The 56,235-nt window shown below is 63.0% G+C and carries 56 protein-coding genes and 5 pseudogenes (2 of these 61 cut by a window edge); 35 read left to right on the plus strand and 26 right to left on the minus strand.

The annotated features are described in order from the left end of the window. The 3 genes from LT988_RS07530 to LT988_RS07540 form a co-directional block, all read right to left on the minus strand. Positions 1-187, minus strand: the start of a protein-coding gene (locus LT988_RS07530) for an IS1380-like element ISTro1 family transposase (RefSeq protein WP_232406659.1). The gene continues 1,208 nt to the left of window position 1, outside the view; only the first 187 of its 1,395 coding nucleotides appear in the window; the start codon lies at positions 185-187; its stop codon lies off the left edge, out of view. Positions 188-353: 166 nt separating this feature from the next. Next, complete coding sequence (locus LT988_RS07535) at positions 354-731, minus strand: SRPBCC family protein (protein WP_232409570.1); 378 nt, start codon at positions 729-731, stop codon at positions 354-356. 4 nt (positions 732-735) lie between these two features. Further along, positions 736-1,362: a hypothetical protein gene (locus LT988_RS07540; RefSeq protein ID WP_232409571.1), complete on the minus strand. Its 627-nt coding sequence runs from the start codon at positions 1,360-1,362 to the stop codon at positions 736-738. A 662-nt stretch (positions 1,363-2,024) separates the two neighbouring features. On the opposite strand from LT988_RS07540, the gene LT988_RS07545 reads away from it, so the two are divergent. From LT988_RS07545 to LT988_RS07560, 4 genes are all read left to right on the plus strand, one after another. After that, a complete protein-coding gene (locus LT988_RS07545; RefSeq protein WP_232409572.1) occupies positions 2,025-2,507 on the plus strand; it encodes a type II toxin-antitoxin system VapC family toxin in 483 nt (160 codons plus the stop codon). After that, a complete protein-coding gene (locus tag LT988_RS07550) occupies positions 2,500-2,694 on the plus strand; it encodes a hypothetical protein (RefSeq protein ID WP_232409573.1) in 195 nt (64 codons plus the stop codon). The genes LT988_RS07545 and LT988_RS07550 overlap by 8 nt, the downstream gene beginning before the upstream one ends. 544 nt (positions 2,695-3,238) lie before the next feature. Further along, positions 3,239-3,613: a hypothetical protein gene (locus LT988_RS07555; protein WP_232409574.1), complete on the plus strand. Its 375-nt coding sequence runs from the start codon at positions 3,239-3,241 to the stop codon at positions 3,611-3,613. Positions 3,614-3,861: 248 nt separating this feature from the next. After that, the gene (locus tag LT988_RS07560) at positions 3,862-4,083 is read left to right on the plus strand and encodes a hypothetical protein (protein WP_232409575.1); all 222 of its coding nucleotides are present in this window, start codon (positions 3,862-3,864) and stop codon (positions 4,081-4,083) included. 532 nt (positions 4,084-4,615) lie between these two features. On the opposite strand, the gene LT988_RS07565 is transcribed toward LT988_RS07560, so the two are convergent. The 7 genes from LT988_RS07565 to LT988_RS07600 all read right to left on the minus strand — a co-directional run bounded on the left by LT988_RS07565 (position 4,616) and on the right by LT988_RS07600 (position 12,380). Further along, a complete protein-coding gene (locus LT988_RS07565) occupies positions 4,616-5,116 on the minus strand; it encodes a prepilin-type N-terminal cleavage/methylation domain-containing protein (protein WP_232409576.1) in 501 nt (166 codons plus the stop codon). 305 nt (positions 5,117-5,421) lie between these two features. Further along, positions 5,422-5,898, minus strand: coding sequence for a type IV pilin protein (locus tag LT988_RS07570; RefSeq protein ID WP_408648054.1), 477 nt, complete (start codon positions 5,896-5,898; stop codon positions 5,422-5,424). A gap of 190 nt (positions 5,899-6,088) precedes the next feature. Further along, entirely contained in the window at positions 6,089-9,766 is a 3,678-nt protein-coding gene (locus tag LT988_RS07580) for a pilus assembly protein (protein WP_232409577.1), read from the minus strand. A 17-nt stretch (positions 9,767-9,783) separates the two neighbouring features. Next, positions 9,784-10,299, minus strand: a complete 516-nt coding sequence (locus LT988_RS07585) for a pilus assembly PilX family protein (protein WP_232409578.1) — start codon at positions 10,297-10,299, stop codon at positions 9,784-9,786. Next, entirely contained in the window at positions 10,296-11,189 is an 894-nt protein-coding gene (locus LT988_RS07590; RefSeq protein ID WP_232409579.1) for a PilW family protein, read from the minus strand. The genes LT988_RS07585 and LT988_RS07590 overlap by 4 nt, the downstream gene beginning before the upstream one ends. Positions 11,190-11,323: 134 nt before the next feature. After that, on the minus strand, positions 11,324-11,821 hold the full coding sequence (gene pilV / locus LT988_RS07595) for a type IV pilus modification protein PilV (protein WP_269752111.1): 498 nt from the start codon (positions 11,819-11,821) through the stop codon (positions 11,324-11,326). A gap of 4 nt (positions 11,822-11,825) precedes the next feature. Further along, positions 11,826-12,380: a GspH/FimT family pseudopilin gene (locus LT988_RS07600; protein WP_232409580.1), complete on the minus strand. Its 555-nt coding sequence runs from the start codon at positions 12,378-12,380 to the stop codon at positions 11,826-11,828. Positions 12,381-13,220: 840 nt separating this feature from the next. On the opposite strand from LT988_RS07600, the gene LT988_RS07605 reads away from it, so the two are divergent. The 9 genes and pseudogenes from LT988_RS07605 (at position 13,221) to LT988_RS07645 (ending at position 19,407) form a co-directional block, all read left to right on the plus strand. Beyond that, on the plus strand, positions 13,221-13,823 hold the full coding sequence (locus tag LT988_RS07605) for a pilin (protein ID WP_232409581.1): 603 nt from the start codon (positions 13,221-13,223) through the stop codon (positions 13,821-13,823). Between the two features lie 1,184 nt (positions 13,824-15,007). After that, positions 15,008-15,547: a GNAT family N-acetyltransferase gene (locus LT988_RS07610; RefSeq protein WP_232409582.1), complete on the plus strand. Its 540-nt coding sequence runs from the start codon at positions 15,008-15,010 to the stop codon at positions 15,545-15,547. An 11-nt stretch (positions 15,548-15,558) separates the two neighbouring features. Next, on the plus strand, positions 15,559-15,849 hold the full coding sequence (locus LT988_RS07615; protein ID WP_232409583.1) for a hypothetical protein: 291 nt from the start codon (positions 15,559-15,561) through the stop codon (positions 15,847-15,849). After that, positions 15,818-16,551, plus strand: a pseudogene (gene rsgA, locus LT988_RS25525) (ribosome small subunit-dependent GTPase A). The gene LT988_RS07615 and the pseudogene rsgA overlap by 32 nt, the downstream one beginning before the upstream one ends. A gap of 92 nt (positions 16,552-16,643) precedes the next feature. Next, the gene (locus LT988_RS07625) at positions 16,644-17,135 is read left to right on the plus strand and encodes a DUF4174 domain-containing protein (RefSeq protein WP_232409585.1); all 492 of its coding nucleotides are present in this window, start codon (positions 16,644-16,646) and stop codon (positions 17,133-17,135) included. Continuing rightward, positions 17,132-17,500 (plus strand): hypothetical protein, encoded by a 369-nt coding sequence (locus LT988_RS07630; RefSeq protein WP_232409586.1) that lies wholly within the window; start codon positions 17,132-17,134, stop codon positions 17,498-17,500. Before LT988_RS07625 ends, LT988_RS07630 begins: the two co-directional genes overlap by 4 nt. Before the next feature lie 61 nt (positions 17,501-17,561). After that, positions 17,562-18,575 carry an NAD(P)-dependent alcohol dehydrogenase gene (locus LT988_RS07635; protein ID WP_232409587.1) on the plus strand — a complete coding sequence of 338 codons (1,014 nt, stop codon included), beginning with the start codon at positions 17,562-17,564 and terminating at the stop codon, positions 18,573-18,575. A 42-nt stretch (positions 18,576-18,617) separates the two neighbouring features. Continuing rightward, complete coding sequence (locus tag LT988_RS07640) at positions 18,618-18,902, plus strand: HdeA/HdeB family chaperone (RefSeq protein WP_332460578.1); 285 nt, start codon at positions 18,618-18,620, stop codon at positions 18,900-18,902. A 151-nt stretch (positions 18,903-19,053) separates the two neighbouring features. Then, positions 19,054-19,407 (plus strand): tyrosine-type recombinase/integrase, encoded by a 354-nt coding sequence (locus tag LT988_RS07645; RefSeq protein ID WP_232409589.1) that lies wholly within the window; start codon positions 19,054-19,056, stop codon positions 19,405-19,407. A gap of 78 nt (positions 19,408-19,485) precedes the next feature. On the opposite strand, the gene LT988_RS07650 is transcribed toward LT988_RS07645, so the two are convergent. Continuing rightward, positions 19,486-20,481 carry an Rpn family recombination-promoting nuclease/putative transposase gene (locus LT988_RS07650; RefSeq protein ID WP_232409590.1) on the minus strand — a complete coding sequence of 332 codons (996 nt, stop codon included), beginning with the start codon at positions 20,479-20,481 and terminating at the stop codon, positions 19,486-19,488. Between the two features lie 480 nt (positions 20,482-20,961). On the opposite strand from LT988_RS07650, the gene LT988_RS07655 reads away from it, so the two are divergent. From LT988_RS07655 to LT988_RS07675, 5 genes are all read left to right on the plus strand, one after another. After that, the gene (locus tag LT988_RS07655; RefSeq protein ID WP_232409591.1) at positions 20,962-21,219 is read left to right on the plus strand and encodes a type II toxin-antitoxin system Phd/YefM family antitoxin; all 258 of its coding nucleotides are present in this window, start codon (positions 20,962-20,964) and stop codon (positions 21,217-21,219) included. Next, positions 21,216-21,656, plus strand: coding sequence for a PIN domain-containing protein (locus LT988_RS07660; RefSeq protein ID WP_232409592.1), 441 nt, complete (start codon positions 21,216-21,218; stop codon positions 21,654-21,656). Before LT988_RS07655 ends, LT988_RS07660 begins: the two co-directional genes overlap by 4 nt. A gap of 25 nt (positions 21,657-21,681) precedes the next feature. Continuing rightward, positions 21,682-21,936 (plus strand): hypothetical protein, encoded by a 255-nt coding sequence (locus LT988_RS07665; protein ID WP_232409593.1) that lies wholly within the window; start codon positions 21,682-21,684, stop codon positions 21,934-21,936. Positions 21,937-21,940: 4 nt separating this feature from the next. After that, entirely contained in the window at positions 21,941-22,276 is a 336-nt protein-coding gene (locus LT988_RS07670) for a hypothetical protein (protein WP_232409594.1), read from the plus strand. A gap of 244 nt (positions 22,277-22,520) precedes the next feature. Next, positions 22,521-23,687: a lipase family protein gene (locus tag LT988_RS07675; protein WP_232409595.1), complete on the plus strand. Its 1,167-nt coding sequence runs from the start codon at positions 22,521-22,523 to the stop codon at positions 23,685-23,687. 55 nt (positions 23,688-23,742) lie between these two features. Here LT988_RS07675 and LT988_RS25395 read toward each other — a convergent pair whose 3' ends face one another. The 7 genes from LT988_RS25395 to LT988_RS07710 form a co-directional block, all read right to left on the minus strand. Then, the gene (locus LT988_RS25395) at positions 23,743-24,078 is read right to left on the minus strand and encodes a response regulator (protein ID WP_332460579.1); all 336 of its coding nucleotides are present in this window, start codon (positions 24,076-24,078) and stop codon (positions 23,743-23,745) included. A gap of 54 nt (positions 24,079-24,132) precedes the next feature. After that, positions 24,133-24,615, minus strand: coding sequence for a Crp/Fnr family transcriptional regulator (locus LT988_RS07685; RefSeq protein ID WP_232409597.1), 483 nt, complete (start codon positions 24,613-24,615; stop codon positions 24,133-24,135). Between the two features lie 147 nt (positions 24,616-24,762). Beyond that, a complete protein-coding gene (locus tag LT988_RS07690) occupies positions 24,763-25,236 on the minus strand; it encodes a nitrate reductase cytochrome c-type subunit (protein WP_232409598.1) in 474 nt (157 codons plus the stop codon). Further along, the gene (napH, locus tag LT988_RS07695; RefSeq protein WP_232409599.1) at positions 25,233-26,120 is read right to left on the minus strand and encodes a quinol dehydrogenase ferredoxin subunit NapH; all 888 of its coding nucleotides are present in this window, start codon (positions 26,118-26,120) and stop codon (positions 25,233-25,235) included. The genes LT988_RS07690 and napH overlap by 4 nt, the downstream gene beginning before the upstream one ends. 314 nt (positions 26,121-26,434) lie before the next feature. After that, positions 26,435-27,262, minus strand: coding sequence for a ferredoxin-type protein NapG (gene napG, locus LT988_RS07700; protein WP_232409600.1), 828 nt, complete (start codon positions 27,260-27,262; stop codon positions 26,435-26,437). 33 nt (positions 27,263-27,295) lie between these two features. Next, positions 27,296-30,043, minus strand: coding sequence for a nitrate reductase catalytic subunit NapA (napA, locus tag LT988_RS07705; RefSeq protein ID WP_232409601.1), 2,748 nt, complete (start codon positions 30,041-30,043; stop codon positions 27,296-27,298). A 62-nt stretch (positions 30,044-30,105) separates the two neighbouring features. Further along, positions 30,106-30,384 carry a chaperone NapD gene (locus LT988_RS07710; RefSeq protein WP_232409602.1) on the minus strand — a complete coding sequence of 93 codons (279 nt, stop codon included), beginning with the start codon at positions 30,382-30,384 and terminating at the stop codon, positions 30,106-30,108. A gap of 189 nt (positions 30,385-30,573) precedes the next feature. Between LT988_RS07710 and LT988_RS07715 the strand changes: the two are divergent. The 8 genes and pseudogenes from LT988_RS07715 to LT988_RS07750 all read left to right on the plus strand — a co-directional run. Further along, positions 30,574-30,651, plus strand: a pseudogene (locus tag LT988_RS07715) (hypothetical protein); the annotation flags it as partial. A 67-nt stretch (positions 30,652-30,718) separates the two neighbouring features. Further along, the gene (locus LT988_RS07720) at positions 30,719-30,901 is read left to right on the plus strand and encodes a hypothetical protein (RefSeq protein ID WP_232410681.1); all 183 of its coding nucleotides are present in this window, start codon (positions 30,719-30,721) and stop codon (positions 30,899-30,901) included. Between the two features lie 52 nt (positions 30,902-30,953). Further along, positions 30,954-31,798, plus strand: a pseudogene (locus LT988_RS07725) (ABC transporter ATP-binding protein). 12 nt (positions 31,799-31,810) lie between these two features. Further along, complete coding sequence (locus LT988_RS07730; protein ID WP_232409603.1) at positions 31,811-33,160, plus strand: CmpA/NrtA family ABC transporter substrate-binding protein; 1,350 nt, start codon at positions 31,811-31,813, stop codon at positions 33,158-33,160. Between the two features lie 66 nt (positions 33,161-33,226). After that, positions 33,227-35,375, plus strand: a pseudogene (locus LT988_RS07735) (FAD-dependent oxidoreductase). Positions 35,376-35,563: 188 nt separating this feature from the next. Then, entirely contained in the window at positions 35,564-35,899 is a 336-nt protein-coding gene (gene nirD, locus LT988_RS07740; protein WP_232409604.1) for a nitrite reductase small subunit NirD, read from the plus strand. A 290-nt stretch (positions 35,900-36,189) separates the two neighbouring features. Next, positions 36,190-38,874 (plus strand): annotated as a pseudogene (locus LT988_RS07745) (molybdopterin-dependent oxidoreductase). A 99-nt stretch (positions 38,875-38,973) separates the two neighbouring features. Further along, on the plus strand, positions 38,974-39,411 hold the full coding sequence (locus tag LT988_RS07750) for a hypothetical protein (protein ID WP_232409605.1): 438 nt from the start codon (positions 38,974-38,976) through the stop codon (positions 39,409-39,411). Positions 39,412-39,713: 302 nt separating this feature from the next. On the opposite strand, the gene msrB is transcribed toward LT988_RS07750, so the two are convergent. The 3 genes from msrB to LT988_RS07765 form a co-directional block, all read right to left on the minus strand. After that, entirely contained in the window at positions 39,714-40,196 is a 483-nt protein-coding gene (msrB, locus tag LT988_RS07755; RefSeq protein ID WP_232409606.1) for a peptide-methionine (R)-S-oxide reductase MsrB, read from the minus strand. 83 nt (positions 40,197-40,279) lie between these two features. Beyond that, on the minus strand, positions 40,280-40,699 hold the full coding sequence (locus LT988_RS07760) for an EamA family transporter (protein WP_232409607.1): 420 nt from the start codon (positions 40,697-40,699) through the stop codon (positions 40,280-40,282). 11 nt (positions 40,700-40,710) lie between these two features. After that, on the minus strand, positions 40,711-40,899 hold the full coding sequence (locus LT988_RS07765) for an ATP-binding protein (RefSeq protein ID WP_269752112.1): 189 nt from the start codon (positions 40,897-40,899) through the stop codon (positions 40,711-40,713). Between the two features lie 434 nt (positions 40,900-41,333). Here LT988_RS07765 and LT988_RS07770 point away from each other — a divergent pair, with 434 nt between their 5' ends. The 3 genes from LT988_RS07770 (at position 41,334) to LT988_RS07780 (ending at position 44,318) form a co-directional block, all read left to right on the plus strand. Next, positions 41,334-42,122 (plus strand): LOG family protein, encoded by a 789-nt coding sequence (locus LT988_RS07770; RefSeq protein ID WP_232409608.1) that lies wholly within the window; start codon positions 41,334-41,336, stop codon positions 42,120-42,122. After that, the gene (locus tag LT988_RS07775) at positions 42,119-43,501 is read left to right on the plus strand and encodes an MBL fold metallo-hydrolase RNA specificity domain-containing protein (RefSeq protein WP_232409609.1); all 1,383 of its coding nucleotides are present in this window, start codon (positions 42,119-42,121) and stop codon (positions 43,499-43,501) included. Before LT988_RS07770 ends, LT988_RS07775 begins: the two co-directional genes overlap by 4 nt. A 358-nt stretch (positions 43,502-43,859) precedes the next feature. After that, positions 43,860-44,318 (plus strand): rhodanese-like domain-containing protein, encoded by a 459-nt coding sequence (locus LT988_RS07780; protein ID WP_232409610.1) that lies wholly within the window; start codon positions 43,860-43,862, stop codon positions 44,316-44,318. Between the two features lie 83 nt (positions 44,319-44,401). Here the strand turns inward: LT988_RS07780 and LT988_RS07785 are convergent, their stop codons facing one another. After that, a complete protein-coding gene (locus LT988_RS07785) occupies positions 44,402-45,082 on the minus strand; it encodes an SDR family NAD(P)-dependent oxidoreductase (protein ID WP_332460554.1) in 681 nt (226 codons plus the stop codon). 516 nt (positions 45,083-45,598) lie between these two features. Between LT988_RS07785 and LT988_RS07790 the strand changes: the two genes are divergently transcribed. From LT988_RS07790 to LT988_RS07805, 4 genes are all read left to right on the plus strand, one after another. Next, complete coding sequence (locus tag LT988_RS07790) at positions 45,599-47,494, plus strand: mechanosensitive ion channel domain-containing protein (protein ID WP_232409611.1); 1,896 nt, start codon at positions 45,599-45,601, stop codon at positions 47,492-47,494. 397 nt (positions 47,495-47,891) lie between these two features. Continuing rightward, complete coding sequence (locus tag LT988_RS07795) at positions 47,892-48,155, plus strand: hypothetical protein (RefSeq protein WP_232409612.1); 264 nt, start codon at positions 47,892-47,894, stop codon at positions 48,153-48,155. 1,517 nt (positions 48,156-49,672) lie between these two features. After that, complete coding sequence (locus LT988_RS07800) at positions 49,673-50,551, plus strand: hypothetical protein (protein ID WP_232409613.1); 879 nt, start codon at positions 49,673-49,675, stop codon at positions 50,549-50,551. 263 nt (positions 50,552-50,814) lie between these two features. Beyond that, entirely contained in the window at positions 50,815-51,114 is a 300-nt protein-coding gene (locus LT988_RS07805; RefSeq protein WP_232409614.1) for a hypothetical protein, read from the plus strand. Between the two features lie 9 nt (positions 51,115-51,123). Here LT988_RS07805 and LT988_RS07810 read toward each other — a convergent pair whose 3' ends face one another. The 3 genes from LT988_RS07810 to LT988_RS07820 form a co-directional block, all read right to left on the minus strand. Continuing rightward, positions 51,124-52,197: a class I SAM-dependent methyltransferase gene (locus LT988_RS07810; protein WP_232409615.1), complete on the minus strand. Its 1,074-nt coding sequence runs from the start codon at positions 52,195-52,197 to the stop codon at positions 51,124-51,126. Between the two features lie 111 nt (positions 52,198-52,308). Beyond that, entirely contained in the window at positions 52,309-52,473 is a 165-nt protein-coding gene (locus LT988_RS25400; protein ID WP_332460555.1) for a hypothetical protein, read from the minus strand. Between the two features lie 495 nt (positions 52,474-52,968). Next, a complete protein-coding gene (locus LT988_RS07820; protein WP_232409616.1) occupies positions 52,969-53,835 on the minus strand; it encodes an REP-associated tyrosine transposase in 867 nt (288 codons plus the stop codon). A 181-nt stretch (positions 53,836-54,016) separates the two neighbouring features. Here LT988_RS07820 and LT988_RS07825 point away from each other — a divergent pair, with 181 nt between their 5' ends. Together LT988_RS07825 and LT988_RS07830 are read left to right on the plus strand one after the other, a co-directional pair. Continuing rightward, entirely contained in the window at positions 54,017-54,184 is a 168-nt protein-coding gene (locus tag LT988_RS07825; protein ID WP_232409617.1) for a hypothetical protein, read from the plus strand. Then, on the plus strand, positions 54,184-54,576 hold the full coding sequence (locus LT988_RS07830; protein ID WP_232409618.1) for a VanZ family protein: 393 nt from the start codon (positions 54,184-54,186) through the stop codon (positions 54,574-54,576). Before LT988_RS07825 ends, LT988_RS07830 begins: the two co-directional genes overlap by 1 nt. A 100-nt stretch (positions 54,577-54,676) precedes the next feature. Here the strand turns inward: LT988_RS07830 and LT988_RS07835 are convergent, their stop codons facing one another. Continuing rightward, on the minus strand, positions 54,677-56,235 hold the 3' portion of the coding sequence (locus LT988_RS07835; RefSeq protein WP_232409619.1) for an alpha-amylase family glycosyl hydrolase. The gene runs 196 nt beyond the window's last position; the window shows 1,559 of its 1,755 coding nt (coding positions 197-1,755); its start codon lies off the right edge, out of view — the gene reads right to left on this strand; it ends in the stop codon at positions 54,677-54,679.

Raw genomic sequence — 56,235 nt, forward strand, 5'->3', positions numbered from 1 at the left:
TGTAGGACGGATGGCGCCAATCATCGATCGCTGCGCTCAACCGCTCGGTCAGGCCGATCTGCCGATCAACCCCGCGCAGAATCATGGGGCCAAAGTCAGACGACATGGCGCCGCCGTCGAAGTCGCCGCGGACCGTGAAACCGGCGACCGGGGGAAAACGCAGCTGTTCCGGGGTAGACTCGGGCATGGGCGACCTCGTTTAGCTTCTTCCGAAGCGTTCTTGGCGGAACAGCCATTTTATCAATGGGTTGAACGAGAGTCGCCCTTTTTTATGAAATATTCGGGCTAGATCGAGACCTTTCGGTGCAAATGCCTCACCCGCCCACCTGGCGTCGGCGCGCAGCAAGCTCGGTTCAGGCTGAAGTCCGCGCCCGCTCCTCGATCCGGCGCAAGGCCGCATCGCAAACCAAGCGATAGAGCGGCGCCCATCGAGGGATCTCGAAGGTGACCCGACAGCGTCCGGGTCCAAGAGGGTCTACGCGATGCCCGGTCGCCTCGACGCCCGCGACCCGCCAGGCCCAGGCGTGCTCGGGCTCCCAGCGGATGATCTCAAAGGGGAGCCAGAGGCCGACCGGGGTCTGGATCCGCCCGCGCATGCCGGGGCCGATCAGATCCGCTGGTACGTCCACCGCGCGTACGCTCGGCCCCCAGATCGGCCATTCACGCGTGTCGGTCAGGATCCGCCAGGCGACACCGGCGGGTGCTTCGATGATGCGGCTGACTTGGTTCATGGGATCAGCCCTCGGCGGGTCTCTCGAACACCATGACATGCTGCGTGGGCGGGATGTCGACGCCGTCGATATCGAGGACGACATTTCCGCTGAACTCAACCTCACCGATCGCGTGATTCTCGAAAAACAACGCCGTCAGCTTCTCACGGATCGCATTCGCAGCCTGTCGCGGTTCTCCCAGCGGAAGATCGCCGATCACCAGTCGGGCGTTGGTGAAGCGGTCGAACGGCAACTGACGGGGACGATCCGCCGGATCGAGGCGAACCTCCAAGCCGGAGACCTGAATGGTGCCGCGCAGGCTGAACGGATCGGTCAGTCGCACGTCGAGTGTCGCGATGTCGAGCTGCGAGCGCAGCTGAATCCGATCCCGTGGATTCAGATCGAGCCGAGCCTCCAGATCGCTCAGCACGATGCCGTTCAACCAAGGCGAGATCCGAAGCCTCGAGAAGGCTACATCGCTCAGCCCGATGCCGATCGGCTCCAGCCGTGCCTGTAATGTCGGAAGTGCTTCGCGCGCGAGTGACGGCACCAACGCCGAGGTCAGGCTCCAGGCCAAGGCCCAAAGGGTCCCGACGAGCAGCAGCAGGATGAGGGCTCGGTGACTGCGTAACTTCGACGACTGACGATGCATGGTGGGGAGGCGGGATCTTGGAGCGCCGCGGGCGGGCGCCTCAGCGGGTGGATAGCATACGTTAAAATGCTTGAAGTATCCGTCACGCATCGTGAGAGCGGGCTTGATCGTGGCGTTACGGCAGGGCATCGATGGCGGGGTGGTTGAGGCCGAACCCGTGAAGGATCAGCGTGGGCTTCGCCGATCGCCAGGCTGCGGACCATGTGCAGCAGGTCGATGATTCGCAGATCCGATTCCTACCTTCTTTTCGAAATGTGACTCCGGCTGAGGGGATAAGGTACGGAGTCGACTTAAACCAGCCGCTCGGCGCCTCCTCCTGGGCGTCAGGTCTGGACGCTTTGCGGTCAGCGATGGGCGATGTAAATGGCCAGGCCGTCCAGCAGAAAGCAGACAGTCATCCGCGGATGGAGGCGAGGCCTGCCGCGCCCCCGCGCGGGGTGAAGTTGTCTGCGCCTGGAGGGACCGGACCCGGCCAGGAGCGGACCAAACGCGACCTGTGCTAAGTTCGCATGGACCGCAACCCCCTCGACGGTCGCGGCGCTCCTCATCGGTCCACGGGTGTCTCGTGCTTCTAGGAAACATGCCGTTCACGGGAGTTCTCCGAAAACCAGACAACCACTTGTTCGGCTTCGAAGGGATCGATCGTAATCTACGAGATCGAAATGGCTAAGATCTACATCGAAACGTCCATCGTCTCCTACCTCACCGCGCGGCCATCCAACAATTTGATCGCTGCTGCGTGGCAAAGGGAAACGGTCGATTGGTGGGAAACGCAAAGGGGCCGATTTGACTTGTACATCTCAGAGGTGGTCGTAGAAGAGGCAGGCCGAGGCGATGAGTCAGCGGCGTCGCGACGACTTCGGGCACTTGAAGATATTGAGGTCCTGCAACTTGACAAGAAATCCGTGGCGCTCTCCAAGGCGCTGATTGAACGAGGCGCAGTACCAAAAAAAGCGCTGGACGATGCGTTGCACTTGGCCGTTGCCGCGGTGAACGGCATGGAGTTTCTGCTCGCCTGGAATTGTCGGCACATTGACAACGCCGAGCTGAAGCCAAAGATCAGAAACGTCATAGAAAGCGAGGGTTACCAATGTCCCGAGATAGCAACCCCAATCGAGTTAATGGGAGTCCATGACGATGACTGACGAGGTAATGAAGGAACTTTGGGCCATAAAAGACAAGATAGCCAACGAGCACCGCTACGACATCGACGAACTGGCCGAGTATTTCCTACAGAAACAATCTTCTCGCCGCGGCAGATTCCACTGCGACGAGCGAGACCTGAGAGCCGAACAAGGCGCTCCAGCTGAAGTCGGTATCTCGCGCGGCTGAGCGCAAGCCTTCAGGGCAAGGCTGATGTCTCCTAGAGACATTTGCGCTGTACGACTTTTCGAAATCGTAACGAAGAATCAGTGAGTTGGACGCAAAAAAACGGCACTTTGAAAATCGCGCTAAGATAACCAATTGATTATATTAATGAGGTGAAAAGGTTGGCACGAATTTCTGCGGGGTCTCAATGGAACAACAAATCGGGCCGAATCCTGGGATGAAACCATTTTCGTACCGCCCCCTACAATTTATCAGTCAGTGGGTTACAAGCAGCGCAAACTGCTCCTCCTATGGGTCGGGAGCGGTCCCTTCCACCGCCTCTCGTCCGGTGCCGCAGTGCGGAAAGATCGGCTGAAGGCAGGTAAGCGAATTTTGGAAATCTGAGACGAGATAGCGTTGGAAAGGACAGCAACAGCGCAATCAAAAGCGGCCTACAGGCCACCTGAGAGCGCACGCGCGGCCCGCTGAGGCGGTCGCTGGCAGCGGGCTTTGGTGGATCGGCTACCCGCGCACTTCGCGCGCGCGAGGGCGAGAGTTTTGCCGCCAAATGCGCGCGGGCGTGGCCTACGAGCGCGGGCGGTTTTATCGGGAGGAGAGGCAGGCGGTCCCGAATCCGCAAGGGAGCAATCAGCATGGCGAGGTTAAGGGCAACAAATCCCAGAAACCTTGCCCTCAACCAACCACAGCCGAAACCATCGGTGCGCGCTACAACGTCTCGCCGCGCACCGTGAAGAACGACGCCAAGTATGCCGAAGCCGTCGAGACCTTGCTGTCTGAACATGCGCCGAGGACGCCGATCTTCGAGGCGTCAAAGGCCGTTGTCGTGAAGGCCGCGACCGACACCCATGCCGCCGCCCTGCTCGGCTCGATCGAGGCCGTCGTGGGATTTCCACACGACCACTATCCCTCAGGCGGACAGTGAGCTGATTCAATGGGTTGCTACCCATGCATCCGAGCGCGCGGCGATCGGTCGATGGCCGCGGCGTTGGTTGGCGAGGCTGGAGCGGTCTCCGTGAGGATATCGACGCATTATACGCACGCGCGCGTTCTGGGCTTGGCGACGAGACAAGGTTCATCCAAAGGTCTGCGGCCCGCTCGGCATCGGGCGCCCGCGCGGCGGTATGTAGAGAACCGAGCATGGCGCATACAAGGTTCAGGTGAGGCAAAACTATGGCAACGGCAGAGCAGCAGGCGTCCTATAAGGCGAACGATTCAAAGCGGTTGATGCAGGTCCGGCTGAGTCCCGAGGCACTAGCAAAACTCGACCGCATGGTTGAATCGCGCGGTGCCGGCGGCAGGGCTGCGGTGGTCGAGGAGCTGCTGATGGGCGACGCAGCACCCCCGGCGCCATCATCGCCGCCGCGTGGCCCGCGCGGGCTCTTCTGGCCCTGATCCGCCTGCCGCTGTGGCGTCGAGGCAACACAAGATCATAGGAAAGCCCTATCAGGGCATACCGCATGCGTGAATCGGCCAACCTGATGATCCACCTTAGGATCCTAGCAAAAATAATTTAAACACTGAAACGGTGGTGACTAGCCTTTCGGCATGGACACGACCGCCGTGGTCAAGGAGAAATTCGGGGCGCTGTCCGGTCGCCTGGACGAAGCGACACTGCGCTTTTGGGCTGCCGTGGAAGAGCGTGCGCTGGGGCGCGTAACGACGTACACACGGTGGCGAATGCGCCGGGCTACCACGATTTTGCAGGCGATCGATGCATCGGATGAAGCACGAAGCGGTCAACTGCCGTTCTTAGGATCATGCGGGGTGGTGCGGGCTATGTGTGATCTTTCATCCGTCGGGCTGAGATGCGGCTCGTACGGCTGATGACGGATCTGCGTCGTAAAAAACCGTGGCGATGTCCCGGAATGCCTACGGAATGCCCACGGATTGGCCGGTGGAGGGTTCGGTGCCTGCCCGACTCGGATTACGACGGCGGATGACGACAAGTCGCCGGCAACCATTCCAGCTTGAGAGGCTGGATATCCCTCGGTCCGCAGAGCCATTCGACGACGACCCCGTTGGGCCCGCCATGTCCTTCCATGCGGAGCTGACTGTGCGCGTCGCCGTCGATACCGTTGTATACGGAGCGCTGAAGCATGACTTCCATCCGTGCGTTTGGACAGCCTGCATTCGCATTACAAGCGCCAACCCCCTTGACCTCCAGAACGCGAATCGACGGATGATGGTCGGCCGCCTTGATGGCAAAGGGTAGGCGCTCGGTGGCGTTGATCGGGAAGCGTCCATGATTGGCATAGAACAAACTCAATTCAGACTTCACCTTGCCCATCTCCAGCAGCGCCTCAGAGACCTTGGCCCTTATGGCAAAATCGCGATAGAGCGGGACTGCCAGCGCGGCAAGAATTCCGATGACGGCCAAGACGATCATGACCTCAATGAGGGTAAATCCCCGCTGTACTTGTGGCATTGGTTCTGTCCTACGCGACGGTTGGGCACACATGATGTCGGGTTCTAAGCCGGATCGACGGTCGCACTCAGGATGTTCAGGCTGACATTCTAGTCCCAGCGCCGGCACAGTAGGGCAGAACGGTCGCGGGAAAGGACGGGCCAAGTGTCAGAGCCGGGGCGAACTTGAGACTTTCGCCATCGGCGATCTTAGGGGCTCACGCGAGGTGCCGCCCCCGCCGGGGGGGGCTTGACACTGCCGAGCCGTGTCACCAGCGATCGGGTCGGTTTGATGGGCGGTTTGGAGAGAAGCTTCGTCAGCGGAGTTCATCGCCAACAGTCAAGCGCGTCTGCGGACCCACGCGCGCCGGTGTTGGTGAGCGTCAGCTCATGACAGCGCGAATAACTCGCCTGATCGTTCGTTGCGGTGGCGGTCAGCACATAGCACTGGTCGGCGTCACTGCAACCGGCAAGCGTGCCCCTCGAAATGGTGTAATACGTTTGATCTCCGTCTCTCGGTCTCGGCGAGGTCGCAAGACGGGAGTCGGTCGCAAATTTTTCGGCGGATGGATATTTGTTGTCCGCCGTGTACCCTCGTTCCATCCACTGCGCCGCCTCAAGCAACACCCCCATGGCATCGGCTGTGCGGGCTTTTCGGATATGGTCGGTGTAAGAAGGATACGCGATTGCCGCGAGGATGCCGATGACGGCGACGACGATCATCAGCTCGATCAGGGTAAAGCCGGAAGTTCTAGGCGAGCGACTGATCACGGTAGGGCTCCTGACTGGTCTGTTGGATGTCATGCGGCGTTCTCGCCACGCGACAGCGCACAGGGGACCGAATGGCCCGCGGCGTTTGAGTCCGTACCTGGGTGCAATCGAGGTTGTTCGGACTCGGGCCGTCGTCACGAAATCGCGCCGTGGATCGCTTGCCCGTTGAAGCGTTCGCGCTCGCATGATGATCTCCGCCGGCAGAGACTGCGTCCGCGACGCTTCAACGCAGTTGACGCCAAGACTGACGGCCGATTGCGCCCGCCTCATTCTTGCTGGCGATGATCTTGTCTCGGCCTCCGTAGAGGTAATCGATGCCGCCGTCGGCAGAGCGAACGACCGTCAACTCCTCGCCCTGACTACCGCCGATCCCGCTCACGATCCTGCCGTCGGCCAGTTCTTCGTCTTCGCCGTCGAATTTGCCGTCTCCATTGAGATCGAATACCTCCGAGTCGGTCTGGCCACCTGATGCGAGGACAAGATCCATGAGGAAGCCACCACGGGAGGTTCCGCAGGGATCCGGATCCGGGATCAGCGTGGTGAAGCGGACTCGATCCTGTTTCGCTCCGGAGGGGAAGGTCGGCGCGCTGACAACCCGCTCGCCGATTCCTGTTCCCGTTGGAGGCACGAGATCCATGTACCAACCAAGCTCATCCCCCTCCGGCAGATTACCGGAGACCTCGCGGGCCGCGACCGTGCCGGCCTCAAGGTCGATGGAACCTTGCCATGTGATGGTTTGCTGTAGCAACTGATCCCGTCCCGAGATACTCGCCGCGGCGTCGGCGTCGATCAAACCATAGAGGGTTTGGACTTGAGGGCTCCCGAGTTGTCCGTCTTCCGTTCTGAAATAGCTCCCGGTGCCGAAGGCGACGATCAGTGCGTTTCGGCCGTCGGGATGGGCCGCGATGTTTGGTCCGGCGGTGATCGGCTGAGGCGCGTCCGACGGATCACGTGCGTTGAAGAGGACACTCGCGTCGAGCTCCGCTAGATCAAACCGCCAGAGATTGCCTTGAAGATCCCCCGCATAGCTCAAGTTTGCTCGCAGGTCGTTGTTAGGCCAGTCTGTCGACTGCGTCGCGGCAAGTCCGTTGGGTGAATCGGCGTCACCGACCCCGGTATCGATTTTCGCCAGGAGGGCGCCGTCGGAGAGGCGAACGACGAAGAGAATGGCGCGCTGATGGGCGCTGTTGTAGCCGTTACCGAAGACGGCCGCCCAGTCACCGTTGGGCATGCTGACGATCTCGGGCTGGCCAACATTGTAGCCGAGATCCTCATCGGTAAACTCCCACAAGACATCGCTGCCCGAGAACCCGCCTGGATTGGTGACATCGAGCGCAAAGACGCTCCGACCGCCCGCCCCGAGCGAGCCGACGAGGATCGTCTTCCATGCCCCGCCAACATAGGCATCGCCGATCGCTGCCGCGCCGTCGACATAGTAGCGATGGGCATAGTTGCGATCCATCAGCAGGGTGATGGGTGCGTGGTCACCGTCCTCTGCCGGCAGAAGATGCTCGGACGGCATGTAGGCGAAACGCTCGGTACCGGTCACGGCATCGAAGGCGTGCATCATCCCGTCGTTGGCGCCGACGTAGAGCATGTCCGGGCGGTCGCGATAGGCTTCGGACGATCGATAGGAAAGATAGGCATTGCCTTCCGAACCCCCGAGCAAGCTGTAGCCATAGTCCGTCTTGCCGACAAACTGCGGGTTCGAATAAACGATGTCCCCAAGTAGGCGTAGGGTTCCCGATCCGGAACGACTGCGCAGACCGCTTTGCTCGGTCCCTCGAAGCCAGGCCACACGCGCACTGCCGAGATTGTCCAGGGTGCCGTTCGGAGCATGATTCAGCGCTGCCTGCTGCTCTGCGCTTAAGTTTGCCCATATCAGCGCGACGGAATTGCCGCCAGGGGACAGACTTGTATAGAGATTCCGCGTCGTCGTCGCCAAGAGACGCGACTCGGCACTCCAGACGGCCTGATCACTGAGATCACCATTCTCGTCAAGCTCATAGGCCTCGATCTCACCCGACCAATCGGTGCTGCGAAAACCTGCTACGAAGAGTTGCGTATCGGATTGCAGGACCGCCGAGCTGGCCGAAGCGGAGGTCGCAGAGGTCTCGAGCCGAGCCGCGATGTCGTCGAGGACATCCACGAAGCGGTCACCGAGTTCCGAGGGTACCGCGACATTGACCAACTTGCCGCGACTGTTGATCGTGGCATGCCAAAGGTCGTCGACATGCACCGGGTTGCGATCGCTGAAGCTCGTCGGCCAGGTCGGGGGATGGGCGAACGGGTCAGCGGTTGTATCCGCGTCGACATTGAAAACGGTCCCAGTTGTTCCGAGCGTAAGGGCAAAGAGGTTGACATGGAGGTTACGGTTGCAGTCCAGCCAGGGGTCGGGGTTGGCGTTGTTGCAGGCGACCGGGACCGGGACCAGGCCAGCGCTCAGGTTGGTGCGCGGGTTGGTTGCATAGAGCTCCATGGCGATGTCTGCCATGGTGTTGGAGACCGAATCCGCAAAGGGACTCCCGAATGATCCGTCGCGATTGCCGACCCCTGCGCTGGTCCAATTGTTGGCATAGCCATCGGTGAGCAGGACACCGAAATTCATCTGGCAAGCTTCTTGGATCGGCGCATTTCCATCCGTGCGCTTAAATTGAGCCCGCATGTGATTGACGGCTTCCCGGTTCGGCGTGCCGCCAGAATTCAGATCTTCATAGATCTGCTCGAAGAAGTCCGACCGTTGGGTCGTATTGGAAAGATCGCGAATCGTCAGGTCGGTCGCGGGGCTCGGCAGGCTGTTGATTCGGTAAGCCCCGATGCGGAAGCCCTCGATATCCTTAAAGGCGAAGCCGATCGCCCCGCGGGCCGAAGCGTGGCGCTTGCGGTAATATGTAAACCAATTGGCGAAGTTTTGGATTGCCGCCTCATAGGCTGCTGTCGACTCGAAATTTTCGGGGCGAATCTCGTAACGGGTCATGGTCGAACCGTCGGGGGCCCGACCATCTTCGGATGTGGCGCTCGGCTTGTAACCGAAGCCCTCCGGAAGAGACGTCCCCGGAGAGAGAAAAAAGGTCGCCGGGTAGAAGGAAATGGGCACACCCCTTACCGAGTCTATCGCGCGGTCGGTCGACAATGTTTTCCATTCCTTCGGGTTGCTCCAATCGTAGAATCGGGTCCCTGCGGGAATCACCATGCCAGGAAACATACGGAAAACATGGTTATCGTCAGTTCGCTCTCGCAGTGCCGTCAGATTATAGGTTTCGGTTCCGCGCGTCGGATCCGTCTTGGCAGCGGCCGGGTTGGAATTCTCGAAGCTATAGCCGCCCTGATCGGGCCAAGGCGTGTAGGTTCTGCTTGGGTCGAAGTAGGCGGCGTTGTACTCGGGCGAGCGCGTGAACGCGAACGCTCCGATCGGCGGCACCGCGTAATGGTCGTTGCTGCTGTCGGTATAGGCCCGCCTGCCGCTGGTCAGACCGCTGCCGTTGGGGAAGAGATAGACGAATTTCTTCCAGGTACCGTCCGCGGAGCCGACACGGTTGAAGTTGATGACGCCGGTTTCACGCTGCCCGTCTACATTCCAGCCGGTAAATGAATTGTCATTCGTATTCCACCAGAGCGCGCCATCATTGGCCGGCATCAGGACCTCGGAGTCCATGGAGCCCGAGTCGTCGACCGCCAGAACGAGCGCCGGGATCACCGGCGGCATCACGAACAGCGGGGTGTTGGCGATCGTGACCTCCGCGTGCAGCGCGGGCGCACCTCCAAACGCTAGGCCAATGCCGAGCATGAATGAACCGAGCCTGGACATCAGCGGTGTGATCGATCTAGTTCCCTGTTGCCCTCTCATCTCCGGTTCCTCCATCGAACGAGCATTTACGAAGCGCCCCTGTTCTCTTCCCATGCACGAACGTCACTGTCTCAAGGCGGCTCCACGACGGACTGCAAAATCACCACGGCCTTATCGGTGCCACCCACGCCACGCGCGGTAACCTGATAGCCGTACTGCCAGCGCGGCGGCAGGGTGACGCCGATTCGGTTCATCTTGCGCACTGGATCCACATAAAAGACGGGGGCCGACGGTAAACCGAGATTCTCCGCGGTGCCGGTCGATTCCGGGTTGGTCCCGCCCCATTGAGCCGGATCCGGGTCCAGTCCCAGCTCATCGAGCGCAGCCTCAAGATCCTTTGTTGCCGCGATGGATGTGTCGTTGAGCACTGCCAACTCACCAGCCCGCAGGGCCGCTTCGGCGGCCTGGAAGGCAAGCTCGCGATCACGGACGTTGCCCGCCATGCGCTCCTGCAAGATCGTGGAGCGCATCGCCGTGATGCCGACGACGGTCATCACGAGCATGAACATGAGTGCCACCACCAAGACCACCCCTTTCTGGCGCGGCCAGCGATTCCGATCGGAGTTAGGCCTGCGTGATCTGATCATGGGAGTCGATTCCGGATCGCGATGGTTGCCGTTTCGACGCGCCGCAGGCGGTGATCGTCAGGTTCCAGCAGGGCGCCGTTGAAGGGGATGGCTTGCGGGCTATCGACCAAATTGTCTTCCGCGCTCACTAGAAGCAAGGCGATCCGAACCGCGACGACATTGCCCCAATTGCCGTTCACCTCGGCCGCCGTTTGATACGCTTCTAATCCCGGCGCGCCGCTCGTGTCTACGCCGTAGAGGATCTGCATGTCGTGGATGCCCGGAAGGACTTCAGCGGGGTTGCCGTCCTCCACCGGCCGTCCACCTTTGAACCGCCAGATTGCACGGCACGGCGGGGCGCCCGGTTCGACATTCTCGCAGTCACTGATGAAAAAGGTCGTGTCGATGTAGGACATCACATCGGCATCCAGCAGATATGCCTTGGAGAGAGCGTCGTGTTGAACTCTGAAGAAGCCCTTCGTATCTTCTTTGTCGACGATTTTGGTTGCTTGAAATACGTCTACGCTCGAGCAATCGGAGATGATCAGGATGTCCATTTTGTCCCATCTGTCGGCGTTGCGATTGATCCTTAAGGCAACGTCTTCATTGCCCGCCGACATTGCTTTCGTCAGATGCGCGAACGACCCCCCCCCTCCGCGGACGGTCATCTGGTCCGTGCCGGAAGTGACGAGACGCCCGCCGACCAAGGTTCCCGACGCAACGTCGTCGAGCCCCGATATGATCGTGCCCGCGTCCAAGCTCAGACTCAGCCCGTCGACGTTCGCCACATGGACTTGAAGGTTGCGGTCACCGAGCCGCGCGCAGCCGATAAAACCGGCCATACGAACCGTTCGCCCCAACAGATCGAAGGCGTAGCGTCCGTTCTCCTGGGACCGCGAGACGGCCTCCATGGCTCGATAGGTCTGTTTGCTGCCGAGATAGACGCTCAGGATCCCGGTCGTAAGGAAGAGGCCCAAGACCAGCGAGACCAGGATCTCGACGATCGTCAATCCCGACTGTTTGGATCTTGATGTCATGTTCGACCTCAGATTTCAGTGGCCATGGTCAGCTTGAAGAATTTCGCATCCTTACCATCCGCGGCCGGTTTCTCCATGCACTGAACACTGATGCTGACAATCTCGTCGTGGCCGGTAACCTGACCGACACTCCCCAGGCACTGTGGTAACAGACAGGCGAAGGCATTGCACCATTCAGCGAGGTCGTTCTCGGCCACGGAGCCTACGTCGGCGATGACGAGTTCGGGATCACATTCAGCCTCCTCGCAGGCGCCGACGTACGCACCCGCGAGCGCAGCGGGACGATTGGTCCGCATCCGGTCGGCCATCTCATGCGCCATCTGAGTCGCCTGACCGCGGATGTCGGCCTGCCGCGAGAGCCGCAGCGCGCTGCCCTGCAAGGCCGCGAGGCCCAGCAGGCCGACGGCCAGGATGACCATGCTGATCAGCACCTCGATCAAGCCGACGCCCCGCTGCCTACGCGGCGAGCGGCATGGCTGAGAGGGATAAGCTGCGTTTTTGTTCATTGAGTCAGCATCCCGAGCGAATGACGCTGATTCGACCGGTCACGCCGACGTCGATTGTGCGCGCGTTCTTTCCTGTGCAACCGGTCGTCTTATGCGAAAAGGTTCCTTTTTTCACCACATCACCCGCCGCGCGATAGCGCACGTGTGCCGGACCGGAAAAGGTCGCGACCCCCGTCATAGCCTCCTCCACGCGTAAGACCTCGCCGACAACAGGGTTGGCGGTCGTATCGTCACTCGCATTGGTGTCGACGAAGATGATCCAGCCGCCATCCCAGACGGTGCCGCCCGTGCAGGTGGCCTGGTCGGTGGAGGGACAGATCGAGACATGTTGGCCGCGTTTGACGGCCTCGCTGCGGGCCAGGCTCAGCGCCGTGACCAGGGCATTTGCCTGGGTCGTGGCCCGGTTGTTCTGGATGAGATCGCGAAAGCTCGGGACACCCAATGTGAGCACGATCGCGGCGATCGCGACGGTGACCATGAGTTCGAGTAGCGTAAAGCCGCCACATGCGTTGCGCGCAGGGGAAGCAGGACAAGGAAACTCGGGAAAGGCTACAACCATGTGACCTCTCTTTTTTCAGTCAGTTGAAATAAGCACAAAGCATGCCCTGGGGCGCTATTCAGGGGCGCTATTCAGGGGCGCTATTCAGGGGCGCTATTCAGGGGCGCTATTCAGGGGCGCTATTCAGGGGCGCTATTCAGGGGCGCTGCTCGGTCTCGTCGCCTATGCTGCTTCTTCAACCGTACTGACGACGATTCGAACAATACTTTCGATCAAAATAGTAGCATAGCGACCTTCCAAAATCCGGGGCGATTCGCGACGCGGCGCACATCCCGGACATGGAGATGGAGATGGACCGACGGTCGGGCCATCCGCTAACATCGCGATTGAGGCGTGCAGGATACGTTCGATCTACTTGTCGCCTTGGCCTCGGGTCCGGGATCGTCGGCGTCGATCGGCCTCCGTCCGGCAGATTGAAACGACCAAGAACTCGTCGGCTCCGAACCATGCGCATCGTCCTCATCCTGATCGTCGCCTCTTGGGGAACCATCGCGCTTTTGACCTTCGCGACCACATCTGGGCGCCTTGCCTCGCCGCACATCCGGGTGTCTGCAGCCGAGAAAGTCTTTAGCGGAGACTCATCGACACCGAGCTGACCGACCGTATTTCGACATTCTCGGCCAATCAACGTCCTGTTTCGTCATATTCGGCCCGCCCGCCGAAGACGACCAGCGCCTCCTTTAGAGCCTCGCCTGCAACGCCTCGCCGATCCCGCGCCACGCGGGCATAATACCGTAGCCTTGGTCGATTTATTGCTTAGATATCCGGAGACCTAGCGGCATTCTGAAGCCCGAGATCCGGACTCCTTCGCCGATCAAAATTCAGACGGAGGCACGAGACATGCGCGGAATCATTCAAGGGCACTGGCGCGAAGAGGCACGGATCCGGGGCTTCACCCTGATCGAGATCATGATTGTCGTCGCCGTGATCGGCATCCTGGCCGCCATCGCGCTGCCGGCCTATCAGCACTATACCGTCCGCAGCAAAGTCAGCGAAGGGTTGGGGTTTGCCTCGGCCGCGAAGGTCGCGGTGGTATCTGCCTATTCCGGCGGCGAACTTCCCGCAAACAACGCCGAGGCCGGATTGCCCGAAGCAGGGGATGTCCAAAGCCAGTACGTGGACTCAATCCAGATCGAAGAAGGCGGCAATATCCGAGTCACGTTCAACGAAACCATCCCGCAACTTGACGGGCTAAGCGTCATGCTGGCGGCGAAAGACCGCGGCGGCGCCATCGATTGGTGCTGCTACAGTCCGGATATCGAAGCGCGGTATATGCCGGCGACCTGCCGAGATGATGCGCAGTGCGAGGAAACTCCTACACCTGTAGAGGAAACTCCTACACCTGTAGAGGAAGCTCCTATACCTATATGTCAAGCCAGGGGCTGCCGCTGCCCGGACGGTTGGATTTACAAACAGAAAAAGAACATCTGCCAAAAGGATTGATGTCGACTGAGTAGGGGCTCCCGAAACGTTTGAAACACGGATAGGAAGACCAAGTGCCGCTGCGAGTCCAGGGTCCTTGAGGGCGGCCTCGAATATGAGTCTGGCGAGCGATGGGACGAGATTTAGCGGCGCAGAGAACAGACACGAGAAAATCAAGGAGCGACGACACCCTCTCTCGCGGGAGAAAGCGGATACCGCACGGTGCGCCGCCCGAATTCAACTCGGCCTCAAGCTGGCCGATGACGTCCCAGTCCGGCATCGGCTCGGGAGCATCGTTCCAGGCGGGCCGCCCTCCGGCAAACCCGACGGCGCTACGTCCGCTATGAGTGCCCTTGCCGCCGTTGCTGTTCGCAGAGCCGATGTCTCCTTCGGGTCGGGAACAGCCTATCGCCGACCCGCAGAGGTCCCAGGGTTGGAGGGCGAAGGCACCAGAAGTGAAGCCAGTCGGGCAGCGTCCGCTTTCTGGACTCTCGGTCGGATTTCCTCCTCCACGGCCAGCGACCGCACTGCGCGTTGACCGGACGCTGAGGCGGAATGAGCCAGTGACCGGAATTGGCCGACAACTGCCAGACAAGCCATCGGCCATAGCGGCCACTCCTAACCAATGCAACTTCGGCCCGCTTTGCGCGACGGAGCGGTCGTAATCTGTCGACGAAGACTTCGGGTTCCGGGCTGGACAAGCGGTGTCCCGGGTCGATGCAGACGACCACGCAGGCGCTGGAGATGAAGGCCCCGCCATTTCAGCCGGAGAAGATCCCCCTCAGCCGGAGAAGATCCCCGAGCTCGGCTGTGGGAACGGTGGGACGACCATGGTGCTGGCCGCGCAAACCGGTGCGCGAATCACGGCGATCGACACGGAAAATGCCGCGTTCGCGCGTCCGCGGCAGGTTTCGCCGATCGCATCGATGCGCGCGGTCTGGACAGGGCGCGTCTGCCGGTCCCGGACCAGCCGGATAACGTGGTCTGGGCTGAGCGCAGCGGGTACATCATCAGCGTCGACACCGCGCTCGAGGCCTGGCGGTCGATGCTGCGGAAGGGCGGTATACCGGCGTGCTCCGACATCGTCTGGTGCTGACCGCCTGAGCGGCGAGCTGTTCGTGTTGGAGCGCCGCTGAAGCTGCTTGCTCTGCGTCGGTCAAGCGATCGGGCCAGCGTTCGCGATCCTTTTCAACAGAGAAGACACCATGGAGTTTTCGATAGGCGCCGACGGCCGAGAAGAGGACATCATCGACCTTTTCACCGCGACCTTCACCGCGTCCGAGGGTCGTAGAGAAGGCGCGCTGATCGGAAATCTCGTGCGGAACCTGCTGGGCGGCACGGCGGAGAAGGATCTCTTCGTCTTCACTGCCGAGCAGGACGGCGCGATCATCGGTGGCGTCCTCTGCTCTCGGCTGAGCTACGCGCAGGATGATCGGAGCTTGTTCGTTCTCGCCCCCGTCGCCGTGGCCACCGATCAGCAAGGAAACGGCATCGGGCAGAAGCTGCTGACCCATGCCCTGGCTGGGCTTCGCAGTGCTGGTGTCGACATCGCCATCACCTATGGCGATCCGAACGACTATGCCAAGGTCGGCTTCATGCCGATCAGCGAGGCGGACGCGCAAGCGCCCTTCAAGCTAAGCCAACCCGAAGGCTGGCTGGCACAGCCGTTGAACGGTCATGAGATAACGCCGCTGCAAGGCCCGTCCCGCTGCGTCGAGGCGCTGGATGATCCCGTGTTCTGGTAAGCGCCACAGTGATGGATTCTGATGACTCCAAACGCCTTCACTGCAGCGCAACTGCGGGGGCTGCCAGCGGCAATCCGGCGACGCTCGAAGCGCTTGGCTGGGACCCGTTCTTCGCACAACAGGCCAGCCTCGAGGCGCTCTCCGAAACGCCCCCGGTGCGCGTCGTCGCGGTGCACCGCAGCGGCCTACAGATCGTCGGCGTCGACATCGACGAGCACCTCCCGCCGCGCGCCGTGCACCAACCGGCAGCTGCAACTGATCGCGGCGAATATCGACACGGCCTTCGTTGTCACCTCCTGTAATCAGGATTTCAACCTGGCCCGGCTGGAGCGCTATGTCGCCCTGGCCTTCGAGGCGGAGATCGCACCGTCATCGTGCTGACCAAGGCTGACCTCGTGACGAATCTGCAAATCCGGGTCGACGCTGCCCGCATCATCTCGGAGCGGGTGCCGGTTGTTGCCCTCGACGCCCGTGGGGACGAACCAGCGCAGGTGCTGTCGCCCTGGTGTAAGCCAGGCCGGACGGTCGCATTCCTTGGGTCGTCGGGTGTCGGGAAATCCACCCTGACCAACGCCCTGGCTGGCACCGATGCCATCGCGACCCAGGCCATCCGCGAAGACGACGCGAGAGGGCGCCATACGACGACACGTCGCGAGCTCCATCTCATCGCCGGCGGCGGCCTCGTCCTCGACACACCGGGTATGCGGGAACTGCAGTTGACAGATGCCGTGTCCAGCATCGCCGATACCTTCGAGGACATTCAGACCCTGTCGGCTCAATGCCGGTTTGGCAATTGCCGGCACGAGCGCGAGCCCGGCTGCGCTGTCCGGGATGCGCTCGAGCATGGCCGACTCGACCCTGCGCGACGAGCCTGCCGGCGCAAGCTCCTGGCGGAGGACAGCTTCAACTCCGCGAGTCTCGCCGAGCGCCGGACAAGAGACCGCACATTCGGCAAGATGGTCCGACGGGTGATGAAGGAGAGCACATCACGCCGACGACCTTGATCAAGGTCCGCTCTGCAAAGTCGCGTGATGGCTATGGCTGGACATCGCGCCGACCCACGCGGAAACGACCGCATCCCGAGGGGGCTGCATTGATGAGTCATTGCTGGAACCAGCGGGGTTCGCACCCGCTCAGCGACCGTTCGAAGAATCGGTTGCTCAGTCTCGGTCTGCGCCTCGCCCTGAGCTTGGGGCTCTTCTGTTCGACTGCGGTCACGGCATCACAGGCGCCACTCACCGGGCTTGCACCGCTGCGCTGGCAGCAGCGCATCATCCTGGTCGATGGGCAGCAAATCCCGGATGCCGTCGAGCGCCTGCGCAGAGCACAGGAGGCGATCGATGAGCGCGACATCCTCTGGTTCGTCAACCAGCAGGGCCGACTCCAGAGCAACTATCCAGGGCCGCTCGACGGTGCGCTTGCGGCGGAGCTGAAACGGCAGTACTTCAGCCGGTCCGATGCCGCTGTCTTCCTGATCGGCAAAGACGGGGGTCTCAAGACCGGCGATCAGCGCTTAGACCTGCCACGGCTGTTCGAGCGCATCGATGCGATGCCGATGCGACGACGGGAGATGGAGGGCGGTGAATGACAGACACGCGCCTGACCTTGACACGATCGGCCGCAACCTGGAACCGTCCCATGTTTCGCGCAACGCTGATCGACGAGATCCAAACGCTCGGCCCCGAGCACCCGGCACTCCAGCCGCTGCTGCAAGCGGGCCTGCGACAGACCAGCGCGGTGGCCGATGACGCACTAGCAGTCCACCTGCTGAGCAGCCGCGAGCAAAAGGGCCGTATCCTGGTGCATCTCGGTATCTTCTACGCCGGCATCATCGCCGGCTGCAGCTGCGCCGATGATCCGTCACCGGTCGACACCATCACGGAGCACTGCGAGTTGCTGCTGGACATCGATCTCGCCACTGGCCAGGCACGGGCGGCCTTGTGCGGCGGGTAACCCAACCTCGGCCGTGCTGTGTCTGTTGGCCCTCGTCGATCGAATCACCGGGAGAGCGATCTTGATCAGCACGCATCAGGTGATGAAGGCGATTACCTACAGCGAATACGGCCCGCCGGAGGTGCTGCGGGTCGAGGATGTGCCCAAGCCTGCGTGTGGCAACGACGAGGTGCTGGTGCGGGTACGCGCGGCCGAGGCCACCAAGGCCGATTGCGAATTGCGCCGCTTTCGCTTCGCCGTGAACTGGTTCTGGTTGCCGCTGCGCTTGGCGCTGGGGGTGCGCCGTCCGCGCCAGCGCGTGTTGGGCGGATACTTCGCCGGTGAGGTCGCCGCGGTCGGCAAGGCCGTTACAGGGTTCTCGATTGGTGAGCGGGTCTACGGTGGGACCGGGCTACGCCTGGGCACTTATGCAGCCTATGTGGCCCTGCCGGCCCGTGGTCCGGTTGCTCCGATGCCGGCGACGATGGAGTTTGCGGAGGCCGCCGCGGTGCCGCTGGGCGGGTTGAACGCACTGCATTTTCTCGGCCGCGCGAACATTCAGCCGGGGGACGAGGTGCTGGTCAATGGTGCGGGCGGCAGTATTGGCGCCCATGCGGTGCAGCTCGCCAAGTCATCGGGCGCGCGCGTCACGGCGGTCGATCATGGCCGCAAGGAGGGGTTTCTGCGTCGCCTGGGCGCCGATACCTTCGTCGACTATCGACAAACGGACTTCACCGCCGGCGGTCAGACCTACGACATCATCCTGAGCATGGTCGCCGGCGCGCCCTATGGTCGCTGTATCCGCGCGTTGCGGCCCGGCGGACGTTACCTGATCGCCAATCCCCGCCTGTCCGATATGTTGCGAGCATGGATCACCAACCGTTTCACGCGCCGGCGCGTCGTCGTCGCCTTCGCCCCGGAGACCCGGGCCGGGTTGGACGCGCTGCGCGAACTGATCGAGCAGGGCAAGATCGGCCCGATCGTCGATCGCGTGGAGCCCATGGAGCAGGCGTCCGAGGCCCATCGTCGCGTCGAGCGCGAAGAGCGCTTGGGGGCGATTGTGCTGGCGATCGAGGATCGTCTCGAAGCGAGATAGCGCGTCCGGCACGCGTTCGCGGCCGCCGCGATCACGTCGGCGCTGTTCGCCGGGGGCTTGGTCTTTGCTGCCGAGGAGCCGTCAACCCAGAAAGGCCTCAAGGAGTTCGCGTGCAAGGACGTCATGCGCCTGTCCGACAACCAGCGGGAGTACGCACTGGCATTGGTACACGGCTACCGGCTCGGTAAGATGAACACCACGCAGGATGAGATCGAGGTCTTGGCAGCGATGACCGATCAGTTCATCGATCACTGCCTGGACAACCCCAAAGACAACGCGCTGGCGACGTTCGAGAAGATCGGCAAGTCACGACGGGGCTGCCGTTGAGCGTACGTTATCGAACGGCAGGACCGAATCGGTGTTGACAAGGTGTCCGGAATTGCCCGCAACGATCTTGGTCCAACGTCCGCTGCGTGAAGAAGTCCAGCCGTTCGATACTACGCGAGTCAGCGCCTCAGACGGCCGAGACCGCGAGCCTGTGCGATTCGAACTGACCGACCAGACGCGCGAGGCCGTACAGGCCTGGATCAAAGAGGCCGCCCTCTCCGATGGGGATTATCTCTCCCCCAGTCGGCAAAGCGGCTCACCGCACTTGTCCGCCCGTCAGTACGCGCGCATCGTCAAGCGATGGATCGGACTCATGGGCGCTGATCCGCAGGAGTACGGGACGCACTCGCTGCGTCGGACCAAGGCGACGTTGATCTACCGTCAGACCAAGAACTTGCGCGCCGTCCAGCTGCTCTTGGGGCATCGCGAGATCGAAAGCACCGTGCGCTACTTGGGAGTGGAGGTTGACGACGCTCTCGACATTGCCGAGCACATCGAGTGCTGAGGGAAGCATGGGCGCTCAGTCACGGCTGAGCGCCGCTCGGGAATTCGGCGTGAGACCCTGCCCCCGGCAATCGATCCCCTAGATCGGCTCCTTGAGGACCTCTTCCAGGGTCGTGCCGTCCAGGACGCGATCGGCCCAAACCTCGAGTTCCGCCTCGCCCGCCTGCTCGAGGCGTGCCTCGGCCCAGGCCGGCAGGGGTCCGAAGCGCCGCACCAACTGCCGGCGCAGCAGCCTTGCCTCTCCCCGGGACAATCCTTCCTTGATACCTTGCTGAATCCCTTGCTGAATCCCTTGCTCCAGTCCCTGTTGTTTCCACTCCTCGGTCCAGGTCTTCACCCGTTCGGCCAACATGGCGCGCATCTCCTGAAGATTGTTGACGTTCGGTAGCTCGGCGCCCGGCACTCGCGCCGGCAGCAGCACGCGCTTGAGCCAGACGACGAAGGCGCGACGCAGACTGTCCTGCTCGGGTGCGGCAAGCCAATCAATCAGACTCGCCAGAACCCGCTCGATATCCTCGGGCCGGCGACTGTTCTCGAGCCGGAACAAGGCCGCGGCGACATTGCGCTGTCCCGCCAGATCGGTATCCGCAAGCCGCTGCTCGTCCAGCAGCAGATAGCGGATCTGCGGCTGCCATCGGCGCAGCTGCTCGGGTAGATCCGGCTCGATCAAGTCGTCGAGACTGGTCTTGGCCCACCAGGGTTTCTCGCCATTGTAAAGGACGATCGGCAGCACGGGAGGCAGCGGGCTTCCAGAGGGGATCTCGCCAGCGGCGGCGAGGTCCTGATAGAGCAGTCCGACATAAGTCAACAGCCGCACCGCCATGAGGCGATCGACGCTCGACTGAAACTCCAGCAGCAAGTAGACGTAGACCCAGCGCTCGCCCCAGCGCAGCCGCCAAATCATGTCGTCCTCGCGCTCCCGTAGGTCGTGGCTGATGCCGATCTCGCTGACGCGCTGTAGGGTCGTGAAGTCCAATTGCTCGACCCAATCCTCGTGCACGAAGCCTCGGATCAAGTCCGCGACCAGATCGCGATGCGAAAACAGGAGCTTGTAGGAAGGATCGTGTTCGGCCATCAGGGAGAGCGGGATAATTCTGTTGTTTCAGAACAATACCCCAAACCGATCCGCATGACAGGGCGCGCGCAAGGCAGATGCCTCAAGAGCGTCGGCAAGCCGCCGCTCGCGACAGACTGCTGCCGGGCAGGTAGATCCTGTTAGCGGAAAGTCGGCCGCGTTTCGACGAGTGAGAAGTCACGACCCAGACCTGTCGCTGACGAAAGGGCCCGGAGCGGCCCGGTTTGGACGCGTAGCGGACTGTCGCAGTCAACCCTGTGAGCGACTCTGGACCGGCCAGAAGCGAGTCTAGGGGCCTGTTTCCGAACGACCGTTGATCCGCGATAAAGAGTCATTTTCTATAAGGTGTCGGTTCGAGTGGGGGCCTGTCGTCCCGTCTTCCCGCGAGGGGCGAGAAATGCAGTAGACCTTGACGCTTGTTGCCGTGGCTGGAACGGCATAAAGTGCGATGTATGTAGAACATCCCACAGTTGCCACGTCATGCAAGAGATCGTCTCCATCCGCGAAGCCAACCAGCACCTATCCCGTTACCTTGCACGGGTTGAGCAGGGTGCCGAGCTCGTCATCACGCGACGCGGCAAACCCATCGCCCGAGTGCTGCCGATCACCGAGGCGAGGCCGCTTCTGACCGACGCCCAGCGCGCGGCGCGCGAGCGGTTGCGGGAGCGCATGAGCCGGGGCTACGCCCTCGGCGGCATACGCAGCGACCGCGACAGCCTCCATGAGCGCGGCCAATGACCCGGCAGCGCTTCAGCGTCGATACCAACATCCTCATCTACAGCATCGACAAAGATGCCGGCCCTCGGCATGAACAGGCGCGTGCGCTCATGGACGCGCTTGCAGACGCCGATTGCGTCCTGATGCTCCAGGCGCTCGGCGAGTTCTTCCATGCCGTGACACGCAAGGCGAAGATGTCCGCGGACGAAGCCGCCGCTTTGGTGTACGACTGGATGGAGCTTTATCCGGTGGCCGCGGCCGACGGGCGCACGCTTCGCGACGCCATCGGCCTGAAGAACGCGCATGGGTTCGGCTTCTGGGATGCCATGCTCGTGGAGGCCGCCAGGGTTGCCGGCGTAACACGCTTCCTCACCGAAGACATGCAAGACGGTCGCAGGGTTGGAGCCCTGCGCCTGGAAAACCCGTTCAAGGCGGACTTCGAACTCGGCTTCGATTGAGCGCCCGCCGAAGTTCGACTCGCTCATGCCTCAGCATCCGCTCTTCGACGTGTCCCCGGACCAGATTGCAGCCCTCGACGACGAAGGACTGCACCTGCTGATCGCTCGGCTGTGCGAGGCCGACCTGCAGCGCCGGGGGCTTGCTACCAGTGCCTTCCTTTACGGCGGCAACCAGATCGCTGCCGATGGCGGTATCGACGTGCGCGTCGAATTGCCTGCCGACACGCAGATCGACGGCTTCATCCCCCCGAGCGGCGACCGGCTTTCAGGCCAAGGCTGACGAAATGCCGGCAAGCGAGATCGCCAAAGAGATGCGCCGGGGGGTGACGCAACCCGACGGCACCAAGACTCGGCGTCTGCGCCCGAGTATTCGTGCACTGGCGGCTGAGGGTGGGGTCTATGTGATCGTCAGCTCTAAGGGTTCCACCGCCGACTCGAGGCTGACGGAGAGACGCGATGCCATGCGCGCCGCCGTCGCCGACCTCCCAGGCAGCGACGCCCTGCACCTCGACTTTTATGACCGGACCCGCATGACCACCTGGGTGCGCTCTTATCCCGGTGTCGTGCTCTGGCCTTTGGACCGGATCGACCAACCGCTGCCCGGTTGGCAGCCATTGTGAAACTGGTCCCGCGCCTCCGCCGCCAATGGTCCCTACCTGCTGTTTTGGCCCCGGTTCGCCCCGCTCTCCATGCCTCGCGGATAGGTCCCCTGGGAAAAGCCTGCCTCTATGGCCGTCGAGCGTCGTGTCCATCAGATCGCGATTAGGATGGAATGGAGCAAGCTCGGGCGTTGTCGTCTTCCGCGAAAAGCCCGCTAGACTCCGGTAGACGGAACGAACTGTCCAGACCTCGAGGTGACTCGGCATGCCATCGAACTTTCAGCCCGGCTTCGATTTCGACGAGATGCGAACCCTGCTCGAGATCGCACAGCAGACCTACACCGGCATTGCACCGAGCAAGGGTGCCCCTCCCGTGCCGGCACCCCCGGTCAACTGGCGGCTCGACACCGACCTGACGCCCAGTGGCACGACGTTGCTCGACAACTACTGGCAAGTCTGGCGCAACCAGGACGAGGACGACCAATATTGCATCGCGGTCCGAGGCACTGTCGCGACCGCGCCCAGCGTACTCGAAGATCTCTTGCTCCCACTGGTGCGCGCCCGCCTCTCGGTCTCGCTCGCGCACTGCGGTATCCCGCTGACCCTGGATCTCGACCTCGCGCGCGATGAAGCCGATAGTCCCGTGGAGGCCGGAGTTCATGCCGGCTTTGCGCTGGGTCTGATGTCGATCCTGTTCACGACCGATGCCCCCTTGTGGTTGACCCTGCTCGGGCTTCCCGAGGATGCCCGGATCTACATCACCGGCCACAGTCAGGGGGCTTCGGTCGCACTTCTGCTCACCAGCTTCGTGCGTCACTCCGAGCTGTTTTCCTCCAAACACTACAAGACATACGTCTTCGCTCCCGCCAAGCCGGGCAACGACCACTACGCCTACGACCTCGACCGGACGGCCGGCGTCCAGGGACTCGCGTACTCCGTGGTCAGCACGCAGGACTGGGTGCCGCAGGTCCCGTTCACGCTGGAAGGACTCAATGCCATCAATCGGCCCAATCCACTGGCCGCATTCCCGAGCGGCTGCGCCGAGGTTTCGACTGTCCAGTCGCCGCCGCAGGTGCAGCAGGCCGACGTTGCCGAAGAAGCCGCCCGCGAGGAGGCTCGGGCGAGGCTGCAGACGCTTTTCGCGGATTTGCGTCGGCAACTCCCGAACCAGATCTACGGCGTGACCGCGTCGCAACTCAGCCCGGCCCTGTCCGGCGCCGCTGGAGCAGATCGGATTCTCGGCTCGGCCTGCCTCGACTCCGTTCTCGAGCAACTCATTAACGCCATTCTCCCGTCACTCAACTTCGCCAAGGCCGGCACCATGGTTCCCGCCTTCGCGACACCCGGTTCAAATCCCGACGACCCGAAGGACTTCTTCTGGCAGCATCACCTGGGGAACTACTTGAAGTACCTGACGGAAGATTACGGCTGAGGCATCGGGGATTCGGCGTGCATACCACCATGCTGCGTGTCGCCGACACGCCGGATCAGCTGGCCGTCGTCATCGCGCATGAGATCGGCCACGTGCTACCCGTATTTGCATCCGCGGGCAGGCGGATGTCGAGCAGGACGATGTCGGGTGTGAGGTGCCGCAACAGCACCGTCAGCTCCGCGTCGCTGCCGGCTTGGAGGACATCCCAAACCTCCTGGCGGACCTCGTGGGAGACCAAGTCTCGGATAACCGGATCATCGTCGACGATAAGGACCTGAATGATGCAAAAACACAGGTGACGTCGACGCGCAACACCGCACCCCGGCGGATGCTGGCCGACGCGGTCTCCGAACCCGAACGGAGCAACGCCGGGAAGACCCTCGTGCGGCAGCCCTTTTCGCCGCCCCTCGGCCGATCATCCCTCGCCGAATTCCCTGTCGCCGATTCAATAGCGCCCGCCGGTCTTCAGCATGTAATTCGCCAGCTCGGTGCGCTCGAGATTGACCCGCATCAGGTTCGTGTGGGTGATACGGAAGATCGCACGCATGACCTTGTAGACCAGCCGCGGATGGGTCTCGACAAGGGCCTCGAAATCGTCGGGTTCCAGGGTCAAAACGCTGCTGTCGTCCTCCGAGCGCAAGGCTGCCTTGCGTGCGGAGCCGTCGACGAAGGCACGGGTTCCGGCGCACTCGCCCGGACGCATCCGATACAGAGACTCCTCGACCCCGCCGACCGTCTTGCAGACGCATAGACGGCCCTCCGCCAGCAGAAACAGGGTGCGCCGCTGCTCGTCCTCGGAGACCAGCAACTCGCCGTTGGTCAGCCTGACGAGACCCATGCACCCTGCAAGGACCGACGCTTCCGTCTCGTCCAGCTCGGTGCCGAGCTCCGAGCTGCGTAGTATTGCCGCCCGATCCATTTGATTCATCGACCGATCTCCCGTTTCTCTCCAACACGATGGACAATGTGCAGCTGTCGTCCGCGCGCGCGGCAGCGGCGGACGCGGATCAATGTCCCGCCAGTTTAGCGCGTCGGATCGGGATGTGCCCCATCGGCGAAGCACGCTCGTAGCCGGTCAAGGCACGTCGAAATCATTTCCGACGAGCAGGTTCGCCTCGGTCTGCGGGACGTGGCACTGGGTACAGAAGTAGCGGGTTCCGATGATCTTCTTCTCGATCGTGCTCGGATCGCTGCGCAGGCTCACGTAATGGCTCTCGGGCATCGGAGAAGGCTCGGCCGCGTCCTTGTCCTGATCCCAGAGATCCTGGTCGTGATGACATTTCAGGCATTTATTGCTCTTCAGCGTAATGAGGCCGGACTCCTCGATGCTGTGCGGGATCAAGGGCGGCGCATCCTCGAACGCCGTCGGCAAGGTCGAGTCGGCATCCTCGGGATCGATCGAGAGGTAGTCGAAGCTCACCGGGTCGGGAGAATCGAAGACGGTCCCGCCAAGATCTTCGTCGATCCAGGACAGGTCTTGTGCAAAGGTAAGGCTGCCGGCCAGAACGACCCCGACGACGAGCGCGAGGGAACGGGGAAGCATGGTCATGGGTGATCCTCCTTCGTGATGAGCGGATGCCGCGCCGGAGCGGAGCCGGGACCTGGTTGATGTAAGCGCCAACCGAATGCCAAGCTCTTCTCCGGGCAGATCGGGATACAACGCGCGCAATTCGTACATTCCCCCGAGACGACCTGACCATCCTGCGCGAGCCGTTTGAGGTTCAAGACCTGAGGTTCCGGGCAGATCGCTTGGCATTTCCCGCAACCGCTGCAGCTGGCTTGATCGAATTTGACCCTGACCTGGGCGGTATGGCGCCCGACCACGGAATAAAAGGCGCCGAGTGGACAGAGGTGACCGCACCAACCGTGCTTGACGACCAGCCAGTCGAATAAGAAGAGACCGACCAATGCGGTCCAACCCAAACCCAGACCGAAGATGATCTCGCGATGCATGGCCCCGATCGGGCTGACCCATTCGAATGACGGAAGCTCGATTAAGATCGACAGCAGCAGGGCGAGCGCCAGCACCGTGTATCTCAGGTGGCGAGGAATCCCGAAGAGGTTCCTGCGCCAGGTCTTGCGGTGCAGAAATCCCGCAAAGTCGGTGACTGGATTCACCGGACAAACCCAGGAGCACCACACCCGGCCGCCCAGGATCATGAAAACGCCTAAGACCAGCGCCGCGCCCAGAAGCTCCTCGAGTTCAGGGAGGTGCCCGGTCAGCAGGATCTGGAGCGTCGCGAAGGGATCGGCGAGCGTCACCTGACCGAGAACCTCCGATGCACTGAGGTTGCCGCTCAACACGGGGAAACCGAAGAAAGACCAGCCCCAATGCAACGTGCCGAAGAACATCAGCAAGACGCCGATCTGAACGACTCGCCGCAGAATCAAGTGGCGCCAGCCCCAGAGGCGAGTTGACGTTGCCCTATTCATCGGGTTTCCGAATCGAGGCGTGGCGCGGAGCGCCAGGCGATGCGTGACACCGCCGGAGCAGTGTCACGAGTGAGCGCGCCTCGGCGAATAGGGTAACGCGTCTTACCGAATTGTTCGAAAGACCGGTCTGCAGGGACAAGCAAGCCTGTAGGGTGCACGAGCGCGAGCGAAGTCCACCGAGCCCTGCGCCGACGCTTCAGTGGCTCGTAACACCCGCTCTGCGGTGTCGCGCATGCCCCGTGGCGCTCTGCACCGCGGGGCACGATGGCCGCAGAGGCGAGCAAGGCCGGCGTCGGCTGCCGATTGCTCGTCATCTAAAACTCCGCCTGATTCAGATAATCCAGCCCGGGCACCTGACCCTGCTCCGGTGCGGAATCCAGTCGTCCCTTCCGGGTTTCGCCTGCATCGGGACCGGACATCGCGCCGTCTGCCTGCTTCCATCCCATCCTGAAGTGGTCGCCGATCTTGCCTTGAATCAACTCGGCGGGAAGCACCTTGATGGCCGCGATCTGGGTCGGACAGGCATTCTCGCAAATTCCGCAGCCCGTGCAGCCCGCGCTGAGGACCATGGGCAGAAGCATTGCGTGCTTGCTCAATTCACGCCGTCGGGTTTCGACGTGGATGGCTTTGTCCCGAAGCGGGCACACCCGATAGCAGATCTCGCAACGCAGACCCTGCCAGGAGAGACAATTCTCGGTGTCGATGAAGGCAAGACCCATCCGCGAGTCCATGACCTCGTCGAGCGTCGGTGACAGCGCACCGGTCGGGCAGGCGGCCTTGCAGGGAATGTCGTGGCACAGGTAGCAGGGGATCTGTCGGGGCTCGAAACAGGGTGTTCCCAGCGGAGCGCGGTCGCCTAAGGCGGCCAGTTTTAAGGTGTCGTAGGGACAGGCGACGACGCAACGTCCGCATTTGATGCAGAGGGCATTGAAGTCCGCATCCGGCAGCGCACCGGGCGGGCGCAGGGCCGATGGTTCGGCGCGGGCGTTCTGAATGACGAGATACGACCAGAGCATACCGCCACTCGTGGCGACGGCTGCGCCCTGGATGCTCTTCTGTATGAAACTGCGCCGCGTTGTCATGATCGGTGATTCGCCGGATGTGATGAAGGCATTCGGCTCGCTCGGATGCGTGCGCCACATCCGAGTACTGTCGAAGGAGCCGAGGAGGCCGCACTACACCTTGTAGATCTTGATCGCGGTCTTCTTGAAATCCTCCTCCTTGGAGATCGGACAGGTCGCGTCGATGCAGAGCTTATTGACGAATACCGATTCGTCGAAAAAGGCCATGAAGCTATAGCCTCGCGGCGGACGATTGCGACCGGCAGTCTCGATCACCGCCTTGATCTTGCCGCGTCGGGATTCGATCCAGACCGCATCCTGACGCTTGAGCCCGCGCTCCTCGGCGTCCTTCTCGTTCATGTCCAGGACCGCCGCCGGCATGGCCCGATGCAGCTCGGGAACGCGGCGCGTCATGGTGCCGGTATGCCAGTGCTCGAGCAGACGCCCGGTGCAGAGCCAGAGGTCGTAGTTCCCGTCGGGCGACTCCACCGGTGCGGCGTAGGGTCTGAAGAAGATCTTCGCCTTGCCGGGGAATTTGGTCTTCTCTTGGGTCGTAGGACCTTTTAGATCTCCGCTCACCAGCTCCTTCATGGCACCGCCGTAAAACTCGATCTCGCCGGTCTTCACATAGGGATCGTATTTGGCGTTAAAGCGCCACGGCGTCTCTTTGCCGTCGACGACGGGCCATCGCAGGCCGCGCACATCGTCTTGATAATAGACATCGAAAGGCGCGAGGTCGTGATGATGACCGCGCCCGAAGGCGGCATACTCTTCGAACAACGCCTTTTCCACAAACCAATCCACGCCGAGATGCTTGACCGTGTGATTGTCGTGTCCTTTGGCGACCGGATCGGGCCAAGCAAACGCCTTGTTCTCCGGTGTCTCGAAGAGCGCTTCGTATAAGGTCATCTCGGGTCGATAGCCCATCTCCTGTGCCGCCGCCATCACCTCCGGGAGCCTCCCCTCGTCGAATCCTTCGTCCTTGAGACCGGGAATCGATTGTTCCTTCCAGACCTCCGCCAAGGTGATGCGTTTGGAAAACTCCAAGATCTGCCACAGGTCGCTGCGCGCCTCACCGGGTGGGGGCACCTGCTCGCGCCAGACCTGCGTGCGTCGCTCGGCGTTCCCGTAGCCACCCCATTTCTCGAAAATCATAGCCACGGGCAGGATCAGATCGGCCACCTTGGCCGAGATGCTCGGATAGGCATCGGAGACGACAATGAAGTTGTCTTGCTCGCGTGCCGCCTTCAGCCAATGGTTGGCATTGGCGACATGCTGGAAAGGATTATTGACCTGCACCCAAACCCACGAGATGGAGCCGTCTTCCAGGTCCCGCATGATCTTGGTGATGTGGCTCCCGGGTTTCGGATTGAGCGTCTTGGGCGGCAGCTTCCAGGTCTGCTCGGTAATGTCGCGATGCTTGGCGATATCCACGACCATGTCGGCCGGCAAACGGTGACTGAAGGTACCGACCTCGCGAGCCGTGCCGCACGCGGAAGGCTGGCCGGTCAGTGAAAAGGGGCTGTTGCCGGGCTCGGCGATCTTCCCCAAGAGCAGATGCACGCTGTAGATCTGCTCGTTGACCCAGGTCCCGCGGACATGCTGATTGAATCCCATGGTCCAAAAACTGACCATCTTTCGATCCGGCTCGGCATAGAGATCGGCCAGCCTCACGAGCTTGGCCTTGAAGGCATCCAAGGACTCCTCGGCGTCACCCTTGGCCAGCTCGGCGACAAAATCCAACGTGTAGGGCTCGACCCCTGCCTTGAAGTCCTCGAAGCCGACCAGCCAATGTTTGCCGGCGGTTGCCGCATCATCCTGTTTGATCGTGTGCACCTGCTCCGGATCCAGACCGCGCCCGATGGCCTCGTCCCGCGTCAAGGTGACCTCGATCTCGCGGGCCTGGATATCCTTCTCGGCATCGAAGGCGAACTTGTCCGTCGCTCGCATCCCATAACCGATATCGGTGGGGCCGGCACAAAAGACACAGTGCGCGTCGACGAAGGCTTTATTGACCGCATCGCGGTGGATGATCTCGCGCGCAAGGTAGTTCAGCAGTGCCGTGTCGGTGTTCGGCTTGATGATGATCTCGAGATCCGATCCTTCCGATGTCATGTTCCGAAAGGTCGTGATATTGACGACCTTCATCTCGGGATGACCGAGGCGCCGGTCGATCACACGTTGCCAGAGGACCGGATGGGCCTCGGCCATATTCGCGCCCCAGGCGACGACCGTATCCGTGTATTCGATGTCGTCGTAGTTGCCGGGCGGCTCGTCGACTCCGAAGACCTGCATAAATGCAGCGACCGCCGAGGCCATACAGTTGCGCGCGTTGGGATCGATGTTGTTGCTGCGAAGACCAGCCTTCATCAGCTTGGTCATCGCGTAGCCTTCCTGGATCAGCCATTGGCCGGAGCCGATCACGCCGATCCCGGTCGGACCTTTTTCTTCGTAGGCCTTCTTGAACTGGATCGCCATCTCGTCGAAGGCCCGATCCCAGGTCACCGGTGTGAACTTGCCCTTCTTGTCGAACCGACCGTCGGTCATCCGCATCAAGGGCTGCGTGAGGCGATCTTTGCCATAGAGGATCTTGCCGTTGAAATAGCCCTTCACACAGTTCAGACCGCGATTGACCGGGGCGTCGGGATCGCCCTTGGTCGCGACGATCTTGCCGTCTTGGGTCGCGATCATGATCCCGCACCCCACACCGCAGAAGCGGCAGACACCTTTATCCCATCGCCAATCCTGCTCGGTCTCGGCTGCCGCAACGGCGGCGATGCGGCTGATGGGGATTCCGACGGCCATGGCCGTCGCGGCTGCGACGCCTGATTTCAGAAAGGTACGGCGGCTGGGCTCCATCATTCCTCCTCGATCTCGTTCTATTTCTTGATCGCTCACCCGCGCGAGTCGGGCGAGGATGTGGTCTAGGACTCGGCCATCTCCGCGGGGATCGCATCCCATTCCGGCGGTGTTTCGTCGAAGACGTGGTAGACCATCTCGGCCAGCATCACGCCGGGCAACGCCTTGATGCGACAGAGCGCAGCGACCTCCCCTTCGACCGTCTCGGCCTCTTGTACGACCACGATCCGCCCGGTCGCAGGCACCGTGTGATGGACCTCGACGCCGGGCAACACATTGAGCGCTAGCGTTGTGTTCTCGACTCGGGCGGGCGGGACGACGACCAGGATGCCTGAGAGATTCATCGGCGGGTCTCCGGGCTCGGGTTGGTTTTGAGTGTCCGGACGCTAGCGCCGCCGCTGACGAGAAACCTTGATCCCCATCAAGAATCGCGAGCGAATGATCCGAGCGTGCCAAGGCTTCGCCGAGCCGAGTTGAGTCTGGCTCGCTGTTTGCCTTTACTAATCTCTATGCCGACGGTCGCTCGTGACCTGATGAACGTCAGCCGTGTCCTGCGGCTCTCCTGGTTCAAGCAGACGGTCAAGATCATCCTGCCGTCGGCCTTGCCGATGATCTTCACGGGGCTGCGGCTGAGCCTCGGGATCGGCTGGATGGTGCTGATCGCCGCGGAGATAGATGTTGGCCCAGAACCCCGGCCTCGGGAAATTCGTCTGGGACGAGTTCCAGAACGGCAGCTCCAACTCGCTGGCGCGGATCATGGTGGCCGTGTTCGTGATCGGCTTCATCGGCTTCGCGCTCGACCGCGGCATGCTCATGCTTCAGCGCCGCGTCTCCTGGGACAAGTCGGCGGTGCTGCGATGACCCGCCCTGTCAATTGCTCCGACCCCATGACCGTCGCACGAGGATCCAAGGCATGTCTGTCTATCTGAGCATCGATCGGGTCGGGATCACCTTCCCGACACCGAAGGGACCGCGCGAGGTCCTGAAGGACATCAAGCTCGACATCGCCCAAGGCGAGGTCGTCTCGCTCATCGGCCACTCGGGCTGCGGCAAATCGACCGTGCTGAACATCGTCGCCGGGCTGCTCGAAGCGAGCGTCGGCGGCGTGCTCCTTGAAGAGCGCGAGGTCAAATCGCCGGGCCCGACCGCGCCGTTGTCTTTCAGCAGCACTCTCTGCTGCCGTGGCTGACCGTCTACGACAACGTCCGCTTGGCCGTCGACCAGGCATTCGGTCGCGGCAAGACCCGCAAGGAGCGGCATGAGTGGACCCTGCACAACCTGGATCTGGTGCACATGGGGCACGCGCTGGAGCGCCGCCCTGCAGAGATCTCGGGCGGGATGAAGCAACGCGTCGGTATCGCCCGTGCCCTGGCCATGGAGCCCAAGGTCCTGCTGATGGACGAACCCTTCGGGGCGCTGGACTCGCTCACCCGCACACACATGCAGGATTCCCTGCTGGAGATCCAGGCGCGGCTCAACAACACCGTCATCCTGATCACGCATGACGTCGACGAGGCCGTGCTGCTCTCCGACCGCATCGTGATGATGACCAACGGCCCCTCCGCGACGGTCGGGCGGATCCTGGATGTCGACCTGCTGCGCCCCCGCGACCGACTCGCACTCGCGGAGGATCCCACCTATCACCACTACCGCGCCGAGGTCGTGAAATTTCTTCACGAGCGGCACGCACCCGCGGCCGCGCAGTCCGGAAAGCCGGCGCGCGAGCGTCCGGCGTTGCGTCTGGCGGCGAACGGTTAAGGGAGCAAACACATGGGCATCATCCCCGATTGGCTCAGACGCAGCGCGCACGCCGGCGGGCGCGACGGACTGGAAAAGACACGCCTGACGCTCGGCTTTATCCCCCTGACGGACTGTGCACCCCTGGTCATCGCCAAAGAACGCGGTTTCTTCGAGAAGTACGGCCTGGACGTGGAACTCTCCAAGGAGACCTCTTGGGCGAACGTTCGCGACAAGGTGAGTATCGGCATCCTGGACGGCGCCCACATGCTCGCACCCATGCCGATCGCGAGCACGCTCGGCATCGGTCCGGTCGAAAAGCCTACCGTCACGGCGCTGAGCCTGGATCTGAACGGCAACGCCATCACGGTCTCGCAGGCACTCTACGAGCGGATGCGCGAGCTGGACCCAGGCGCCATGAACCACCGGCCCTACTCGGCGGTGGCCTTGAGGCAGGTGATCGAGGAGCGGCGCGCGCAAGGCGGCAAGCCGTTGACCTTTGCAGTGGTCTTCCCGGTCTCGACCCATGCCTACGAGCTGCGCTATTGGATGGGCGCCGCCGGGATCGATCCGGATACCGACGTGCGGCTGCTGGTGGTCCCGCCGCCGCAGATGGTGACCCAACTGCGCGCCGGCAACATCGACGGGTTCTGTGTCGGCGAGCCTTGGAATTCGGTCGCCGTCGCCGAGGGTCTCGGGCGTGTCCTCATCACCAACTACGAGCTCTGGAACAACAACCCCGAGAAGGTCTTCGGGGTCAATCTGGAGTGGGCCGAGCAGTATCCCAATACACACCGCGCCCTGCTCATGGCCCTGTTGGACGCAGCGCGCTGGACCGATGCGCCCGAGAATCGCGCGAGCGTCGCCGAGCTGATCGCGCCGAGCCGCTACATCAATGCCCCGGTCGAGATCGTGCGTCAGTCCATGACCGGCACCTTCCGCTATGCGCTCGACGAGGCGCCGGTCGCGATGCCCGACTTCAACGTCTTCTTCCGCTTCGCCGCGACCTATCCCTGGCGATCCCACGCGCTCTGGTTCCTGACCCAGATGGTGCGTTGGGGCCAGATCGAGAAACCGATCGATCTCGCCGCCGTCGCGGCCGAGGTCTATCGACCTGACCTCTATCGGGAGGCGGCCGATGCCTTGGGTCTCGCCTCGCCCGCGCTCGACCACAAGCGCGAGGGGTTGCACGCGCGCGGCTGGATGCTCGAAGGGGCAAGCATCCCGCTGGCGATGGGCCCGGATCGCTTCTTCGACGGATTGACCTTCGATCCCGCCGATCCGGTCGGGTACATCGCCGGTTTCGACGTCCAGCGCCGTGCCTGCTCGCTGGAGGCGCTGGCGGCGGCGAACGGCGGCCCGGCCACGGCGGCGACGGTCTGAGGCCGGTCGCAACGCGCCCCGACACACGAATTCCCGACGCGGAGAACCAGCATGAACCCCGATGGCATGAACAAAGAACGTTTGGTCCTGGTGGGCAACGGCATGGCCGGGATGCGCACCATCTGTTGAAGCTGGAGCCTGACCTCTACGAGATCACGGTCTTCGGCGCTGAGCCGCATCCGAACTACAACCGCATCCTCCTCTCGCCGGTGCTCTCCGGGGAGAAGACGATCGACGAGATCATCCTGAACAGCCTCGACTGGTACGCCGAGCATGGGATTACGCTGCACACCGGCGATCCGGTCGAGCACATCGACCGTCGCAAACGCTTGGTGCGCAGTCGGTCCGGTCTGGAGGTGCCTTATGACCGGCTGATCCTGGCGACCGGATCCAACCCCTTCATCATCCCGGTACCCGGTGCGGATCTGCCCGGCGTGCTGGGATATCGCGACATCGCGGATGTGGAGGCGATGATCGAGACCGCGCGCGGCTTCAAGCGCGCCATCGTCATCGGCGGCGGACTGCTCGGACTCGAGGCCGCCTACGGTTTGCAGCAGCAGGACATGGAGGTGACCGTCGTGCACCTTCTCGACACCCTGATGGAGCGGCAGCTCGATAAGCCTGCCGCGGCGCTCCTGAAGGCGTCGTTGGAGCAACGCGGGCTGACCTTTCTCATGGAGGCCCAAAACGCGGCGATCCAAGGGCGCGACCGCGTCGAGTCGGTCCGCTTCGCCGACGGCAGCGAGGTCGCGACCGATCTGGTGGTGATGGCGGTCGGCATCCGCCCGAACATGACGCTCGCCCAGAGCGCCGGGATCCATTGCGAGCGCGGGATCGTGGTCGACGACACCATGCTGACCTACGACGCCCGCATCTACGCGATCGGCGAGTGCGTGCAGCACCGCGGGCAATGCTACGGCCTGGTCGCGCCGCTCTTCGAGCAGGCCAAGGTCTGCCCCAATCATCTCGCCAAGCTCGGCTACGGCCGTTACCAGGGCTCCGTGACCTCGACCAAGCTCAAGGTCACCGGCATCGATCTCTTCTCGGCCGGTCAGTATGCAAGGGGGAGATCGTCAAGGCGATCACGAGCAAGGGGCTCTTCACGCTCGAAGACGTCAAGCTGCACACCAAGGCGGCGGCCTCGTGCGGGTCCTGTACCGGCCTGGTGGAGCAGATCCTGGCGAGCACGCTCGGGAGCGACTACTCCACACCCGAGGCGAAACCCATCTGCACATGCACAGACTACAGCCACGATCAGGTCCGCGCGGCGATCCGCGAGCAGCACCTCACGAGCCTGAGCAACTGCTTCGAGAAGCTCGACTGGCGTCAAGCCAACGGCTGCCATATCTGCCGGCCCGCGCTCAACTACTACCTCATCTCCACCTGGCCGGCGGATGCGATCGACGACAGCCAGTCGCGCTTCGTCAACGAGCGTGTCCACGCCAACATCCAGAAGGACGGGACCTATTCGGTCATCCCGCGCATCTTCGGCGGCGAGACCTCGCCGGCCCAGCTGCGCGCCATCGCCGAGGCGGCCGAAAAATATGCCGTGCGCTCGGTCAAGATCACGGGCGGCCAACGGATCGATCTGCTGGGCCTATCCAAAGAGCAGCTGCCGCACATTTGGAAGGATCTGACCGACGCCGGTTTCGTCTCGGGCCATGCCTACGGCAAATCGATGCGCACGGTCAAAATCTGTGTGGGGTCCCAATGGTGCCGCTTCGGCGTGCAGGATTCGACCAAGATGGGCATCGAGCTCGAGGAGTTGAACTGGGGCTCCTGGACCCCGCACAAGTTCAAGCTGGCCGTCTCTGGCTGCCCGCGCAACTGTGCGGAGGCGACCATCAAGGACTTCGGCGTCATCGCCATCGAATCCGGCTGGGAGTTGCACATCGGCGGCAACGGTGGCGTGAAGGTCCGCGCAACCGACGTCCTCTGCCGGGTCACCACACCCGAGCAGGTCAAGGAATACTGCGGCGCCTTCATGCAGCTCTATCGCGAAGAGGCACGCTATCTGGAGCGCACCGCGCCCTGGGTCGAGCGGGTCGGCCTCGCCTACATCAAGAAACGCATCGTCGAGGACGAGATCGGACGCCGCGCCTTCTACAAGCGCTTCCTGGAGTCGCAAACGCAGGCCCAGGTCGATCCCTGGAAGGCACGCGCGGCCGGCGCGCAAGCGCATGAGTTCACGGCGTTAAAGCAGGTGAATGGGTGAGAGAGAAGGATGATAGCTGTTAGCTGTTAGCTGTTAGCTGTTAGCTGTTAGCTGTTAGCTGTTAGCTGTTAGCTGTTAGCTGTTAGCTGTTAGCTGTTAGCTGTTAGCTGTTAGCTGATAGCTGATAGCTGATACCAGGCTGCCGGATGCACGACGCCCCAAACACCGCACCAACACGAGGCTACACAATGACTGCAGTCGTCGACGACATGACTTGGCTTGAAGTGGGTACGCTCGATGAGATCCCTCGCCAAGGTGCGAGGGTGCTTAAACGCGAACAGGGTGATATCGCCGTCTTCAGGACCGCGGCGGACGAGGTGTTCGCCTTGCTCAACCGTTGCCCGCATCGCGGGGGGCCCTTATCGGAGGGGATCCTTTACGGGCGAAACATCGTCTGCCCCCTGCACAATTGGTGTCTCGATCTGGCGAGCGGCGAAGCAAAGGGGCCGGACGAGGGTTGTGCGCCCGCCTATGCGACGCGGGTCGAAGCCGGCCGGGTCTTCGTCTGCGCAGAACCCAATTAAACCGCGCTCCGCGCAGTATGCGATGTTTGTTGGATGGGATCGGTCTTCGCGGCCTTGACTAGCACTGGAGCCGGCGCGGTTTAAGATATTAAAAAATATGATTTTAAACCGCGCCCCCACCAAAGGTTCCGGATCCACTAAACGTCGAAATCACTCGAAAATGAGCATCCCGCTATTGACGCGGTCTAGCGGCAGGCCGTCGCCGTTCATCCGTTTTTCGGCGATTGCCGGAAATTCGATACCCGCTACTGACGCCCTCGCGAAGGCGCGACGATCACGGAGACAGGACGATGACCGAACCGAGCAAGACAACCTGTCCCTATTGCGGCGTGGGCTGCGGGGTGCTCGTCACGCCGCAGTCCGACGGAACGGTTTCCGTCCGCGGCGATCCGGATCACCCGGCGAACTTCGGGCGTCTCTGCTCGAAGGGCGCGGCCCTCGGCGAGACGCTCGGGACCTCGGGACGACTGATCCATCCGAGGGTCGCGGGCGAGCGGGTGAGCTGGGATCGGGCGCTTGATCGGGTCGCCGGTCGTCTCGGCGAGATCGTCGCCGAGCACGGACCGGAAGCGGTCGCCTTCTATGTCTCGGGTCAGCTCCTGAACGAGGACTACTATGTCGCCAACAAGCTGATGAAGGGCTTCATCGGCGGCGCGAACATCGACACCAACTCGCGGCTCTGCATGGCCTCGAGCGTCGCCGGCTACAAGCGCGCCTTGGGTGCCGACACCGTGCCCTGCGACTATAGGGATCTGGAAGCCGCCGAGCTGATCGTCCTGGTGGGCTCCAACACCGCCTGGTGTCACCCCGTCGTCTACCAGCGGATCAAACAGGCAAAGCAGGCCAATCCGGACCGCCAAATCGTCGTGATCGGTCCGCGCCGCACGGCGACCTGCGAGATCGCCGACCTGCACCTGCCGATCGCGCCCGGCACGGATACCGTCCTCTTCAATGGTCTGCTCAACTGGCTCAGACGCGAGGACGCGCTGGACTGGACCTTCTTGGAGACGCACACCGAGGGTTTCGCCGCCGCTTTCACCGCCGCACGCGAGTCAGCCGGCTCTGTGCCGCGCGTCGCCGCCGCCTGCGGCGTCCCTGAATCCGACCTCGCCGATTTCTACCGGCGCTTTGCCCGCACCGAACGGGTTGTCACGCTCTACAGCCAAGGCGTCAATCAATGGTCGTTCGGGACCGACAGGGTCAACGCCATCATCAATTGCCACCTGGCGACCGGACGCATCGGCCGATCCGGCATGGGGCCGTTCTCGATCACCGGACAACCCAATGCGATGGGCGGACGCGAGGTCGGCGGATTGGCCAATCAGCTCGCCGCGCACATGGACTTCGCACCCGAGGACGTCGATCGGGTCGGGCGCTTTTGGCAAGCCGACGGCATCGCCCGCGCGCCGGGCCTCAAGGCGATCGAGATGCTGCGGGCGGTTGAAGAAGGCAAGATCAAGGCGATCTGGGTGATGGCGACCAACCCGGCCGTGAGCATGCCCGACGCCGATCGGGTGCGTGCCGCGCTGCAGGCCTGCGAGCTCGTCATCTGCTCGGACCTCTTCGCCGACACCGACACCGCCCGCTGTGCCGACGTGCTCTTGCCCGCCGCGGGATGGGGCGAGAAAGAAGGCACCGTCACCAACTCGGAGCGGTGCATCTCGCGTCAGCGCGCCTTCCTCGATCCGCCCGGCGAGGCGCGTCCGGACTGGTGGATCCTCACCGAGGTGGCGCGCCGCATGGGGTTCGACGATGCCTTCCCGTATCGCTCGGCAGCCGAGGTGTTCCGCGAGCACGCTGCCCTGTCCGCCTTCGAAAACGACGGACGACGCGACTTCGACATCGGCGCCTTGAGCGATCTCTCGGCGAGCGACTACGATCGGCTCGCCCCGATCCAATGGCCGCGCCCGGCGTGACGTGAAGCCGCACGCCTCTTCGCCGACGGCCGCTTTTACACCCCGAACGCCAGGGCGCGCTTCGTCGCGATCGCGCCGCGACCGCCCGCGACCGCGCCGGACGAAGACTATCCACTCGTGCTCAACACCGGCCGCATCCGTGACCAGTGGCACACGATGACCCGCACCGGCCTGACGCCACGCCTGAACAGCCACATCGCCGAGCCCTTCGTGCAGATCCATCCGGTCGACGCCGCCGCACACGGCCTCGGCCGGGGCGGCATCGCCGAGCTGACCAGCCGCTGGGGTCGGATGCTGGCGCGTATCGACGTCGATCCCGATCAGCGCCCCGGCTCCGTCTTTGTCCCCATGCATTGGAGCGACATGCTGGCCCGCCAAGCGCGCGCCGATGCGCTGGTCAATCCGATCACCGATCCCGTCTCCGGGCAGCCCGAGTTCAAGCACACGCCGGTACAGGTGCGCCTCTTTCGCGCCGCTTGGTACGGCATTGCACTGAGTCGTGAGCGGCTTCCGGTCCCCGACGGCACGCCGCGAGACCTGACCGTCCCGCAGCCCGACTACTGCGTCGCCGTCCGAAATCAGGGCTTCTGGCGCACCGAGATCGCCGGCCGCGAACTCATTGAGGACTGGGCCGACTGGGCACGCGGAGCATTCGGCGCGGACGGCGCATGGCTGGACTTCGCCGACGTCGCACACGGCCGCTATCGCGGCGCCCGTATCGTCGACGGACGCCTCGCGGCCTGCCTCTTCATCGCCCCGTCCCCGAATCTGCCGAGCAGCCGCTGGCTCGGCGAGCTCTTCGGCGCGGCGCAGCTCGATACCCGCGCCCGCACCGGTCTCCTCGCCGGCCGACCGCCGCGCGGCCAGGTCGACGCCGGCGAGACCGTCTGCGCCTGCTTCAACGTCGGCCGCACGCGCATCGAGCAGGCGATCCGCAGCGAGGGCCTGAGGTCCACCGACGCCATCGGCGTCTGCCTGCAGGCCGGCACCAACTGCGGGTCCTGTCTGCCCGAGTTGGGTCGTATCCTGGAGCAAACGCTCGACCGCGGCGCGGCGTGAACGGGGAGCACAATCGGACTAGAATCCGCGGACACTCGAGCCCCTGACCGCGCCACTCATTGGTCCGGTCGGGCTCAACCCCTTGATGAGGAGAACCTCGTGTCCGAACTGCAGGAAACCGCGTCCGAGCCCGCCATCGTGCAAGCGGTGCGGCGTCTTCCCCCTGCCGAGCAGCAGTTGCTTTTGGCGTGGGCGCGCGGCGTCGGCACCATCCGTTACGGGACATTGCGGGGCTTCAAGAAGGCGGGGGCCATGCTCAAGCTCACGCGCGATCAAAAGGCCGCGTGGCCGCTTCTCAAGGTCCTGTCGTTGGCCGTGAAGCATACCCTCTGGGACGCGCGTTCTTGGACCGTGCGACTGGGCGTCGGGGCCGTTCTTGCCACCTTTATCGCGGTCGACAACGGAGGGGCGGGTATCGTGGCGCTGGGGGGCGGGATCGGGCTCCCGCTGTGGATGTTGATTGGCGTCGGCGGCGCCTCAGCCGGCCTCCTGGCGGACAAGATCAAGGCACGGACGACGGCGCGTCGCAGCGCATAGTTCGGCCGGTCATCCGATCGGTGCTTGCGTTGACCAGAGACCTGGTGACCTCGGGCTCTCGACCGATCGCCTTGATTCATTGCGATCGTCGAGCATTGGCTCGCCGCGGGGATCGCCGCGGTGGATGACCCGGCACGTCCGACGATCATCAGCGACGCCGAGAATCACAACGTGACCTCGGTGCGCGCGGCACTCGCGACGCTTCAACGGCATCGGCAGACCGCCGAAGCCGTCGCGGGGATCGGTCGGCACGGGCCGGGCCAAGGTGCGTCCCGATCAGCGACAACCGGCTCGATTCTTTCTTATCGGCCCTCGCCTTCCGACCCAAGACCCGCGTCGGCGTCCCGGACCTTTACAAGCGCGACGGCGTTCATGCAGTAACGCAGTCCACTCGGTTTCGGGCCATCGGGAAACACATGACCGAGATGGGCGCCACAGGTGTTGCAGGTGGTTTCGACACGCAGCATGCCGTAAGCGTTGTCGCCGTGGTAAGCAATCGCATTCTCCTTGACGGGTTGCGTAAAGGACGGCCATCCAGTGCCGGAATCGAACTTGTGTCGAGCGTCAAACAATAAGGTGTCGCAACAGACGCACGCATAAAGCCCGGGCTCGAATAGGCTGCACATCTCCGAACTGAAGGGCCTTTCGGTGCCCTTCTGCCGAGCGACTCGATATTGCTCGTCGGTCAGGTGCAGACGCCACTCGGCATCGGTCTTTTCAACGACTCTGTCGGGTTTCAAGTTTCCGGTCTCGAGGAAACGAGTGACGTCGTGCCAAGTCAACATGCTCTGATCGCTCTGTCGGGTTTGGAAATCGGGTCTTCGCTGATTCGACAACCATGGGGTCCCGGACGGCCAGGGACAACGACTCATGGCCAGGCGAGGATCAAGACGCCTGCAAGAATCAGCATCCCGCCGAGCACCAACTTGAGGGTCACGGCCTCGCCGAGGAAGACCACGGCCAGGACGATCGCGAATGCCAGGCTCAATTTGTCGATGGGGGCCACCAGCGAGGCCGGCGCCAATTGCAGCGCGCGATAGTAGAGCAGCCATGAAAAGCCGGTTGCGAGTCCGGACAGGATCAAGAAACCGACGGCACGCCATTCCAAGGTCCGGGGCATCTGCCACTCCCCGCGCAGCGTGACCACGCCGGCGATCATCGTCAGAATGACCAGGGTGCGGATCAGCGTCGCCAGGTTGGAATTCAGCCCCGCCACGCCGAGCTTGCCGAAGATGGCGGTCAGGCCCGCGAAAAATGCCGAGCCGAGCGCGAAGACTTGCCAGGCCATAAGGGTCTCCTTTAGGTGATTCGAGGCTGCCGATAGCGAAAGATCAGGTCCGAGCCTTCGGGAGGTTCGAGCAGGCTCAGGCGGCCGCCCTGCCGAGCAGCGGCTTCACGCGCGATCGCGAGTCCTAGCCCGCTGCCCTCCCCGTCCGCGTCCGGCACGCGGTAGAAGGGGTCGAGCGTGCCCGCCTTGGAAGCGGCCACAAGGGATGCTCGCCCGGCGTGGAAGACTCGCTGCGCAGATCGTCCGATGCGTTCGCAGAGCCTGCAAGACGCGCCTGGATGCCCGCGTTGGTTTGCCTCTATCGTGCTACTCTCGTGATCCGGGACGGCTTCTCGGGTCTAATATCGGCAACCCGAGGTCGATCGCCTCGGGCGGGCCCGCAGACCAACGTCTCCTCCAGCTCAGAGCAAGCGTAGGACGTGCACAGCACGCAATGCCCATGCGCCGACCACCATCCAACATCCCCGTTCCTCCACACCGTACGCAACGCCGTGAACCCTTACCCTCCGAGCATCCGCGACAGGGGGAGGACGACGCGGCGTCGGCCGACCGGCTGCGGCAGATCATGGAACACCCTGCCTATCGGCAGCCAGACCGGGACGTTCACTTTCTGCACACGCACGCCGCCCGAGGCGTGCGTCTGCAGCTCGATTACCTGAAAGCGGAGCAGTGCCTCGAGGGCCGCGGCGTGCATCACTGCATCGTGGTCTTCGGCAGCACACGATTGCGTCAGCCGGAGGACGCCCGGCGCGAGCTGGCAAGCGCCCGGGAGGCGGCGACCGAGACACCGAAGGACCCGGAGCGGGCGCGCCGGCTGAGGCTCGCGGAGCACCGCCTGGCACTGTCGCGGTATTACGACATCGGCCGCGAGCTTGGCCGACTGGTGGGCGCGGCGGGCCGGGGGGCGAAGGATTCACGGCTGATCGTCATGACCGGCGGCGGACCGGGTGCCATGGAATCGGCCAACCGGGGCGCCTTCGACGTGGGTGCCGACAGCGCGGGGCTGAACATCACGCTGCCGGGCGAACAGTATCCGAACCCCTACGTCACCCCCGGTCTGTGCTTCCAGTTCCACTACTTCTCGCTCCGTAAGCTACATTTTATGAAACGTGCCGCGGCCATCGTCGCGCTGCCGGGCGGCTTCGGGACGCTCGATGAGTTGTTCGGGGCGCTGACGCTGATCCAGACCCGCAAGGTGCCGCCGATGCCGGTGGTTCTGATCGGCGAAGACTACTGGCGGCGCGTCTTCGACATCGACTATCTGTTGGAGGTGGGCAGCATCGACGCCGAGGACATCGAGCTGTTCTGGTACGCCGAGACCGCGGCCGAGGCGTGGAACGGCATCCGCCATTGGCACCGCGTCAACGGCAGCGCGTTGTTCAAGGAGGGCGGAGACGTGTTGCCCGAGGAGGAAAACAGATGAGGCTATCGTTCCACGGCGCGGACCGGGCGGTGACCGGCTCCTGCCACCTCGTGGAGGTCGGCGGGCTGAACATTCTGGTGGACTGCGGCCTGTTCCAGGGCGGACGCGAGGTCGACGAGGAGAACGCGGCCGACCTCGGCTTCGACCCGGAGTCCATCGACATCCTGCTGCTGACCCATGCGCACCTGGACCACTGCGGGCGTATCCCGTTGCTCGTCCGGCGCGGATTCAAGGGCGAGATCATCGCCACGCCAGCCAGCCGGGAGCTGGCCAGGGTGGTCCTGTTGGACGCCGCACACCTGCAGCAGGAGGAAGCCGAGCGCCGCTCCCGCAAGGCGCACCGGCGCGGCCAACGCGTTCCGGCGCCCCTCTACGGCGTGCTGGACGCGCTGAACGCCATGGACCTGTTCGGCCGCAGGGCTCACTACGGGGTGCCCATCGAGCTGGCCGACGACGTTTCGGCGACCTTTACAGACGCGGGGCATATCCTGGGCTCTGCCAGCATCCGGCTCGAGCACCGCGATGGTGACGACACCAAGGCGGTGATCTTCTCGGGCGACCTAGGCAACAGTGGCCGACCCATCCTCCGCGACCCCACCGTTCCTGCGCCCGCCGACACCGTGGTCATGGAGACCACCTACGGCGACCGGGACCACAAGCCGCTCGAGCCATCCATTGGCGAACTCTACGCCGCCATCAATGACACCCTGTCGCGCGGCGGTAACGCCATCATCCCCACGTTCGCGCTCGAGCGCGCGCAGGAGTTGCTCTACCACCTGCGCGAAGGCGTCGAGCAGGGCCTGCTGCCACGCACGCTGCCGGTGTATCTCGACTCGCCCATGGCCATCTCGGCGACCGAGATCTTCCAACATCACCCGGAGTGCTACGACGCCGAGGCCCGCGCACTGTTCGAACGCGGAGACGACCCCTTCGGCTTGCCGGGACTGCGTTTCACCCGCGAGACGGCGGACTCCATGGCGCTCAACCGCCTCGCCGGCGGCGCCGTCATCATGGCGGGTTCAGGTATGTGCACCGGCGGGCGGATTCGGCACCATCTGCGCCAAAACCTATGGCGCCGCGACTCCAGCGTGATCTTCGTCGGCTTCGCCGCTCCCCGCACCCTGGCCCGTATCCTGATCGACGGCGCCAAGCGCGTGCGCCTGTTCGGCGACGACATCTCGGTCAATGCGCAGCTTTACACCATCAACGGTTTTTCGGCGCATGCCGACCGGACGGAACTGCTCGCATGGCATCGGGCCATCCGACCGGAGCGCACCATCCTCGTACACGGCGAAGAGAAGGCCATGCACGCCTTCTCAACGCAGCTGCGGGACACGGAGGTGTTGATGCCGAGCCAGGGAGACACCGTCGCGCTCTAGACCGCGGCCTGCGTCTCCGTTTTTGGAGGGGGCGGAGCTCGGGGCAGACCGATCACCATAAAAGGCGTCGTTGACGCCCGTCGCGGGACATTCCCCGCCAGCGCATCCCGCTCCACGCGGACGCGGCCGCCTTGCGGCGAACGGATGTGCCGCGTGGGCGTGAGTGGGTGGTTTAGAACTCGCAGTCGCCGAAGTTTACGGAGTGGCCGTCGTCCTCTTGCTCAACGACGCGCATCCATATGCGAGCACGGCGTGGTGTGACCTCCTCTAACGGCGCCGCCCCGTGGCGGCGACATCTATTTATTAGCCTATACTTATGGATGAGAGGTAAAGCCACGCCTTCTCAGGAGGAACCCAGATGAAACGTCTATTTGCCGTGTTGATTCTCGGCGTCTTGCTCGTGCCCTCGGCGCTCGCCTACGACGAGGTGCTGGCGAAAAACTACGAGCTGTTCTTCTCCACCTTCGAGGAGAGCCAAGTGCCCAAGGCAATGCACTTGATCCCACCCGATAAGCTTGTCACCGCGATCAAAAACGGTGAGGACTTGGTCTTCATGGACGTCCGGACCAACGCAGAGCAGTCGATTGTCGGCGTAACCTATCCAAATTCACTCAGCATGCCGATGAATGAAGTCTTCGAGCCCGATAATCTCGCCCGGATTCCGACGGACAAGAAGGTCGTGGTGACCTGCCAGTCAGGTGTGCGATGCACCGTCATCGCAACCGCGCTGCGCAACATCGGGTTCGACAACATCTACGCCGTAAAGGGGGGATTGGCCGCGTTGGTCCAGTACCTCGGCGCCAAGACAGCATTCTGAACGGAGCGGAAAAGGCAGCGGCGCGGGTTGTCCATCCATGTCGCTGTACACTTGACCAACGGCATTCAACCTCGAGCAACAGATCAGTCCACTCCATCGTCCCGCGCGCGTCTTGATGCGCGCATCTCACCAAGGAATCGGCTCGCCCTGCCGGAAGAAGCCCCCGCTGGGTCCGTCCTCTGGCAAGGTCGCGGCCCAGACGATGCCCTTGGCCCCTCCTCGACCGCCAGCGGGGCGTTTGCGCCGCCCATGTCGGCGCGCACCCGGCCCGGACAGACCGAGTTGATCTTGATGTCGGTGTCGCTCAACTCGTCGGCCAGGATGCGGGTGACGGCGTTGAGCGCCGTCTTCGACAGGCGGTAGGCCGGGCAGCAGCCGTTCATCTCGCTGAGCTGGCCCATCCCTGACGAGACATTGACCACGCGACCGCGCCCCTGCATCAAGGGAATCATGAGCTGGCACAGGCGAAGCGCGGCCAGCGTGTGGGTCTCGAAGCCGCGAATGATGACATCCAGCTCCGCCTTCAGAATGCTCGACGCCGGGCTGCCGGGCGAGGGATCGGGAAAGATACCGGCGGTGTTCACCAGCACGTCCAGGCGTCCGAAGTGCTGCTTGATGCGGTCGCGCAGGTCGATCAGCGCGCCTTCGTCCGTCACGTCCACCGGCTGGAAGCTCACCTCATATCCATCCTCGGCGAGCGCCGCGGCTGCCGCGCGTCCCTGCTCCTCGCGTCGCGCGGTAAGCAGGACGCGGTAGTCGAGCACCGCGAGTTACCGACAGGTCTCGAGACCGAGTCCGCGATAGGCGCCGGTAACGAAGGCAATGGGTCGATGGGGCATGGTGCAACCTCTCTCGTGATGGAATGTTCTCGCCTGACAAAGGCCCTAAAGCTAGTACCAAAACCGAAGGCCAATACATCGTAAAGATCGCGAGCCGGGACGTCGACCGGATCCGAGGCCTTGGCTGCAACAGCGGTTTCGCGGGCGGCATCCGCGGCTTCGCCGCGTTGCGGGCTCGCTACTTGAGTCCGCGATGCCTAACTCGCTGTGCACCTACGGAGCTCGGGATGAATTCCGTCGGCGTTGCCCATACCCTGCTTGCACGAGGGATTATCCCCGTCGTTATCCAAATGCGGCTCCTGAGCGGCCGAGCACACGATGTGATCTCTGATTCGTGTCGCCATGGCCAACTCGTTGGCGCGTCACCGCCGTCGGCCTCGCAAACCGCCTGCCACGTCGATCGCACTCATCACGAATCCCCATTCCGACAAGGAGTTCTTGATGCATAAGATCTATTTACCGCTATTGCTGGCGACCGTCTTGTCCTTGCCCGGCCTTTCGGTGACGGCCGACGAAGGCGCTCAACCCCCCTCGCCGATGACGACTGAAGATCCGGCCATCCCGGTCGATGAGCTGGCTCTGTTGCTCAAACCACTGACCAAGTCGCAACTGTTGATCGAGGCCGATGCCTGGCAGGGGCTGGTGCAGGACAAGGTCGAGGAGATATCCCGCGCCGAGATCGCGGTCAAGCGTCAGAATCAAGAGATCGACACGGCAACACAGATCAAGAAGGAGCGCGAGAAGGCAAAGAAGCAACTGGAGGATGTCGAACAAGAGGCCAGCGACGCTCGCATCAGTGGCGATCCGACGGCGATCGCCAAGGCGGAGGAAGCGGCTGCCGACGCGCTGGAGCAGATGGATGTCGTGAGAGAGCACATCGACGAGGCCGCCGATGCGGCGGAGCGTTCCGCGGAAATCCGTGACCAGATGTCCGAACAGGTCAAGGCCCGTCTCGAAGAAACCGCGGAGGCGGCGCAGGTCGCGGGTGCAGCAGTCGATAAGGTCGATGAGGCGGTCGATCAGGCCAAGGACAAGTCCGGAGACGCGTTACGCGTCGCGGCGGACGATACACGCGCAGTGGCCGAACAGGCCGCGCAGGCAACGGAAGCGGTGGCGGAAAAGGCCGCCGAGGTCGTCGCGACCGCGAAGGAGCCGGCGCAGCAGGCCGAAGCGGCTGAGGGGGCGCTCGACGGGAGTGCTGCGCTCATGGATCAGGCCGCCGAGTCGAAGAAGCAGCAGAAGGTCGCATTGCTCGAAGCGGTCGCTGAGCTACGCGAGCAGCGCACCCTCTTGTTGGATCAGTTCAACGCGGTCATCGCGGCGTTGGAGACCAAGACCGACGAGCAAGACGCCGATACATTGGCCAAGATCCGCGACTACAAGCTCTACGCCTCTGCTGTGGGTGGCATCGAGCTCGATGTCACAGACGCGACCTCGGCGTGGCTGGCCATTCAGGGTTGGGTCATGTCGGACGAGGGCGGGGCACGTTGGGTACTGAATCTCGCGAAATTCGTCGGCATCTTGCTTGCGGCCTGGATCATCTCCGGCATCGTCAGCGGCCTGATTCACCGCGCGGTGCGCCGCGTGCCCGGCGCATCGAAATTGCTCGAGGATTTTCTGGTGAAGGCGGCAAGGTGGGTGGTCCTGGCCATCGGTGTGATCATGGCGTTGGCGGCGCTGGAGCTCAGCATCGGCCCGCTGCTTGCTTTGGTCGGTGCCGCGGGCTTCGTCGTCGCGTTCGCGTTGCAGGACTCGCTGAGCAACTTCGCCAGCGGGCTGATGATCCTGTTCTTTAAGCCGTTCGATGTCGGTGACGTGGTTGATGCCGGCGGCGTTTCCGGTTCCGTGGAGTCCGTGAACCTGGTCTCCACCACCATCCGTACCTTCGACAACAAGAAGATGGTCGTGCCCAACAACCGCGTCTGGGGCGACGTCATCACCAACGCCAGCGGCGTCTCCGAGCGGCGCGTCGACCTGGAGTTCGGTATCGGCTACGACGACGACATCGACAAGGCGCAGGCCATTCTCGAAGAGATCGTCCACAACCATCCCAACGTACTCACAGAGCCGGCGCCCACGATCCGCATGAACGCGTTGGCAGACTCTTCGGTGAATTTCATCGTTCGGCCCTGGACCAAGACAGCCGACTACTGGGGCGTCTATTGGGACATCACGCGCGAGGTGAAGATGCGCTTCGACGCCGCCGATATCGGCATCCCGTTCCCGCAGCGTGACGTCCATCTCTACCTCGCCGACGGCGGCAAGTTGCCCGGGCTAGTGGCGGCACCGGTGCCCGAGACCGGAGCAAAATCCAGCGACGGCGGACTCGACAAGTGATCGGGGTGCGCGAGGCAAGGCCCTAACCTCCATCAGCAACACCGAAAGATGGTGCCCGCGCCGTCGCATCGCGCGACTCGCGGCGTGATTGGTCATCCGGCGGGAAGCACGGCAGTGTCGTTGGAAACGCGTGCAGACTCCTGCGAACACCACCGGCCGGGCCGTGCGGTCCGCGTCGTCTGCGAAATGTGCGATTTCGCAATGCAGTTTTGCGCCGACTATGTCCAACTCAGGGGTAGCGCCGTCGCCGGCCAGTCAAGTTCAATCGTCAGGAGTTCGATAAAGACGGATGGATTCGGCAGCAGGACCGACCCCCACGCTCGGCAGCACGGACTCGCCGTGAACATGTTGGCTAGAACGCCGACCTGTGCCGGATACAACCATGGAGCATCCATCGATGAGGACTCAACTGGTAAAGAACGCGATCGTTGCGATCGTCGTGGCGACGAGTTTTGCGTGCGGCAATTCGGCACTCGCTGCGGGCGGTAAGAACGCTTACAACAACCCAACAGGTGATCCGGCCGAGGACACCTACCAGACCCCCTACACCAATGTCGGCGAGGGGCGCATCATGGTCTTCTGCGCGGAAGGTGAGACCCTGGTCGTGACGCCGGCCGAAGACGGGGCCGTCGAGGCAGTCTGCGTGCCGGCTGCAGCCTGATCCCACCCAAGCCGCACGGTTCGTCTACTGGCCCAATCCTTAATCGGCCGACGTGCTATCCCACCGGGTGCGGCTGAAATCAGTGGTCTCGTCGACCGTCATATTCTTAGACGGGTCAGCATCGTGCAAGCTCGTACCGAAGAGTACCGGGTTGGTCCTTTAGGTGCCGTGGAGTACCGCGGTACCGGAGTGTACGTCGGCCGGATGCGCGTGTTCCAATGGCGCCGGTCACGGCATGGCGCCACTCGCCGTCTACGTCCAAACCGGCGCACCGAAACCCCTCGATCAGACCCCGCTGTAGCGCTACCAAGTCTCTGCGACGGATGTTACTGTTCGCGGGCGAAGATATCGAGGGCGGCCAGATTGCGATCTTGCCCGCCGCTCCAGGTGAATACGACCTTCAGATCGATGCCTCTCTTCTGGCGCCCTGAGTGCGGGAACGACACCCCGCAACGCTTTATTTGAAAATAACCGACGGCGCCCCGGTACTCTTTCCTGACTTACAGCAACGGGAACAGGCTTTTCAGGCGCAGCAGGGAGCCTATGTCGACAATAGCAACGCCGTGCTCGACGGCATGTACGATAGCTATCTGGACCAATCGGCCACGCAATACCAAGGACATCAAAGAGAGGTTTGTTCCTAGCCCTCGACCCGGCACATGGTGCGACTCAAACCTGAGGGACAAGCCATGTCATCCGGGTAGGCCGAGAACGGCGGATTAAAAAACCTCATGCATCCGCGCTGACCGCGACCCCGCCTATGGCCTTTTCGACAGCGAAAATCGCCTCCCGTAGGTGGGACACATTCGACTTTCAGGGCTTGAGGAGCACCGCCAACCGCAGGGGTTGGCCCGCGATCGGGCTCACCACCTTCCCGCCCCGCGTGACCCTCTTTGAGTACGTTGAGTACGCCGCTCGTGCCATCCGCAACTGCTATACCGTCCTATCCCCCTGCCCGATACCCGCGCACGACGAAAAACCCCGAGCATCTCTGCTCGGGTCTCGCGCGCTCACTCACAGAGCACACTCTGTGACTTCAACGGCGTCGCATATTCAAATGGCGCGATTGCCTAATTCCGGTGCAGGCTCGGGTCATGAGCCTACCGGCTTAGGCGATTGCCGGAGACTTTCGTACCAGATGATGCAGGATTGGCGTTTGCCTTCAAGGAAGGCTGGCGGGAGCATAGCAGGCTATGTGACCGCCAGCCCGACACCGAAGGCGGGCGTCAAGACAAGTCAGAGGGTATGAAAGTCGACAGAGATCGCCTTAGTTCCCAGGGGGTCATTCGAGCCAAAGGCCGTCGCTCCTGGCCTTCATCAGGGCCAGGTGAATCGCCAGCGCTCCGGATGCGAAAAACGGGCATCGCCTTGAGGCAACCCTCTTACAATCCCACATCGTTGATCGGATCGGAAACCGTTACGTCTGCGGTCCGGGCGCGTTCGTCGACCTCTTCAACGCGGATTCTCGTACTCGGGTGTCCATCCGGCTCAGCTGATCAAAAAGTATCGAAAGACACATGAACCTACGCCAGATCTCAGGGATCGCTCGGCCGATCGAGCCGGGCTATCCGACCAACCGCTGGATTGCCGTTCTGACGCTCCTCGTGCTGATCGCCGGGGGCGTCTGGCGATTGCTCGACGGCGACGGCTGGCTGACCGCGAGCGGGTGGTCCGCGTCGGCCGCCGTCAGCTTCTTCCTCGCTTGGGCACTGGCACGTGAGCTCGATCCAGACCGCGAGCTCGCGGCCTTCGTCGCCGCTGGATTCACGCTACCGGCCCTTGCCGCGGCCGGGCTCGGTTGGTTGCCCTTACCTGACCTGGCGGCGCTATTCCTGGTCCTGCTTGCGATGCGCGTCATGAACCGCAGCACCGGGGTCGCCGCAACTGTGCCGGATACTGTCGGCCTGCTGGGCTTAGGGCTTTGGCTGGGCTACGAGAGCAGCCCGATCTATCTGGCTGTAGCCGTCGCCGCGCTACTGATCGACGCGCTGCTTGGGCCTGCGGATCGCCGCCGTGTCATCCTCGCCGTCTTGGCCGCGACCATCGGCGGCGTACTGGTCGCGATCGGCGACCCGCCTTACGCCCCGCCATCCCCTCCGACATCGGCACCGATGTGGGTCCCGGTTCCAGTGCTCGCGGCGCTCATCATGAGCGCAATTTTCGCGGTCACGATCCGCGCCGCCGATCAGGTCCAAAGCCTTGCCGACGCCACCGCGGAGCCGTTGTCTCCCCGCCGCGTCCGCGCCGGACAGTTGCTGGCGCTGTTGACCGCGCTTGGCCTCACCCTCGCGCATGGCTCGCCGGGCCTCACGGGATTGCTGCCGCTCTGGGCAGCGATGGCGGCCACCGGCGCCTATCGGATCGCCGCAGGACGCAAGCCGGCAATCCCGAAATGATCGTGCTGACTCGGCACTGAGTCCGGGGCCGTACGGGCATCCGCACCGAATTGAATCCTCTTTCCAAGAGCCGAGGCTTGCTGGATAACGGACCGAGGAGCCGCGGTTGAGCAGCAGCTTGTCCGGTTCTGCGCGTGGCCGGGTCGCACCTCGGATCAGGGGTTTGATCCGGAGGCCTTGCTGAAACTCTACCTGTACGGCTACACCAATCGCGTGTGCACAGCTCCAGGCTCCAGGAGCGAGAATGCCGGCGCAACCTCGCGGTGAACTGGCTGCTGGAAGGATTGACGCCGAGCGATACCGAGCGCGAGTTCGTGCTGCTGTGCAAGAAGCTTGGGTTGCTCGGCGAGGAGACCGTCGGCATTGATGGCTCGTTCTTCAACGCCAGCAACGCGAAAGAAGGGCGCAACGGCGTACCGCCGGCGAGCTCGATTCGGAGTGGTCTGGCCCTGGAAACAGCTTCGTCCAGCGATACTGGAAAACAAGACCTGACCCCAACGTTCGCTGACCCCAATTCCACTCCGATCGGACCGGCACTGGAGAACGTTCGCGCCCAGATCTAGGGGATGCGCTCAGCGGCCGAGGACCCGTCGGCGCATGCCGCGCAGGGCTCGTCGCGCCCGGCGATCAAGCTCATGCCACACCGCGACAACCAGGTTTCGCTCGGTGGCGCCGCGCTTGTGCGAGCCAAGGACATCGGATGCGATGAGTGCGTCCAGGGCAGCAATGCCGTCCTTCCTAGGCCGGTAAACACCCCAGACCTCCAGGGGCTCGAGGATGCCGCGCGCGACCAGACTGTCGTCGCAGTCGATAAGAAAATCGAGATAGCGTCGCGCGGTGGCGTCACGCGGGTCGAGCCGCTTCGCCAACCGTGCGTTGGTGCATATAAACCGCATGAAGGCGCCATGTCGGTGCTCGAAGATCGGCTCGAAGGTGGCGCGTAGAACAGGCATCGTGTCCTCCTGCCGGATGCCTTCCATGCCCTCGTCCTCGACCGGGGCGTTCAGCCGAAGGCCGCGGGTGATCTCTTTCGGGATCGCGCGCAGAAGGGCGTTCGCCATGCGTTCGTTCGCGTCCCAAAGAAGCTTGCGATTCTGTCCGACCACGTCGACGAGATGGAAGATCCCGTTCGGCGACAATCCCAGCAGCAGTTGTTCGAAAAGGCGTTCGAGGTTGATGACGTGGTGGATGGCCGCGTGTGCAAAGATCAGATCGTACTGTCCCTTCTCGATGGTGATGAAGTTGATGTCCTCGACCGCGAAGGTCACCGCGAATTGCTCGCGGTCGACGATCTCCTGCGCCGGGCCGAACAGGGCCGGGTTGATGTCGGTGCAGGTGATTCGGTAATCGCAGGTCAGGGCGCGCGCAAGTTTGAGCTCATGGCCGCAATAGCCGCTGCCTAGACTCAGGATACGCAACGGTCGCCCGAGTGCACCGAAGCGCGCGTTCAGAGCGCCGGCGAAGTCGGCAAACGGCGAGGTATCCAGGGTGCGCTGAACGTGCTGCCAATAGTAGGTCCAGCAGTCGCTGGCGTGAGCTCCGCCCTCGCGCAGATCGTCGGTGATTTCGATCTCCGCGTAATGCTCCTTCTCCTCACGGACCAGGGCGTCGTAGTCGTAATGCTTGGTGAGATCTCGCTCCATCATTGAACGCATCTGCGCCAGCCGGGCGCGGATACACATCCTCTCTGTTGTTGCTCAAAGTCGTGTGGAACGGCGGTGCGGGTCCGGCGGCTAGGCCAACCCTCAGACCGAAGATCACTTCGTGGCCAAGACGACCCGGGGCCGTGCACGGACATGATCGAAGCGGAGCGCCTTGAAGGTCCTGCACACACTTCGCCGTCGATCGTGGTGGCTTGCATGGGGCTCGAGCAGCTTGACCAAGGCGACGGTGACGGCGACCTGAGCAAACATGAGCGGCACGAGCCTTTTCGCAGGTCGATCTTGGTGCGGGCGACGTCATCGCGCCGTTGTTCGATGTTCAACGTCAAGTCGCCTCGGACGTGTTCGAGATCGGCTCTTAGCTCGGCTCGGATCGGCTCAATCTCTTTCGCAGCCGCAGTTCAGTCTCGCGCCCTTGGACTGGCGTGGCTGAATCCGCAAGGTGCGGATAGCGAACTTGCAGACGCTCGACAACTTCGGCGATGACACGAACGCGACTGCGCTCGTCGAAGGCCGTGGTCAGGGCCTCAAAGAGTGCGACCGCGGGTGTCATTGCGATGTTTGGGCCCCAACGCACGATAGCCTTGACCGTTTCGGGCCGAGCAGGCTGCCCGGGCAGACGGCATCGGAGATGTCGTCGAGCCAGACGTCCGGTTGCTCGGCCTTGAGGATCGGTCGGTTTAGCAGCGGATTTTAGCACGACATCGTAAAGCACGCGGCCGAGGAACAGGCCTCGAAATGACTTGCCTCGCGACTCTACTCCGGCGCAGAGGAGCCAGCGTCGATACGCTCGAACCGGCGCACCGCGCGGCTGACAGTCGAGTAGTGCACGCCGAAATGCTCGGCGATCTCCCGCATCGTGTAGGCACCGCTCAGGAATGCCCGCGCCATCGCCTCGCGCGGTGGCGCGTTCTGATCGGCGAACGCCGACAGCGGCTGCGCGAGCGCACGGCGCTGGGCACGCGGAACCTCGCGCAAGCGCTGCGGATCGTTCGCCAAACCCCGGTGGCGCTCTACGAAGCCGTCGGTGCCGAGAAAGACCTGGCACCGCAGTCCATCCCACACGCTCGACCGTCCGACCCCCTCGGCGACGAAGGCCGCGTACGCGTCTTGCGCCGCCGCACGCGCAGGCCCGAACTGACCGAGCACCCAGTCGGTCTCCAACCAGGGGGGCGCCGGCACCCGGCCCAGCATGGCGGGGTAGCTGCTCCACGCCCAATCACCCGCATCGGCCACCATGCCGGCACGCACCGGATTGAGCACGACATAGCGCGCCAGTTCGAGCAGGTAGGTATCGCGCTCGACGAGAATGCCCTTGAAGCGGCCCTGAAACAGGTGTCCGACCAGGCCGTGACGGCGATTGACCCGCTGGGTGAAGACGCCGTTGAGCTGCCGCATCCCCTGCGACAGATTCCCCTCCGCGGTCTCCACCACCAGGTGATAGTGATTGGTCATCTGGCAGTAAGCATGACAGCGCCAATTGAAACGTGTGCAAACTTCCGCGAACACCGTCAGCCAGGCATCTCGGTCCGCATCGTCGCGGTAGATCGCCTCGCGGCGATCGCCGCGCGCGGTGACGTGATACAACCCGCCGGCGAGCTCGATGCGGAGTGGTCTGGCCATGGAAACAGCCTAGCCCAGAGATGCCGGAAAACAAGACCTGACCCCGCACTCTCTTCCCAAACTGCAGCACGGCACCAGTCAAGATACTATGGCGTTACACAAGACCCTACAGCCCCGGAGCCTCGCAAAACCTGCCCCCATCGTCTTCGCAAGAACCAACCACGCCAGCCGGAGCGTCTTCATGCCCAAACCCGAAAATAGCCTCGCAGAGGCCCTGGAAACCTGTTCGCCGGAGCGACGCGCCGGCTTCGCCCGCTGCGACAACGGCGAGACGGCACCGCAGGCGATCGGCTCGCACACCCTCTGCGACCGGGCGCCCCTGAAATGCCACCCGGCGGACCTCTCCTGATGTTGGTCCTGATGCCGGAGGGCGTGTTTCGGCGAGGGTTTCGGCTAGCGCTCTGGGGTTGCGTCCTGGTGGTGGCCTGGCTTGCGTTCGCGCCGCTCGCCGAGCCCGTGGGCTTCTCGTGGGACAAGGCCAACCACGCGCTGGCCTTCTGCCTCATGGCTGCTCTGGCGGACGGCGGCTATCCGGGTCGCGCCCGAGAGTGGCCGCGCTGGGGACTGCTGCTGGGCTACGGGCTCGTCATCGAGTTGGTGCAGTGGCCACTGCCCTATCGCGAGTTCTCCTGGCTCGACCTGGTCGCGAACGTCGTCGGCGTCTTGCTTTATATCGGCCTCCGCGCCTGGGTCGGCTGGCGCGTTCGACGCACGCGCGGACCGGCTCGCAGTCGATCGTGATACTCGGGCTCAGGGGCAGATCACGGTTCCTTCGGCGGAAAACCCAACCTGGCGGGGACGATAGCCTCGCGCTTGGCTCCCGCTCACCCGAACCCGCCCTTCAAAATCTCAGGCGCACCTGCCTTCCATCGCTGTCACGGGATTTGACCTCGAAGTGACAGACGCCGAGATCGGCAGAGAGCGTGGCGGTGTGAAGGCCGTTGCGCCAGGTGAGCTCCATGCGGTCATCGTCCGTGTCGGCGACGCTCAGCGCACCGGCAAAGGCCGGCGAGCGATTACGCAGACGAATGAGCTCGAGCTGATTGCGAACGAGCGGCTCCGCCAGCCCCTCGCGGACCCGATCCATGGTTAGGTTCGTGCGGTTGATCTCCTTGTGACCGGCGGTGCCGCCCGCATCCGCGGCCGCATAGTCGTTCCTTCCTGCAAACAGGTCCAGATACCACACCTGGGGGATGCCAGGCATAAACAGTTGGATGGCCCGAGCCAGCAGCAGCTTGCACTCGTCTTCCCCCAGCGCACTGAAAAATGTGGCGTTGACTTGGTAGTAGGCAATCTTTTTGCCGTCCGTGCCATAGAGGTTCTTGACGCGGCCGCCATGGTGGATGACGCCCTGCATCACCTGGTCGATGATCGCGTCGTCGAGAAGGCCCGGACGATGGTCGCCAGCCATCCCCGCGCCCGCGCCGCGCAGGTCCAGCACCGGGATACCGTCGTGGCAACCGAGCATGTTGATGGTCTGCAGGCCGCGGGACTGAATCTCCGCGATCCAGCGACGCAACGGCGCGCTGGTACCGCGCTGGAGCGCGTCTATGACCAGACCGGGAAAGAAAAAGTCATAGATGGGATAACCCTCGGCGGCAACCTCCTCATGGAGACCCTTGCCATACTCGGCATGCACCTCAGGGAAGATGATCACGTCATGGCGCTGAGCGATGGCACGCAGGCGGTCCAGGTAGTCCCAGGTGCCGGGCTTGTTGAAGAAGTTGGGCTTGCCGGGCTCCTTGTGCAGATAGGCGAACGCATCCAGGCGGATGATCTTCGCGCCATAGCCCGCCAGCTTGGCCAGGGTCTCGTCGTAGAACTCCCAGACCCGCTCGGAGCGGGCGTTGAGGTCCATCTGGCCCAGGTACTCGCGCTTCTGGTCCACCAGAGCCATGGCCTGGTTGCGCAGATAGTTGTAGCCGTCCAGATCCATGTCGTCCGGGTCCACGCCATTCTCCAGCGCGCCGTTCACCATCATAGACAGAGCGGTGGCGGCCGAGCCGTCCATCCCGGTGGCGATCAGCTCGTCCGGTGCGATCGGCCGATAGCTCACCTTCTGGTAGAAGGTATTCCAGTAGGGCCGCTCGGTCCCGTCCGGGAAGCGCACATCCAGGATCGGAAGCCCCGGCTTGCGCAGGAACAGCTTCTCGAGGTGTTCCGCGTCCGGGATCACGTGGCCGTCCGGACCCATGGTCCCATGCTCGTGCCAGAAGCTGTTCCAGTCGATAAAGAAATCCCGGTATTCGGACGCGTCGCCCTTGGCCAGCAAATCCCGGAACTGCGGCGAGGCGACAGAGAGATGATTGAGAACCAGATCGAACTTGAACTGGATGCCCCGCTCCGTGAGTGCCTTCAGATCGTCGCGGGTGACCAACTCCTCGTTGAGCCCATAGTCGA

This window comes from Thiocapsa bogorovii, from assembly GCF_021228795.1.
Lineage (GTDB): Bacteria > Pseudomonadota > Gammaproteobacteria > Chromatiales > Chromatiaceae > Thiocapsa > Thiocapsa bogorovii.

Excerpts from the sequence above, each read along its gene's own strand:
- LT988_RS07825 (WP_232409617.1), top strand. The coding sequence starts at position 54,017 with ATGCCCAAACCCGAAAATAGCCTCGCAGAGGCCCTGGAAACCTGTTCG.
- LT988_RS07615 (WP_232409583.1), top strand. The coding sequence starts at position 15,559 with ATGGATTCTGATGACTCCAAACGCCTTCACTGCAGCGCAACTGCGGGG.
- LT988_RS07590 (WP_232409579.1), bottom strand. The coding sequence starts at position 11,189 with ATGGAGGCCGTCTCGCGGTCCCAGGAGAACGGACGCTACGCCTTCGAT.
- LT988_RS07625 (WP_232409585.1), top strand. The coding sequence starts at position 16,644 with ATGAGTCATTGCTGGAACCAGCGGGGTTCGCACCCGCTCAGCGACCGT.
- LT988_RS07540 (WP_232409571.1), bottom strand. The coding sequence starts at position 1,362 with ATGCATCGTCAGTCGTCGAAGTTACGCAGTCACCGAGCCCTCATCCTG.
- LT988_RS07565 (WP_232409576.1), bottom strand. The coding sequence starts at position 5,116 with ATGCCACAAGTACAGCGGGGATTTACCCTCATTGAGGTCATGATCGTC.
- LT988_RS07730 (WP_232409603.1), top strand. The coding sequence starts at position 31,811 with ATGGGCATCATCCCCGATTGGCTCAGACGCAGCGCGCACGCCGGCGGG.
- nirD (WP_232409604.1), top strand. The coding sequence starts at position 35,564 with ATGACTGCAGTCGTCGACGACATGACTTGGCTTGAAGTGGGTACGCTC.
- LT988_RS07585 (WP_232409578.1), bottom strand. The coding sequence starts at position 10,299 with ATGATCAGATCACGCAGGCCTAACTCCGATCGGAATCGCTGGCCGCGC.
- LT988_RS07780 (WP_232409610.1), top strand. The coding sequence starts at position 43,860 with ATGAAACGTCTATTTGCCGTGTTGATTCTCGGCGTCTTGCTCGTGCCC.
- LT988_RS07820 (WP_232409616.1), bottom strand. The coding sequence starts at position 53,835 with ATGGCCAGACCACTCCGCATCGAGCTCGCCGGCGGGTTGTATCACGTC.
- msrB (WP_232409606.1), bottom strand. The coding sequence starts at position 40,196 with ATGTTGACTTGGCACGACGTCACTCGTTTCCTCGAGACCGGAAACTTG.
- LT988_RS07560 (WP_232409575.1), top strand. The coding sequence starts at position 3,862 with ATGGCAACGGCAGAGCAGCAGGCGTCCTATAAGGCGAACGATTCAAAG.
- LT988_RS07690 (WP_232409598.1), bottom strand. The coding sequence starts at position 25,236 with ATGACCATGCTTCCCCGTTCCCTCGCGCTCGTCGTCGGGGTCGTTCTG.
- LT988_RS07630 (WP_232409586.1), top strand. The coding sequence starts at position 17,132 with ATGACAGACACGCGCCTGACCTTGACACGATCGGCCGCAACCTGGAAC.
- LT988_RS07665 (WP_232409593.1), top strand. The coding sequence starts at position 21,682 with ATGCCTCAGCATCCGCTCTTCGACGTGTCCCCGGACCAGATTGCAGCC.
- LT988_RS07605 (WP_232409581.1), top strand. The coding sequence starts at position 13,221 with ATGCGCGGAATCATTCAAGGGCACTGGCGCGAAGAGGCACGGATCCGG.
- LT988_RS07545 (WP_232409572.1), top strand. The coding sequence starts at position 2,025 with ATGGCTAAGATCTACATCGAAACGTCCATCGTCTCCTACCTCACCGCG.
- LT988_RS07710 (WP_232409602.1), bottom strand. The coding sequence starts at position 30,384 with ATGAATCTCTCAGGCATCCTGGTCGTCGTCCCGCCCGCCCGAGTCGAG.
- LT988_RS07535 (WP_232409570.1), bottom strand. The coding sequence starts at position 731 with ATGAACCAAGTCAGCCGCATCATCGAAGCACCCGCCGGTGTCGCCTGG.
- LT988_RS07580 (WP_232409577.1), bottom strand. The coding sequence starts at position 9,766 with ATGGGAAGAGAACAGGGGCGCTTCGTAAATGCTCGTTCGATGGAGGAA.
- LT988_RS07830 (WP_232409618.1), top strand. The coding sequence starts at position 54,184 with ATGTTGGTCCTGATGCCGGAGGGCGTGTTTCGGCGAGGGTTTCGGCTA.
- LT988_RS07600 (WP_232409580.1), bottom strand. The coding sequence starts at position 12,380 with ATGGTTGTAGCCTTTCCCGAGTTTCCTTGTCCTGCTTCCCCTGCGCGC.
- LT988_RS07670 (WP_232409594.1), top strand. The coding sequence starts at position 21,941 with ATGCCGGCAAGCGAGATCGCCAAAGAGATGCGCCGGGGGGTGACGCAA.
- napA (WP_232409601.1), bottom strand. The coding sequence starts at position 30,043 with ATGATGGAGCCCAGCCGCCGTACCTTTCTGAAATCAGGCGTCGCAGCC.
- LT988_RS07790 (WP_232409611.1), top strand. The coding sequence starts at position 45,599 with ATGCATAAGATCTATTTACCGCTATTGCTGGCGACCGTCTTGTCCTTG.
- LT988_RS07675 (WP_232409595.1), top strand. The coding sequence starts at position 22,521 with ATGCCATCGAACTTTCAGCCCGGCTTCGATTTCGACGAGATGCGAACC.
- LT988_RS07570 (WP_408648054.1), bottom strand. The coding sequence starts at position 5,898 with ATGACATCCAACAGACCAGTCAGGAGCCCTACCGTGATCAGTCGCTCG.
- LT988_RS07775 (WP_232409609.1), top strand. The coding sequence starts at position 42,119 with ATGAGGCTATCGTTCCACGGCGCGGACCGGGCGGTGACCGGCTCCTGC.
- napG (WP_232409600.1), bottom strand. The coding sequence starts at position 27,262 with ATGTGGCGCACGCATCCGAGCGAGCCGAATGCCTTCATCACATCCGGC.
- LT988_RS07610 (WP_232409582.1), top strand. The coding sequence starts at position 15,008 with ATGGAGTTTTCGATAGGCGCCGACGGCCGAGAAGAGGACATCATCGAC.
- LT988_RS07760 (WP_232409607.1), bottom strand. The coding sequence starts at position 40,699 with ATGGCCTGGCAAGTCTTCGCGCTCGGCTCGGCATTTTTCGCGGGCCTG.
- LT988_RS07550 (WP_232409573.1), top strand. The coding sequence starts at position 2,500 with ATGACTGACGAGGTAATGAAGGAACTTTGGGCCATAAAAGACAAGATA.
- LT988_RS07655 (WP_232409591.1), top strand. The coding sequence starts at position 20,962 with ATGCAAGAGATCGTCTCCATCCGCGAAGCCAACCAGCACCTATCCCGT.
- pilV (WP_269752111.1), bottom strand. The coding sequence starts at position 11,821 with ATGAACAAAAACGCAGCTTATCCCTCTCAGCCATGCCGCTCGCCGCGT.
- LT988_RS07800 (WP_232409613.1), top strand. The coding sequence starts at position 49,673 with ATGAACCTACGCCAGATCTCAGGGATCGCTCGGCCGATCGAGCCGGGC.
- LT988_RS07650 (WP_232409590.1), bottom strand. The coding sequence starts at position 20,481 with ATGGCCGAACACGATCCTTCCTACAAGCTCCTGTTTTCGCATCGCGAT.
- LT988_RS07795 (WP_232409612.1), top strand. The coding sequence starts at position 47,892 with ATGAGGACTCAACTGGTAAAGAACGCGATCGTTGCGATCGTCGTGGCG.
- napH (WP_232409599.1), bottom strand. The coding sequence starts at position 26,120 with ATGAATAGGGCAACGTCAACTCGCCTCTGGGGCTGGCGCCACTTGATT.
- LT988_RS07555 (WP_232409574.1), top strand. The coding sequence starts at position 3,239 with ATGCGCGCGGGCGTGGCCTACGAGCGCGGGCGGTTTTATCGGGAGGAG.
- LT988_RS07660 (WP_232409592.1), top strand. The coding sequence starts at position 21,216 with ATGACCCGGCAGCGCTTCAGCGTCGATACCAACATCCTCATCTACAGC.
- LT988_RS07810 (WP_232409615.1), bottom strand. The coding sequence starts at position 52,197 with ATGATGGAGCGAGATCTCACCAAGCATTACGACTACGACGCCCTGGTC.
- LT988_RS07685 (WP_232409597.1), bottom strand. The coding sequence starts at position 24,615 with ATGAATCAAATGGATCGGGCGGCAATACTACGCAGCTCGGAGCTCGGC.